We start from the raw sequence: 57,671 nt of genomic DNA, 5'->3' as shown, positions 1-57,671 counted from the left end.
AGCAAAAAACGGCCGAAATACAATTTTTCTATGGCGTTTCTCTCTTAGAAGAAAGCCATTATGTAAAAGCAGAAGCAGTTTTTAATGCGCTAAAAACAGGAACGTCTGTTTATAAAGACAAAGCAGTTTGGTATCTGGCTTTGTCGAAACTAAAACAAAAAGATTATAAAGCCTGCAAAGAAATTCTTCAGACCATTTCGCAGGATTTTGAAGATTATGATGATGTTCAGGATTTATTGAATGATCTGGATTAAGCTGTAAACGAATAAAGAGAATAGAGATTCGCAAGGAAATAAATACTTTGCGAATCTTTTTTTATGCTGTTTTTTGATGTATTAGTGCTGTAAATGAGCTAATAATCAAAAATAAATGAATTTATAGCAGCAGTTTACGTAAAGACGTAATAGAAATTAGAAATTATGCCCTAAATTCGATTTTAATTTTATGCTGTTAACCAACCCCAAAACTAATATTAATTTAACCGTACTTATTTAATGAAGAAAATCACTTTGTTTTTTCTTATTATTTTTTCACAAACCATTTTCAGCCACTCTAACATTACAGAAACCGAAAAACTTACGGCTGCTTGCAAAGTTTGGGGATTCTTAAAATATTATCATCCAAAAGCTGCCGGTGGAGAATTAAATTGGGATAACCAGCTTCTTGAAACTTTGCCAAAAATAGAAAACGCAAAAACCAAAGAAGAGTTTTCGCTGGTGCTGGAAAACTGGATCGATAATCTTGGGCCGGTAAAAGAAGTTACGCCGATTGTTATACCAAAAGAGGTCGAATTTTTTGATAAAAACTTTGATTTAAGCTGGTTCAATAATAAGTTGTTTTCTAAGAAACTTTCGAAAAAATTGAAATTTATCGAAGACAACAGATTTCAAGTTAATGAAGAGTTTGGGCCTAGTTTTGATGGATTTAAAAATTTGAAAAACTACTTCAAATTAGATTATAATGATAAAAACTACAGACTTTTAATGTTGTTTTCTTATTGGAATGTGGTAGAATATTATTTTCCATATAAATATCTGATGGATCAAAAATGGGATCTAACTTTAAACGAGGTATTACCTCTTGTTGTTCAGTCGAAAAAACCAGAAGACTTTTATAAAGCATTAAGAAAAGCGGCAGTAAATCTAGATGACAGTCATGTTGAATTTTTTATTTATTCGTCATTAGAAACAGGAAAAAAGGCATCTTTTTATTTTCCAGCTGCAGGTAAAATTATCGATGAGAAATTGGTAATTACAGAGATTTTAGGAGACAGTCTCGCTGAAGCTGATAATATTAAAATAGGAACTGTAATCACTAAAATAGATGATAAGAGTATTAAAGAGCTTCTTGAGGAAAAAAGAGATATTAAATGTGCTTCAAACGAAGTTTCTTATCGAAACAAAGTCGCAGGAGAAATTTTAAGAAGCGAATCTGAAAATGTTAAAGTAGAGTTTCTAAAAGATGGAAAATACGAAACAAAGTCTATGACATGGTTTAATTATCATGATTCGCATCGAAATGAGTATAAAAAAGGAGCTCAGAAAAAGAAAGATAAGTTTAAACTTCTAGAGAATAATATTGGTTATGTAAACATGGGAGTTATAAAACCAATACATATTCCAGATATGATTAACGGTCTAAAAGATTCAAAAGCAATTGTTTTTGATATGAGAAATTATCCAAAAGGCACATTTGAAGAAATTGCTAAATTTTTGAATCCTCAGGAAAAAGTCTTTTGCGTTTACACAATGCCATATCTAAATTATCCAGGACGTTATAATTGGACAAAAGGAAGAAATTGCGGTTCTGAAAATAAAGATCATTATAAAGGAAAAGTAATTGTACTGCTTAATGAAGATTCTATAAGTCAATCAGAATGGACAGCAATGTGTTTTCAAACTGCAGGAAATACAACAATTATAGGAAGTCAGACAGCAGGAGCAGACGGAAATGTTTTTGAATTTGATTTTTCAGGGTTTCATACCAATTTTTCGGGAATTGGAGTTTATTACCCAGATCGCAGAGAAACCCAAAGAATAGGAATTATTCCAGACATCAAGATAGAACCAACTATTAAAGGAATTCAAGAAGGAAAAGATGAGGTTTTGGATCGTGCTTTAGCTTTTATTGAAACGGGAAAATAAGTAGAGTATGTCATCCTGAGCGAAATCGAAGACCACTTAAGCAATTATAGAAGAATTGGGGGCTTTTTTATTGCTGGACTTCGATTTCGCTCAGGGCGACAGCTTTAATACTGTATTTGCAAACCTTTGTCAAAGTTTTAAATCTTGGCAAAGGTTTTTTTTAGTTAGTATTTCATCGCTTGTTTCTTAGAATAACAGAAATATCTCTTTTTAGGAAAGTGAATCCGCCAAATTTGCGGGTTTATTTTACATAATTGCTATTCTTTTAATATTGTCGTAATTTTGACAACTTTAAAAATATACAATTGAATTTGAAACCAATTATTACCGATACACACACACATTTATATTCTGAAGAATTTGATCAGGATCGTGACGCAATGATTCAAAGAGCTATCGATGCCGGAATTACTCGTTTTTTTATTCCCGCAATCGACGCCGCTGCAACACAGTCTATGTATGATTTAGAGCAAAGTTACCCAGATAATATTTTCCTGATGATGGGTTTGCACCCAACATATGTAAAAGATAATTATTTAGAAGAATTAGCGCATGTTGAGACGGAATTATCTAAACGAAAATTCTATGCTGTAGGCGAAATTGGAATCGATTTGTATTGGGATAAAACGCACTTAAAAGAACAGCAGATTGCTTTTAAGAAACAAATTCAATTGGCAAAACAATACAAATTGCCAATCGTAATTCATTGCCGCGAAGCCTTTGATGAAATTTTTGAAGTTTTGGAAGAAGAAAAAGCAGCCGATTTATTCGGTATTTTTCATTGTTTTTCGGGAACTTTAGAGCAGGCGCATCAGGCAATATCTTATAATATGAAGTTAGGAATTGGAGGAGTTGTGACTTTTAAGAACGGAAAAATTGATCAGTTTTTAAATCAAATCGATTTAAAACATATCGTTTTAGAAACAGATTCACCTTATTTAGCGCCAATTCCGTACAGAGGAAAAAGAAATGAAAGCAGTTATTTAGTCAATGTAATTGCTAAACTAGCCGATATATATAATGTTTCTGAAGAAGAAATTGCCAACATTACAACACAAAATTCAAAAGCCGTTTTTGGTATTTAACCCACACCTTACAATACTTTAATTTTTTTTTTGTTCATTTGCCCACTTAAACAGATAAATAATAATGCAGAGATTTGATGCCATTCGACCGTTCTATGATTCCGAAATAAATGAAGCACTTCATGGTGTAGTCAATCATCCGATGATGAAAGCTATGATGAATTTTACTTTTCCGGATGTGGAAGATGAGGTTTGGAAGGAACAGCTTAAGAAAACACATTCGATTCGTGATTTTCAATGCAACTTTATTTACAATACCATTCAAAAAGTTCTTGAAAGAAGTTCTGAAGGACTTACCACTTCAGGTTTTGAGAAATTAGAGAAAAATGAATCTTATTTGTTTATCTCAAATCATAGAGATATCCTTTTAGATACAACATTGCTTAATGTTTGTTTATTTGAGCATGGTTTGGTTATGACAGCTTCTGCAATTGGAGATAATCTAGTGAAAAAAGCATTTTTGTCAACCTTGGCAAAATTAAATAGAAACTTTTTGGTTTTAAGAGGTTTAACGCCTCGTGAAATGCTGCAAAGTTCTAAATTATTATCAGAATATATTGGGCACTTACTGCTTCGTGAAAACCGCTCAGTTTGGATTGCACAGCGAGAAGGACGTACCAAAGATGGAAACGACGAAACGAATCCAGGAGTTTTAAAAATGATTGGAATGGGTTCTGATGAAGCCAATTTGATGGATTATTTTAAGAAATTAAAAATTGTTCCCGTTTCTATTTCATACGAATATGATCCAACAGATGTTTTGAAAATGCCGCAATTAATGGCAGAAGCAAACAATGAAGTTTATATTAAAGAAAAAAATGAAGATTTCATGACCATTTTAAGTGGTATCATGGGAACCAAAAAGAGAATACATATTTCGGTAGGCGATGTTCTGGATAAGGAAATTGATCAGATCGCAGCAGAAAATGACAATGCCAATAAACAAATTCAAGCTCTAGCTCAAGTTATAGACGATTCAGTATTGAAGAACTATAAATTGTGGCCGACTAATTTTATTGCCTACGATATTTTGCATAAAACAAATACATTTTCTCATCTATACAAAGACAGTGAAAAATCATTGTTTGAGCGTCGTTTAGAAATGCGTATTGGCAGCGATAATCCTGTTACTAGACAAGGCTTTCTTGCGATGTATGCCAATCCGGTTGTCAACAAATTAAAATACGGTGATGTCATCTAAGGCTAAAATACTTCTAATTTATACCGGTGGAACTATCGGTATGAGCAAGGACTTTGAAACAGGAGCGCTTAAAGCATTTAACTTTGGAAAGTTATTGCAAAAGATTCCTGAAATCAAACAATTAGATTGTGAAATCGAAACGGTTTCTTTTGAAGACCCGATAGATTCATCTAATATGAACCCTTCTGAATGGACAAAAATTGCAGAAATCATAGAAGAAAATTATGCTTCTTATGACGGATTTGTAGTTCTTCACGGTTCAGATACCATGTCATATTCAGCTTCGGCATTGAGTTTCATGCTTGAGAATTTGGCAAAACCAGTTGTGTTTACAGGTTCTCAATTACCAATTGGAGATTTACGAACGGATGCAAAAGAAAATCTGATTACAGCAATTCAAATTGCCTCACTTCTAGAAAATGGGAAACCTGTAATTACAGAAGTTTGCCTTTATTTTGAATATAAATTATACAGAGGAAATCGTACTTCAAAAGTAAATGCGGAGCATTTTAGAGCTTTTACAGCACCAAATTACCCTGAATTGGTAGAATCGGGAGTTCATTTAAAATTAAACTCTCATTTGTTTCTTCCTGTAAATAAAGATGCAGATTTGATCGTTCATAAGAACTTAGATAATCATGTTGCCATCATAAAAATGTTTCCAGGAATGAGTGAAACCGTTTTGGCTTCGATCTTGGCAACTCCAGGATTACGCGGAATTGTGCTGGAAACTTACGGTTCAGGAAATGCGCCAACCGAAGATTGGTTTTTACATTTAATTGAAAAAGCTATCAAATCTGGAATGCACATTGTAAATGTAACACAATGTTCTGGCGGAAGTGTAAATATGGGGCAGTACGAAACGAGTACAGCCTTAAAGTCGCTTGGAGTTATTTCAGGAAAAGATATTACTACAGAAGCCGCAATTACAAAACTAATGTATTTGTTAGGTCATAATATTCCTCAAAACGAATTTAAAAGTATCTTTGAAACTGCACTGCGCGGGGAAATTTCTTAGATTAAAATCTAATATTTAAAATCCCAAATCCCAAACATTAAAAGTTGGAATTTGGGATTTTTTTATTGTTTTTTTTAAATTAGTTTGTCATTTCGAGGAACGAGAAATCTCAACAAGTAACTCCGCTCCAAAAAGATCAATCTTTGTCGAATTTCTAACTAAGATTTCTCTCCCGAAGCCTCGGGATCGAAATGACAAGATTGTCTATAATTGGAATTTAAAACTTTGAATCTTTATAACGAACTGGACAAGTTTCTAAATCCGCTTGAGAACTGCGATTTTTGTAATACACATAAACAATTACAGAGATAATACTGATTATTCCTTGAATGGCAACTGTATTTCGAGTTCCAATAATGTGCGAAACATAACCAATAATCAAACTTCCCACAGGAATCATTCCTTGATAAGCCATTAAATAATAACTGATACTTCTCGAACGCATATTGACGACACTTTGCGTTTGAATGTAAATATTTATAGATGAGGTTTGCGCCATCATGCCAACGCCGCTCAAAGCCATGCAAATTAAAGCAATAGTTAAACTATTTGAGTAGGCGAGTATAATGATGCTGAAACCCAATAATAAGCTCGCAGCGATCATTATTTTGCTCATATTGTCTGATTTTTTCAAATTAGCCAGATAAATTGCCGATATGATTGAGCCAATTCCGGCCGCACTTTCAAACCAGCTGAAAGTTTGTGCATTACCGCTAAAAATATCTTTGGCAAAAACCGGCATCAAAGTATTAAAAGAAATTACAAATAAACTGCTGCAGGTTAACATTAAAAGCATTTTGGCCATTTCAGCTTCTTTTTTGATGTAATCAAAACCTTCAATAAAATCTTCGAGCATTTTAAATTTATCAACTGCTTTAATATGCGGCGTGATTTTCATCATTAATAAGGATATTAAAACTGGAATGTAACTTAGAAAGTTTCCAATAAAACAAATGTCTTCACCATAGTTATGCAATATAATTCCCGCTAAAGCAGGTCCTGCAATTCGGGCAAAATTATTTAAGGTTGAGTTTAAGGCGACCGCATTGGGAAGATCTTCTTTATTGTCGACAATATCAATCATCATGGTTTGTCGACAAGTCATATCAAAAGCATTGATAATTCCTTGAAAAAGGCTTAATGCCAAAATAAAATTGATGTTGTAAATTTTTAAGTAAATCAACAGAGCCAAAGCTCCAGCTTGAAGCATTGCCAAAGACTGCAATAAAATCATGGCTTTATGTCTGTCGTATCTGCCAATAATACTTCCTGCCAATGGCGCTAAAAACAAGGATGGAATCATGCTTAAAAAAGTAGCCAAACCTAACAAAAATACAGATCCGGTAATGCTGTAAACCATCCAGCTCACTGCTGTTTTTTGAAGCCAAGTCCCAATAACAGAAACGGACTGTCCGTAAAAGAATAACTTGAAGTTTCTTGATTTTAACGCTTTAAACATAACCTGAAATATTTTTTTACAAAGGTCGGGATTATGATTTCATTAGAAAAATTAATAATTTTACTCATTATAAGTAGTAAAACTTATCGATATGGAAATTTATCAACTCGAATATTTTATTAAAACTGCTGAGGTATTGCATTTTACAAAAGCTGCCGAATTGTGTTTTGTGACGCAATCCGGACTTTCGCAGCAAATAAAAAAACTTGAAGAGGAACTGGGAATGCCTTTGTTTAAAAGGATTGGAAAAAAGGTTCAGCTTACCGAAGCAGGTTCTGTTTTTTTAATTCATGCTAAAAAAGTGGTTGAAAATGTAGAAAATGGAAAACAGGCAATTGAAGATTTAAACGAAATGATTGGCGGCGAACTCCGATTAGGCGTAACGTATATTTTTGGGCTTTTGATTTTGCCTGTTATAAATGCCTTTGCAAAAACATACCAAAATTTAAAAATTGTAGTCGAATATGGAACTACAGAAGCTTTAGAACAAAAGTTACTGACGAATGAATTAGATTTGGTTTTGGTTATTTCATCGCATGAAATTGAACTTCCAATTCAGAAAGTGCCTTTGTTTACTTCAAATATGGTTATGGCAGTTTCTAAGTCACATTCTTTAGCCTCTTTAGGTAAAATACCGTTTAAGAAAATAGAAGATGTTCCGCTTATTTTACCCGGAAAAGGATCTAATTCAAGAGAATATGTCGAAGTATTGTTTAAAAAATACAATATGAAACCAAAAATCTCAATAGAATTAAATTCAATTCATGCCTTATTGCAAATGGTAGAAAACAGCGATTGGGCAACAATTGTAGCCGAGAAAGCGCTAAAAGGCTGGGATAATCTTAAAGCCATTCAGATTACAGGCGTTGTCACCAAGCGAGAATCGTATATGTTAACGATTGGTGGTTACCAGAAAAAGGCAGTAAAATTATTCATGGAAGAGTTTAGAAAAAGCATTTAAACTAATCTTGAGTTTTACTTTTGAAACTCGATTTTTTTTGTGTTCTTTGCAGACCAAAATAGAGAGGTGTCCGAGTGGTTTAAGGAGCTAGCCTGGAAAGCTAGTATATGGGTAACTGTATCGAGGGTTCGAATCCCTTCCTCTCTGCTGAAAACAAAAAAAGAGATCTGAAATTTTCAGATCTCTTTTTTGTTAATATAAGTGCTTTATTTCCCTTTCAACAATTTCTCCAAATATTCATTTTTATCCTTTTCAACCTGCACCAAACGCTCGTAAAGCTCAATAACTTTATCTAAAGGGTTAAAATTGCAATAATTACCAGTATTAAAAACACCATTATCATAAATATTATTAAAGTAATTAAATACAGCTTCTTCGGAAAAGTTTTTAATTGCTTCAACAGTAACTCCAAGAGCTTTAGCAACTTCTTTAAGTTTTTGTTCGTCTATATTTTCACTGTTTTCTATATTCGAAACAGATTGTTGAGTTATACCTAAAGCCTCTGCAAGTGCTTCTTGTTTCATGTCTTTCAGCTCGCGAATACGGCTGATTTTGCGTCCTATATGACTTGATTTTGTTGTTGTGCTCATAAATCAAAGGTATTTAAAAATCTTAAAGAAAAATATATTTTGGTAAAAAACAGGCTTTTTTTGTAAGATACAGCTTTCATTATTTCTACAAAAATACAGTTTTTCAGCTGATTAATTAAAACACAAATCTAAAGCTTAATCTCAAACAAACTAAAAGAACCTTCTTTATAATGTTCCGGTAATTCGCTTGTCCATTCGATAGTACTTATTCCTTTGTAGGTGAAACCACAGCTGGTGTAATATTTATTTATCCTTTCGTTGCCGCTGTGTGTATCAAGTCTAATGTATTCTTTACCGTTTTCTTTGGCATATTCCTTAGTCCAGTCTATGATTTTTTTAACGTATGATTGTCCTCTAAATTTTGGGTTTGTAGCAATACGATGCAAATAAACTGCAGGATCTTTGCTGGCTTCTTTCCAGATAATTAAATCATTAAAAGTAAGTACAAATGTACAAGCAACTTCATCTCCTTCTTTGATTATAAAATGACGATTTTCGGCAATTTCTTTTTCTATTAATGTTCTTTCAAAACCTCTCCAGCTTTTATTATTTACGGTTTTTTGATAAGATGTAGCTTCATTATAAATATCGAAAACAGCATCGATATCTTCATTTGTAGTTTTAAAAAATTCCATTATTAGTGTTGTTCTGTAAATTAATGAATCTTCAAAGGTAAATTTTTCAATTGCTCTGAATAGGCGAAAACCTTAATTTATGTTTTTTTTATCAGAGTTCAGCCAGACTACATTTTGTTCTGATTTGTGATTTTGACCAATAATATCTTTGTATAATTCTGGTCTTCTAGCTTTTATATAACGATTTCCTCCTGCCTGAATGCATTTTTCTGGTGTAAGTACAGTCGTTGCAAAAGAGTCATCAAAACTTCGGCACTCCGCCAGAATATCTCCAAACGGATCAAGAATCATTGAACAACCGTTTTTTAATTGGTCATCATCCATACCAATTGGGTTTGAAAACACGGCATAAATCGCATTATCGTAAGCTCTTGCCGGCAGCCATTTCATTAACCAATCTCGGCCTTTCATTCCGTCAAATTCTAGGCGTAAAGAAGTGGGATCAGCTTCGCGGTTTTCCCAAAGCTGCGGTGCGACAAAACCAGCTCCAGGTCGGGTAGAAGGTGTACACATCGTTACGTGAGGCATAAATATAATATCGGCACCCAAAAGTTTTGTGGCGCGTACATTTTCGATAATATTATTGTCGTAACAAATTAAAATACCGCATTTCCAGCCTTCAATTTCAAAAATACAATAACGATCTCCAGGGGTTAAATACGGATTTATAAACGGATGTAATTTTCGATATTTAGCGACTAATCCATTTTTATCTACGCAGACATAAGCTTTAAATAAATTGTCGTTTTCGTCTTTTTCAAAGAGTCCGGCTAAAATGACAATGTTGTTGTTTGCAGCAATTTCGGTCAATTTTAAAATACTTTCTCCACTCGGAATTAATTCTGCTATGTCTAATATTTGTTCTTTTGATAAGCTTCTTGCAAAAGTATATCCGGTTATAGAACATTCATGAAACGAAATCACATCACATCCTTCGGAAGATGCCTTTTGAGAAAGTTTTTCGATTACAGATAAGTTGTAGTTTTTGTCGCCGCTTTTGTTTTCGAACTGAGCTGTGGCTATTTTTAGATTTTTCATATTGTACGCTATTAATTTTAGTCAAAAATAGCAGAGCCAATATTTTATAAATTGTACAAAACCGACATTTTAGAATGACAAAGGAGGAAATCTTTTTATAAGATTGTTGGTTAATTTCCCGCTGCTGTGTACATATTCAGTTGGAGTTATTCCTGTGTGTTTTCTAAATTCTTTTATTAAATGAGATTGATCTGAAAATCCAGCATCATAACAAATTGTTGTTAAGTTGGTTTTATCCGTTTTGTCTTTTAATAATTTTAGAAAATGATGTAATCTTATCACATTACCAAATTTTTTCGGATTCAATCCGACGCATTCTTTGAATTTTCTTTCAAGATGTCTTTCTGTGTAACCGGTATGTTCAACTAATTGTTTTATTGTAAAATGCCCTTTATTGGTAGTAATAAAGTTTATAGAATGATCTATTAATAATTGATTTGAAGCTGTTTTGGGAACGATTAATGATTTAAAAAAAGAATTAAGCAGTTCAACTCGCATTTGATTGTTTTGTTGAAACAGGCTCTCCTGAAGCTCTGCCGCTTTTTTGCCAAAAATATCTTCGACAGAAACAATAGAATCATGAAATTCATTGGCAGGAATTCCTAACAATTGATGTATTCCGTTGGGCTGAAAAACTACAATTATCAACGTTATTTCATTTTCAGAATAAAGATCTTTATAACTGTTAAGTTGTCCATATAAAAAGGAAGCCGGCAGATAATCTTTTATTTCATATTTATTAATTCCAGAAATGAGTTTGCTTTTTAGAGAAAATACAAGTCCAGTATTCCCGTCTGAAAATAAGCGAAATTTTTGTACAGCGGTTTCCGCATTATCTAAAAATAGATAATGCTTGATATAGGGAGAAAGTTCTTTTGGTGGTGAAACTTGCATAATCTCGTTTTTAATCTGCTTTTTTAAGACAGTTTAATTTCTTCAAACCACAATTTAGTAGTGAAAAACAAAAATCCAATAACTTATCTGGTGTTAAAACAGTTTTAGTTATTGGAATTTTTTAAAGAGTAGTTACGTTAAATAACTTATTTTGTTTTAGACCATTTCAGTTTTCATCAGAATTTCTTCTTCAATAGCATTCCAAAGTCCAATTCGTTTTTCTAAAGCTAATATTGAAACCTCTTCAACTTCCTTCCATTTTTGCGCATCATCTTCACATAAATCTGTAATCATCTGCATTGCCATTGGTCCGTGTTCGTCGGCATCAAGTTCAATATGACGTTCGAAATAATAAACAAGTTTGCTTAAATCAGTATCAGGAAAGTTTTTTTGAAAGTTTTTGAGGATTTCGGTAAACATACTCGGAATTAAGTCTTCTCTTCCAAAAGTAAAAGCAGCAGCAATTTGATGCGGTTTTCCTTCTTCAATAACTCTGAAAGTAAAATCTAAGAAAGATTTTATTTCAGGATGAACAGAACTTTGTTTTATGGCAACAAAAATATTATGAAGTGAATTTACTTCATTCAAAAATTTAGTAATTTCGGTTGTATCAGCGCCGCAGTCTTCCATTGCTTCAAGATACATTTCGTAATGACTTTGTCTTCTGCCGTCAATGCTTAAGTCTGTTTCTTCTGCTAAAACAATCTCATTGATTAAATATCTTGTTTCAGGATTTTTGGTAGCAAACCAAGGCGTTGTTGTGCAAGTAAGTTTGGCTTGTAAAGCTTTTAATAAAGACATAAAATCCCATACAGCAAAAACATGATTTTCTAAAAAGATGTGAAGATCATCAATGCTGTGTATTTTGTTGTATAAAGAGTGTTTTAAAAGCTGCTCTTTTTGAGGTTGAATGCTATTGTGTATAGTTTCAATATTCATGTATGAAAATTTTATACAAAGATAAAAAGCTTCCTGGTAAGAAGAAGCCTTTTAAATTGATTTTGTGTATAATTTAATAGTTGTTTATTATTTAAATGCCGAAATTCCAGTTACATCCATTCCAGTAATTAATAAATGAATGTCATGAGTTCCTTCATAAGTAATAACACTTTCAAGATTCATCATATGGCGCATAATTGAGTATTCGCCAGTGATTCCCATTCCGCCCAGCATTTGTCTGGCTTCTCTTGCAATGTGAATTGCCATATCTACATTGTTGCGTTTTGCCATCGAAATTTGTGCTGTCGTCGCTTTTCCTTCGTTTCTTAAAACTCCTAAACGCCAAGTTAATAATTGAGCTTTTGTGATTTCGGTAATCATTTCGGCTAATTTTTTTTGCTGTAATTGTGTTCCTCCAATTGGTTTTCCAAACTGGATTCTTTCTTTGGCATATCTTAAAGCAGTATCATAACAATCCATTGCTGCTCCAATTGCACCCCAAGCGATTCCATATCGAGCAGAATCTAAACAGCCAAGCGGTGCGCCTAAACCAGATTTGTTTGGTAAAAGGTTTTCTTTAGGCACTTTTACATTATCAAAAATCAATTCACCAGTTGCAGATGCGCGAAGTGACCATTTATTATGAGTTTCAGGAGTTGTAAAACCTTCCATTCCTCGTTCAACGATTAAACCATGAATACGTCCTTCTTCGTTTTTTGCCCAAACAACAGCAATGTCAGCAAAAGGAGCATTTGAAATCCACATTTTAGCACCATTTAAAAGATAATGGTCACCCATATCTTTAAAATTGGTAATCATGCTTCCAGGATCCGATCCATGATCTGGTTCGGTTAAACCAAAGCATCCTATATATTCACCTGTTGCCAGTTTTGGTAAAAACCTCATTCGCTGCTCTTCATTTCCATACTTCCAAATAGGATACATTACTAATGAAGATTGAACAGATGACGTAGATCTTACACCAGAATCACCTCGTTCTATTTCCTGCATAATTAAACCATACGAAATTTGGTCTAAACCTGCACCTCCATATTCTACAGGAATATAAGGTCCAAATCCGCCAATTTCTCCTAGACCTTTTATGATCTGTTTAGGAAATTCTGCTTTTTGAGCAAATTCCTCAATAATAGGAGAAACTTCTCTTTTAACCCATGCACGTGCAGACTCTCTAACTAGTTTGTGTTCGTCTGTTAATAAATCATCAAGATTGTAATAATCTGGAGCTTGAAATAAATCTGGTTTCATTTTTGTATAGTTTTACTAAACAAATTTACGCAATATAAATATAACAAAACAAAGTAAAATTGTTACATTTATACATATTAGTTACAAAATAATCACAAATAAGGTAAATTATTTTTAGTTTATTGATAATTTATAACCTAATTTTGAGATTCCAAAAACATAAATTGAATGAGGCTGATCATCTCTTTTCTACTTTTTTTTGTTCTAAATAGCGCATTTGCTCAAGAGTCAAATGTAATGAGTGAAAAGGAGTATTTACTATTACAAGAAAAAATCCGACTAAATTTCAACGCAAATGTCGATAGTGCTCTTGTATATGCCTCGCAAATGGCTAAATCGAAAGATTACAAGCATTTGGCTTTTGCAAATGGATCGATGACCGCTATTTTTCAAGCTAAAGGTGATTCAAAAAGGTCTCAAGAAAGATATAAAGCAGCATTACAATATTTAGAGAAAATACCAGACTCAAAAGAAAAAACACAACTAAGATCTTACGTTTATAATTATGGAGGTTTGGCTGAGGCCTATCGAGGTAATTATGCAAAAGCTCTTGAAATTTATCAAGAAGGAATGAAGTTGTCTTTACAAATTAATGATGTAAAACAGCTTGTTAAGTTCAAAATGAATATTTCGTTAGTGAATGAAGCAGTAGGAAACTATCAATTAGCAATTAAGAATGTAAAGCAAATTGATCGATTTATTGATGAAAATGAAAACGTTTTTAGTAAAGATCAGTTTTTAAATCTTAAAAGTAACCTCAATCGGAGTTTGGCGAGTTCCTATGAAAGTTACTTTATGAAAAATTCAAGTAAGAGGTATTTACTTGATTCGGCAGAATATTACTATAAGAAAACCATAAATTATTCTCAAAATTTTGCTTCTAATAAAATAGTAGCAAAATTAAGTTTAGGGAATGTCTACAACTGGAAGGGCGATTATAAAAATGCTGAAAAAACATATTATGATGTTGTGTTTTTATCCAATCAAAATAATCAGAAAGACATATTGTGTATTGCCAATTATAATTTAGGTGATATTTATTTTACAACTAAACAGTACGACAGAGCATTAGTTTTTTTTAAAAAATGTGACTCGATTTCTGCAATTACAAATTCGAATGCTATTGATTATTTAAAATCAAATTATTACCAAGCTAAAATTTACAATATTCAAAACAAACCAGAACTTGCTTATAAACATTCAAGAATTTACTTGGATAATTATGAGAAGTTTGAGGAAAAATTAAGTGCCGAAGCTTTAGAAGTTAACTATAAACAAGGTGTAAACAACCTTACTGATGAAATGGTTACTATTGAAGAAAGGTATAAAAATGAAGTCCTAATAAATAGAGGTCTTAAGGTTTTTTATGTATTAATCTTTGTAAGTGTTGTATTTCTTTTAATTAAAAACATTAGAGATAAAAATAAGGCACATAAAAAAATGAATGCTTTAATAGAAGAATTTAAAGCAAATATTGAGAAGAAAAATAACAGCGAATTAGTTGAACCGCAGCCAGAAATACAAGAAGAAGTTCTTGAATTAGAAGAAGCACAGCTCAAAAAAGAAAATATTACTCTGAGCATCGACGAGGCTAAAGAAAATAAAATTGTCGAAAAACTATTAGCTCTTGAGAACAAGTTAGAGTACTTAAATGCTGATTTTACCTTGCCTTATGTAGCAAAGAAAATAAAAACAAACACAACTTATTTGTCTTATGTAGTTAATAAACGATTTGGTAAATCATTTGGAGAATATTCTAATGAGTTGAAAATTAATTACGTAATCAATGAAATGATTACGAACCATATGTACCGAAAATATTCTACACAAGCTATTGCAGAAAGTGTTGGTTTTAAAAATGCAGTTTCTTTTGCAAAATCGTTTCGCAAAAGAACTGGAGTATCTCCAGCTCAATTTGCGAATAATATTTAATAATAGTTATTTGAGATAACCATTTCTGTGATTCAAATTTTATAAAGCACCTCCGCCGCCTCCTTTTCCAGGATCAACAGGTATAGCATCAGGTGATTGTTCATCAGTATCATTTTCTCCTCCTCCTTTTACTGCTTTTAGATGGTTTTTAGATAATTCTTCTCCTTGAAAATCTTCGAATTTTAATTTTTGATTTGACATGTTTTGATATATTTAGTGTTGTGGATTTAAAATAAAGTGTAGGTTTTTGATTGGGGCTTAGTTCGTTTCGGGCATTTTTTTAAGTAGCGCCTCCCAATCCTCCTTTTCCTGGATCAATAGGCGGCGGTGGTGGTGGATTTGGATCATCTCCTCCTCTTACTGTTTTTTGCTGATTCTTAGAAATTTTTTCTCCTTGAAAGTCCTCGAATTTTAATTTTTGATTTGACATGATTTACTATTTTTAGTGTTGTGGGTTTTTAAAGTGGGGTATTTTATTTAGAATAGTTAGCTGCTTTTACGCAACGCCTCCGCATCCTCCTTTTCCTGGGTCAACCGGTGGCGGCGGAATTATATCTAAATCAGTGCCATCTCCTCCTCTTATCGCTTTTTGATGGGTTTTAGATAATTTCTCTACTTGAAAATCTTCGAATTTTAATTTTTGATTTGACATGTTTTAATGTTTTTAGGGTTGTGGATTTTTTTAAAACAGGGGCAGGTGTTTAATCGAGATTTGGAGTTTGTATTAGGACGTTTTTTAATTTACGCCTCCCAATCCTCCTTTTCCAGGATCAATAGGCGGCGGTGGAGGCGGCAGTATAATTTCTCCTCCTTGGACTCTTTTTTGTTGTTTTTTAGATAACTTTTCTCCTTGAAAATCTTCGAATTTTAGTTTCAGATTTGACATGATTTGATGTTTTAGGGTTACTATTTTTTTAATAAATGAAGTAGGCCTTTGTCAAGATTTGGAGTTTTTTGGGAAAGTTTTTTGGCTGATTTTACAACTCAATATTTGCTTTTCGCAGATCATTTTGAGAATTTTCGGGGGCAGGAAAACCTCTTTTTGAACCTTGTTTTTTTGATTTTTAAGTAGTTTTTTTTACTCAGAAATCTTCGAATTTTAGTTTATGATTTGTCATGTTTTTGCATTTTAAGTTTTCTGATTTGTCAAAACTAGATAAAATGAGAAACCCTTGATCGAAATTGGTGTTTTGAGCTTTTTGAGTGACTGTTTGGCTTGATAACTACTTGTATTGTAAATAGTTGTGTATTGTATTGTACTAGTTATAATTTATAAATTGTATGTAGTATAATTGATAAAATGTGTACTTTTAGGATTATTTTTCGAATAAAAACAGCAATATTTGTACTGTAATTATGATTTAAACCAGTCCAAAGAATGTTAAAACTTATTCAAAAATTTCTCCAAATAAACAGATACTCGGAAGTGAAAAATGAGTTTAAGGATTTGTTTCTTTCTCATCCTAATTATCCAAGTTTATTTGCGATAACAGATTCTTTCGATTTGTTGTCAATTGAGAATGCAGCAGTAAGAGTTTCTAAAGAGCAGATCGTTGATTTGCCTTCTAATTTTTTGGCTTATTTTAAAGATGAATTAACATTAGTTGAGAGAGCAAAAAACTTTGTTCGAATTAGTACCATTAAAAAAGGAGTTCAAAAAATATCGTATGATAAGTTTCTTTTAGATTGGAATGGAGTAATTGTAGCAATCGAACCTAATAATGTAGTTGCAAGAGAAAATTTAAAAGTTGAATTGAGCGGATTAAAATACTTCTTGCCATTTTTACTTTTAGCAGGGTTATCGTTCTTTTATAATGCATATACTTTATACAGCAGTATATTTTTACTAACCTCGGCTTTAGGATTAGTTGTTAGTATTTTAATTGTTCAGGAAAAACTAGGTTTTAAAAATGGCATTATTTCGAAATTTTGTAATCTAAGTGCAAATTCATCATGCAGCTCAGTACTAAATTTTGATGAAAATTATAGTGATAAATGGATTAGTTTTTCTGATCTCCCGCTGCTTTTCTTTGGAGCGTCATTTATAGCAATTTTAGTACAGCCTTTAAGTTCATCTGTTTTTGTTGGATTCTTGAGTTTATTAGCAATTCCAGTAATTGTATCATCTATATGGATTCAAAAATTTGAACTTCAAAAATGGTGTGTAATGTGTTTAATGGTTTCGTTCTTGATTTTTACGCAAAGTTTAATTTGGTTTTCATCAGACTTGTTTACTTTGAATTTTAGTTTCGAGGCGATTTTTCCATTTCTTTTTTCTTTAATTCTTTTGGTGCCAATTTGGTATGTTATAAAATCAATTGCTAAAAATGTTCTTAATAATGAAAACACTTTAAAAGAGCTAAAGAAGTTTAAAAGAAATTATTCATTACTTGATTTCTTGTCTAAGAAAGTTTCTTATACCAACGGACTTGAAGATTTAAGAGGATTAAATTTTGGAAATAGAAGTGCCGCCGTAAAACTTACTGTAATTGTAAGTCCAAGTTGTGTACACTGTCATAAAACATTTCAAGAAGCTTTTGACTTAGTTTTGAAATTTCCTGATAAAATATTTTTGAACGTATTGTTTAATGTTAATCCAGAGAATGTCGATAATCCGTATAAAGTTGTTGTCGAAAGGCTTTTGTCAATAAACAGATCAACTCCAGGAAAAACAGTCGAAGCAATTTCAGATTGGCATATTAAAAAAATGAATCTTAAAAAATGGTTAAAAAAATGGCCTGTTGATTCCGTTAGTATGATTGTTAAGCAGGAAATAAATAAACAGTATGAATGGTGTTCTAAAAATAACTTCAATTATACTCCAGTAAAAATTGTAAATGAGGGCTTGTTTCCAAGTGAATATGAGCTAAATGAATTGAAGTATTTTTTAAATGATTTTGCAGAACAGAAAGAAGCGGTTCTTGAAAAAACAGCTTAGTTTCAAATAGAATAAAAATAGAGTTCCCCCCCAAACCGAATAAATCAAGAGTTATGTTAAAAAACATTCTAAATCTGGAAGGATCACAAGAGATTACTGCCAGTGAACAAAAAACAATAGTAGGTACAAACGTTAAAGAAGCTACTTCAAAATGTGACACATGGTATAGCAGATCTGGTTTGACCTTTGAAGATTGTGCCGAGTATTACTCGTTAGATTTGAATTACGCCAGCGTAAATTAAGATAGCGCAATTGTAAAAGATTCGAAAATAAATTTAAATAGTTATGTTAAAGAAAATTTTAAATCTGAAACATGCTCAGCATATTAGTAAAAATGAGCAAAAAACGATAAAAGGAGGTATTCCAGAATGCTGGGTATTTGCAATTGAAGCCGGATGCGTGTTGATACCAAGTGGTGGGACATGTCCAATAAATACTGAAGCAGGTATCTGCGATACAAATCGTCTTTGCTGCTAGTTTTTTTGAAATTATTTAAAAGTAATATACATACAGCCTTTTTTAAAATTTAGTCATGTTTTTTTTAATTTGTAGGCGCTCGATCGTGGAACATTGAGCAAATATCCCCACATTGATGATTGGTGTTGGGATTCTCAGGAAAAGTGGTCACTGGGTTAGTTTTATTTGGTTAGGGCTGATCAAGTGCCATCTCCTAGAGAAAGTTGGTATTACTAATAAAATTGAATATTTAGGAGAGAATTAATTCTCTCTTTTTTTTGCCGCAGAATTTAATAGTAATAAAAATACTACGATGTTTTTAAGTTAGACAGACAGAGGCTTCAACTGTCTTAAAATGATTGAAGTATTAACAAATCAAAAAAACAAATCATGAAAAAATTAAAAGATTTAATTGGTATTGAAGTTTTAGGTGTTAAAGAAAAGAAAAACATTATGGGCGGAGGTCCTGGAGTTGAGGCTTGTTATTGTCCAGGAACAGGTATTTTTGCAGGTATTATACGTCCAGCTGATGGCGAAACTTGTGCCTCAGTTATCGAGGAAAGTTGTCTGCTGGACAGCTAAACATAAAATATATTTAAAGTAAAGAAAGCTTTGTTGTTTTTAAACAAAGCTTTCTTGCTTTTTTATAGATTAGTTGAAAATTAATTATAAAAGGAAAAGTTTAGCTGTTTAATTAAAACCTGATTTATATTTTAAGATTTTTTGTATAATATTGTTATGAATAAACCCAAATAGTAGAGTTGAAAAAATTCACCAGTTATAAACAAGCAGATTTTAAAGATTGCGGACCAACATGTTTAAAGATCATAGCTAAACATTACGGTAAAACAATTAATATTCAGGAGTTGCGCGATGCAAGCGAGACGACTCGTGAGGGGAGCAATTTGCTTTTTTTGAGTGATGCAGCTGAAAAAATTGGTTTTAGAACTTTAGGCGTAAAATTAAATGCAGAACGATTAGAAGAAGCGCCCCTTCCGTGCATTTTACATTGGAATAAAAACCATTATGTAGTACTTTATAAAATTAAAAAAGATACTTATTATATATCAGATCCCGCTTTTGGTTTAATTGAATATAATAAACAGGATTTTCTTAAATTTTGGATTGGAAACAACGCCGATGATTCGACTCAAGAAGGAATCGCTTTATTGATTGAAGCCACACCAAAGTTTTTTCAATCTGAATTTGATAAAGAAGACGGTAAAGGTTTGGGGTTTGGATTGCTTTCACAATATGTGCTTCGCTATAAATCATTTTTGATTCAATTGTCGATAGGTTTGTTGGCAAGCACTTTACTACAGCTTATTTTTCCATTCCTAACGCAAAGTATTGTCGATATTGGAATACAAAATCAGAACATACATTTTATTTATTTAATTCTTTTTGCGCAGTTATTTCTATTTGCCGGAAGAACAGGTTTAGAACTTATACGGAGTTGGATTTTACTGCATCTTTCAACCCGTATCAATATTTCACTTATTTCAGATTTCTTTATTAAATTAATGAATCTGCCTATTTCATTTTTTGATGTTCGAATGACGGGTGATATTATGCAGCGTATAAATGACCACCGTCGAATTGAGAAAATCCTAACCACATCTTCATTAAACGTCTTGTTTTCTGTTATAAATATGTTTGTAATGGGAGCAGTTTTAGCTTATTTTAATCTAAAGATATTCTTAGTTTTTTTTGTTGGAAGTCTTCTTTATTTTGGATGGATAACTTTGTTTTTAAAACGTAGAGAAATTTTAGATTATAAACGTTTTGCCGAGGTTTCTCAAGAGCAAAGCAAAGTGATGGAGCTTATAAACGGAATGCAGGAAATTAAACTCCACAATGCCGAAAAACAAAAGCGCTGGGGTTGGGAATATGTGCAGGCTAGATTATTTAGAGTTTCGATAAAAGGTTTGGTTTTGGAGCAGACACAAACAATTGGTTCCTCGGTTATCAACGAATTAAAAAATATCTTCATCATCTTTTTGTCGGCAAAATTAGTTATCGACGGTTCAATTACATTGGGTATGATGCTGGCCATCAGTTCGATTGTTGGAAGTTTAAATGGGCCGGTAACACAGCTTATTGAATTTGTTCGAGAACTGCAGGATGCCAAAATATCATTGGCAAGATTATCTGAAATTCATGAGAAAGAAGATGAAACACAGCAAGAAGTTCATCAAACAAATGATGTTCCTTTTGATGCTCCAATAGAAATCAAGAATATTTCATATCGTTATTTAGGATCTGATATTCCTGTTTTGGATAATTTAAGTCTTGTGATTCCGCCAAATAAAATAACCGCTATAGTGGGCGTCAGCGGAAGCGGTAAAACTACTTTGATGAAGTTGCTGCTTAAGTTTTATGAACCCGAAAAAGGAGAGATCACTATTGGAAATTCGCAGTTGAAAAATATTTCTCAAAAAGCATGGCGTTCTAATATTGGTGCTGTAATGCAGGAAGGCTTTATTTTTAGCGATACCATTGCAAATAATATTGCTTTTGGAGTTGATGTAATTAATAAAGAACGATTGGTTTATGCGGCTGATGTGGCCAATATTAAAGAATATATCAGTGAACTTCCTCTTGGTTATAACACAAAAGTTGGAGCAGAAGGTGTAGGAATGAGCACCGGACAGAAGCAAAGATTATTAATTGCAAGAGCTGTTTATAAAGATCCCGAGATTTTATTTTTTGATGAAGCAACATCAGCTTTGGATGCAAATAATGAGAAAGAAATAATGAGAAAGTTAGGTCTGTTTTTTGAAAATAAAACAGTAGTAGTAATTGCGCATAGATTAAGTACAGTTATGAATGCAGACCAAATTGTAGTTTTGGATAAAGGAAAAATTATAGAAATAGGATCTCATACATCTTTAGTAGAGCAAAAAGGAAATTATTTTGAATTGGTTAAAAATCAATTGCAGTTAGGAAATTAATTATGGCAGACGAGCATAACACATTCGAATTAAGAAGCGAAGAAGTTCAAGATATTCTAACCAAAGTACCGCATTGGATGATTCGATGGGGAACAGTTTTAATATTTGCAATTATACTCCTTCTTTTTTTTGTTTCCTGGTTTATAAAGTATCCAGATGTTGTAAATACCGAAATTGTAATCACAACCAATATTCCGCCAGAAAAAATAGTATCAAAATCTTCTGGAAGGATTGAAGCCATTTTAGTTAAAGATAAAACAATCGTTTCTAAGAATACAACGCTGGCAATAATTGAAAACACAGCCAATTATAAAGATGTTTTTTTACTAAAAAGCATAATGGACAGCTACAATATTAATGATCCTAAAAAAGAATTTCCTTTTGCACAATTAAAAAACACACAATTGGGTGAAATTGAAAGTGCATACGCAGTTTTTCAAAAAGACTATCAAGCTCAGGAATTAAATCATGATTTGCAGCCATTTGCTATTGAGAACAGAGCGCAAGTTTCTGAGAAAATTCAAATAAAAGAAAGATTAGATATTCTTCAGCAGCAAAAAGTGATAAACGAAAGCGAACTTCAGCTTCAAAAAAATGAAGTTGCACGTTTTGAAGTTCTTTTTGCAAAAGGAATTATTTCGGCTCAAGAAATGGAAGCAAAAAAATTGAATTTTCTGCAGGCGCAGAAGAATTATCGAGGTCTTTTAGCTTCAATTTCACAATTAAAGTCCTCTTTGATTGATAACACAAAATCAAGTCAGAATTCGCAGATTAACAGCACTAAAGAGGAAGTAAACTTGGGACGAAACATGGCGCAGTCATTTTATCAGCTTAAAAAAGTGATTAAGGACTGGGAACTGACCTATACACTAAAATCGTCTATCAGCGGAACGGTTACTTTTTTACAAGTTTGGACAGAAAATCAAACAATAAATGCAGGAGACAATGTTTTTTCGATTATTCCAGATGCTAAAAACGGCTTCATTGGAAAAGTAAAAGCACCGGCATTAAATTCGGGAAAGATAAAAGTTGGACAAAGAGTAAATATACGTTTAGCTAATTTTCCAGATAGAGAATTTGGTGTTCTTAAAGGTAAAATCCGTAATATTTCTTTGGTGCCAGATAAAGATGGAAATATATTGCTAGATGTTGAACTGCCAAACGGATTAGAAACATCCTATAAAAAGCAAATCGTATTTCAGCAGGAAATGAAAGGAAGTGCCGAAATTGTAACAGAAGATCTTCGATTAATCGAGAGAATATTATATCAGTTTAAAAGTATTTTTGAACAAGTTTAAAATTAACCCCGAAACCCGTAATTAACCAAGCCCCAATTTTTATAATGAAAAGAATTTTACTTACTATTATCATTCTAATATTTCAATATTCTCATTCAAAACCCATAACCGAAACTCAAAAGCTGGCCGCAACTTGTAAAGTCTGGGGCTTTTTAAAGTATTATCATCCTAATGTTGTTGATGGAAGCAAAAATTGGGATGAACAATTATTTCAAATTTTGCCAAAAGTAGAAGAAGCACAATCAGCAGAAGCATTTTCGTCAGTACTTGAAAACTGGATTGTTTCTTTGGGAGAAATTAAAAAACAGGAAGTTGTAAAAGCAGCAGAGAAAAAGGAATATTTTGATAAGAACTTCGATTTATCCTGGATTTCAAAAAGTGATTTGTTCTCGAAATCACTTTCAAAAAAGCTTGAATTCATTAAAGAAAACAGAATTCAGGGCAAGCAGTTTTATGTTGATTTTGGTCGTGGTGACGGAATGCCTTTAAAATTTAATAACGAAATTAAATATGCAGATTTTAAATGGACCGATAAAAATCTTCGTCTTTTGATATTATTCCGATATTGGAATTACGTTGAATATTTCTTTCCCTATAAGTATCAAATGGATCAAAATTGGGATAAAGTATTAAGTGAGTTTCTGCCAAGAATTATTGCTCCAGAATCTGAGAAAGACTTTGGATTGGCCATTAGAGAAATCTCTATAAAGTTAAATGATACACATGCTTCAACACAAGTGCCGCAGTTGTTAGAGTATTTTGGAGATAAATTTATTCCGGTTGATATTAAAATAATTGATCAGAAAGCAGTTGTTATCAGTTTAAAAAATGATTCACTTGCAAAAGTTAATGACTTAAAAATAGGAGATGTAATTACCAAAGTTGACGGAAAGACGATCGCTTCAATTTTAAATGACAATCGGAAATATGTTGAAGGATCAAACGAGCCATCAGTTTTGAAAAATGCTTATTGGGCTGTTTTTAATGGTAAAACGACTTCATTTGAAATTGAATTTATTCGCGATGGAAAAACAGCAGTTAAATCAATAAACCGTTATAAATACAAAGATTTAAAAATTAAATTACCCACTCAAGAAAAATGGAAAGTTTTGGAAGGGAATATTGGATACGTAAATTTTGATGCGGTTGCTGTTGAGAATATTCCAGATTTGATTGCAGAGCTTAAAAATACCAATGCTATTATTTTTGATGACAGAAAGAGACCTCATGATGTAATGTTTGCTCTTTCAGATTGGTTGAATCCTCAAGAGAAAGAATTTGCAAGATATTTAGATCCTGATATTAGTTTTCCAGGACGCTTTGTATGGAATCCAGATATTAGAAAATGTGGAAAAAATAATCCAGATTATTATAAAGGAAAAGTAATTGTTTTGGTTGATGAAAATACAGTAAGTCATGGAGAGTTTACGGCGATGGCACTGAAGACTGCTCCAAATGTAACCGTTATTGGCAGTCAGACAGGAGGAGCTGATGGCACCAATTATAAGTTTGGTATAATAAAAGGATTTTCTTCATCTTTTACTTGCTATGGTGTTTTTTACCCAAACAAAAAAGAAGCACAGCGTATAGGAATTGTTCCTAATATTGAAGTTAAATCAACCATTTTAGGAATTCAGCAAGGTAGAGATGAGATCCTAGATCGAGCGATTATATTTGCAAAATCAGGTAAATAAATGGAGTCAAAAATAAAAATCAAACAAGGAATTTTGATCTTGTTTTTGTTGCTTCAATACGTTTTGTATTCGCAGAAATCGAATAAGTTATATGATTCGTTTAGTATTTCCGGAACTGTTAAAGATTCAAAATCAGATTTTGTAATTGCAAATGCAGATCTTTATCTTCTTAATTGCAATAAAAGTGTAGTTGCCAACTCAGAAGGAAATTTTCAATTCAATATTTCTAAAGGCAGTTTTAATGATAAATTGATTATTTCGGCTTTAGGGTATTATTCGGATACAATTGAAGTTGCTGCACTTGAAAAAATGCAAAAGGAACCACTGCTGATCAAATTGAATAAAGAAAAAGAAGCTGAGGTTTTATTAAATGAAATGATTATTGTTTCTGCTAAAAAGAAACCAAACAACCTGTCTGCAACAGCAATTTTAAAGAAATCAAAAGAAAATATTCAAAGTAATTATTATCAAAAACCATTCAATCAGAAATTCTTTTTTAGATCTCAAACCAATAAAGATGGTGTTTTTACTATCAACGAAGAAGCGTCAATTAATACCTTCAGTCCAAACGGAATTAAAGTTTCAGATGATGCTGCGGCCAATTATTTTGGAGAAATAGTGCAGTTTCGAAAAAAATCAGATTCAGTATCAAATGAAAATTGGAAAGGGATAGGGTATTTTGGAGTTATAATTTTTAGAAACATAATGTTAAGCAATCAGAATTTGCTTTATGAAACAAAAAACTTTGAATTAAAGAAAGAAGGGATAACGACTTATGGTGGTAAAAAGGTCTATGTAATTAGTTTTACAAATTTGAATCCAACTGTTTTTTCTACTGGTTTTGGAAATCCCGCACCTCAATCTGCAATAGGGTTTATTTATATCGAAACAGATTCTTTTGCGATCGTGAAATTTGAGCAATATGTGGTTTTAAAAAAAGACAGATCAAACGATAATGATGATATCACAATAGAATCGTCGCTGAAGATTACCCAAACCTACAAAAATGTCAACGGACGCTATTTTATTAATTATTGTAATGAAAAAGTAGAAAGCAATTATTTTTCACAATCAAGTAAAAAGCAAATAAGCACTGTCTATTCAAATTATGATTTAATGTCAGAAGATATTATTACAGAAAATGTATCGGCTATAAAACGTCCAATTGATCGACTGAAATTAGATGCGAAATTTGTTGAAGATCTGGAATATTGGAATAATAATAATTTTATAATCGAGAATAAAAAGATTTAATTTTAAGATTTACATTTTCAGATAAAAATCCTTTGTAAGCTCAATATATTCTGGAGTATAAACGTGACGATCGATTTCAATTGTTAATTCATTGATTTCGATTTCTGACGTTTCATTTCGGCTAAAAGCTAATAGACTGCGTTTGATTTCAGATTTTGGAGTTCCTTTTACACGCGTTATTTTTATCGGATATAATTCTGATTCTTTTGCTAATCGGATGAATTTTTCTTCTTCTTTAAAGGGAAGAATTAAAGCTAAAATTCCATTTTCGGATAAAAGTAAATCAGCTGCTTCAACAATTTCTTCAAAAGGCATTGCGTCTTGAAAACGTGCTAAATCACGTTGTTCATTCTCTGTTTTGTAATCTTCAGCATAAAAAGGCGGATTGGAAACAATTAAGTCATATTCGTCTTCCGGTTCTTCTATAAATTCATCTAAACCAGCATGAAAGCAAAATAAACGATCGCCCCAAGGAGAGTTTTCGAAATTTTCTACCGCTTGTTCATATGCGTCTTCATCAATTTCAAGTGCATCAATTTGTTCCGCATTTGTTCGTTGTGCAAGCATCAATGCAATAATTCCAGTTCCTGCGCCAATGTCTAAAATGCTAAAAGGATTATGATTTATTGGAGCCCAAGAGCCTAACAAAACGCCATCAGTACCTACTTTCATTGCGGTTTTATCTTGTTGAACAGAGAATTGCTTGAATGAAAACATCTTGGTTAAGGATTGTATATTAATGATTTTTGATTTCAGATGAAAACTGAACACTCAAAACTGAACACTTTTTTAAAGGTACATTTCAACTAAACCTTCAGGTAAGTTCATGATCACTTTTTTGTTTTCGCGGTCAATTTTTACAAGGAATTGATCGATCATCGGAATCAGCATTTCGATTTCGCCATTTAAAACTTCAAAAAGTGGTTGTGCAGTAGTGTCGTTTACAGCTGCTATTTTTCCAAATACACCTAAGCGCTGGTCTTCGATTTCGAAACCAATAACTTCGTGAAAATAGAATTTGTTGCCAGAAAGTTTAGGCAGCATTGTTAAAGGAAGATAAATAGGATTGCCAATTAAAGCATCTGCATCTTCTTCGGTATTTACATCTTCAAAACGAATTCTAAGAAAGTCGTTTTTGTGTAAAGAACTTGTTTCAATAAAAAAAGGAACCAAGTGTTTGTTGCATTCAACAAACACTGATTCCAGATTTTCGTATAACTCAGGTTCGTCTGTGTCTAAATAAGCCAAGACTTCACCTTTGAAACTAAATTTTTTAGCGATTTTACCTAAATAAAAACATTCTTCTTTACGCATTATCGCTAGCTAAAATTATGCTTCAGTTGTTTCGTTATTCTCTTCAGCAGCAGGAGCTTCTTCAGTAGATGCTTCTACTTCAGCAACTTCTTCAACTGCAGGAGTTGCAGCAGCGATAGCATCAGCTTCAGCCTGAGCCGCAGCAGCTAAACGTTTAGCGTTAACTTCTTTTTCAGCTTTCAAAGCTTTAGCTTTAACATCAGCTTGAGCTTTTGTTAAACCATCTTTTTTAGCATCAACTTTTCCAGCTTTAGCCTCTAACCAAGCAGCTAATTTAGCATCAGCTTGTTCTTGAGTTAAAGCACCTTTACGAATACCTCCATCAAGGTGGTGTTTCAATAAAGCACCTTTGTAAGAAAGAATTGCTCTAGCAGTATCAGTTGGTTGAGCACCATTGTGTAACCATTTAACTGCACTATCAAGGTTTAAGTCGATAGTTGCTGGGTTAGTGTTTGGATTGTAAGTACCGATTTTCTCTAAGTATTTACCATCTCTTTTTGAGCGTGCATCTGCAGCTACAACCCAGTAAAAAGGTTTTCCTTTTTTACCGTGTCTTTGTAATCTAATTTTTACTGACATAATCTTATTGATTAAATTTTGAGGTACTCGACCTCTATTAATTAAGGGCGCAAAGATATAATTTTTTTAGCAATAATACGTTTCAAAAAGTATTAAATGCATTTTGGATCCAATTTTATTGTTTTTTTGCCTTTTTTGATAGTATTATTGAGGCAATTATCTCTTAATGCGGTATTTTTGCCTCAAATTGACTTAGATATGAAAAGATATTTTTATTTTTTATCGCTTTTTTTTATTGTCGCATCTTGTACAGATGATGTAAAGTTCAATAATCCTGCTTTTCAAGCCTTAAAAGAAAATGTTTTTTGGAGAGCTCAAAGTTATAAAGCACACTTAGGAGAAAACGGCAGTATAGTGGTAGAAGGTTCTTTAGGATATGAAAAAGTTACTTTGCAAATGGCTTCGACTGCAAAGCAGACTTTTACTCTGGGTAATGATGAGTTTTCTAAGGCATTATACGAAAATAAACTGTCGACAGATGTGTCTGCATTTTCAACAGGTACAGATAAAGGCAGCGGACAGATTGTTATTACTGATTATGATAATGTAAATCATACAATTTCTGGAACGTTTAAATTTACTGCAGAAAATGATGACGAAAGTAATATTGAAAAACCCAAGATTAACTTTAAAGAAGGAGTCTTTTATAAAGTGCCGATTGAAGTGAGTACTACAGAAAATCATTTGTAGATTTTTGTCAGGCACAGATTCTATAAGGTGATTATTAAAATCAAAATAAAAACATAAATAAACTAATATATAGTAGATTACAGAAAAATAAGACTACATTTGCTACATTATTATAAATAAGTACATATGAACATTTTTGTTGGAAGCCTTCCATTCAGTATTGAGGAAGCAGATTTAAGAGAGTCTTTCGAGGCTTATGGAGCAGTAGATTCAGTTAAAATTATCACTGATAAATTTACTGGAAGAAGCAAAGGTTTTGGTTTCGTAGAGATGCCAAACGATGCTGAAGCTCAAAAAGCAATTGATGAGTTGAACGGAGCTACTGTTCAAGGTCGTACAATTGTTGTAAATAAATCTGAACCAAAACCTGAAGGTGAAAGAAGAAGCTTCAATAACAACCGTGGAGGTGATTCTCGCGGAGGTTACGGAAACAACCGTGGTGGAAACGACCGTGGTGGTAACAGAGGAGGATATTAATATTTTTTTCTAAATATATAAAAGGGATCAACGAAAGTTGATCCCTTTTTTTATGTTGTAATTTTTCTGTAAGCGCACTGCAGTGCGTCTAACATACCGAGGAGACGCACTGCAGTACGCCTCTACGATAAACATATTTATACATTAGCAGCTAACCAGTCACCAACTTCTTTAGTGCCATATGCTTTGCCTCCATCAGCTAAATCTTCGGTAACTATTCCTGCTTCTAAAGCCTTGTTCACAGCATCTCTCATTGCTTTTCCTTCTTCCATTAATCCGAAGTTTTCGAACATCATAGCAGCAGATAAAATTGTAGCCATTGGGTTAGCGATGTTCAATCCTGTTGCTTGCGGATAAGAACCGTGAATTGGTTCAAACAAAGATACTTCAGCTCCCATAGAAGCAGAAGGCATTAATCCCATTGAACCTGAAATTACAGAAGCTTCGTCTGTTAAAATATCTCCAAATAAGTTTTCTGTAATTAATACATCATAAGAGTTTGGCCATTGAACCAAACGCATTGCTACAGCATCAACAAATTCGTAGCTAACTTCAACTTCTGGATAATCTTTTTCCATTGCCTGAACTGTTTCTCTCCATAAGCGTGAAGTTTCTAAAACGTTTGCTTTGTCAACGCAGCATAATTTTTTGCTTCTTGTCATCGCTAATTCGAAGCCTTTTTTGGCTAAACGCTGTACTTCCGCTCTTGTGTAAACACAATTGTCGTAAGCAGTATCTCCGTTGTCTTTTCTTCCTTTTTCTCCAAAGTAAATTCCGCCAGTTAATTCTCTTAAGAAAACTAAGTCGGTTCCTTCGATTCTTTCTCTTTTTAATGGAGATTTGTCTAATAATGAAGGGAACGTAAAAGTAGGTCTTACGTTTGCGAACAAACCTAATGCTTTACGCATTTTTAGTAAACCTTGCTCTGGTCGTACTGGAGCAGAAGGATCGTTATCATATTTAGGGTGGCCAATCGCTCCAAAAAGAACGGCATCAGCATTTTTACAAACTTCGTGAGTTGAATCTGGATAAGGTTCGCCTACAGCATCAATTGCTGCAGCACCAGTTAAAGCTGGTTTCCAAGTAATTTCATGGCCAAATTTTTGAGCAATAGCATCAGATACTTTTACAGCTTCATTTATTACTTCTGGTCCGATTCCGTCTCCGGCTAAAAGGGCTATGTTAAATTTCATTTTATAAGTATTTATTATTTTTTAAGGTTCATAGTGAGAAAGGCGCAAAGGTTCAAAGGTTTCAAATGACAAAGATTAAAACCTTTGTTGCTCTGTAACTTTGAACCTTTGTGCCTCTATTAAGCAATTACATTCAGCATTTTTTGCGTTGCTATAATCGCTGCAACAGTTTGATCAGAATCTAATCCTCGGGTTTTGAATTCTTTTCCGTTGTTGACCCATGTGATAATGGTTTCGCACAACGCGTCAGAGCTGCTTCCCGGCGGGATTCTTACTGCATAATCTATTAATTTTGGAAGCGTTAGTTTTTTACTTTTGTAAATCTTAGACAAAGCATTCATAAAAGCATCAAACTGACCATCTCCTTGTGCGTTTTCTTCGATGATTTCGTCGCCAAATTTTAAGCATAAAGTCGTAGACGGACGCATTCCTTTTGAGTGTACTAATATATAGGACTCAATTTTTATTTTTTCTTCGTAAGTATGACTGTCCAAAACATCTGAAATAATGTATGGAAGATCCTCTTTGGTTACGGTTTCTTTTTTATCGCCAAGTTCAATAATTCTTTGGGTAACCAATTTCAAATCTGCCTGATTTAGTTTTAAACCTAATTCCTGAAGATTTTTTTCGATATTGGCTTTTCCAGAAGTTTTTCCTAAAGCGTATTTTCTTTTTCTTCCAAAACGTTCTGGAAGTAAGTCATTAAAATATAGATTGTTTTTATTGTCACCATCAGCGTGAATTCCTGCGGTTTGTGTAAAAACATTGTCACCTACAATTGGTTTATTTGCTGGAATTCTATATCCGGTAAAAGTTTCAACCAGTTTGCTAACGGTATATAAAGATGTTTCTTTGATGTTAATGCTTACTTCTGGCAGGTAATCATTGATTACGGCAACCGTACTTTCAAGCGGTGCATTTCCAGCTCGTTCTCCCATTCCGTTTACTGTAACGTGGAGTCCGTTTATACCTGCTTTTATAGCTTCCATGACATTGGCAACACTTAAATCGTAATCGTTGTGCGCATGAAAATCAAAATGAATCTGCGGATATTTAACTCTGATTTTTGAAATAAATTCAAATGCTAATGACGGAATTAAAACGCCTAAAGTATCAGGAAGTAATATTCTTTTTATTGGCTGAGTTGACAAGAAATCCAGAAATTGAAAAACGTATTCTGGTGAATTTCGCATTCCGTTGCTCCAATCTTCCAAGTAAACATTGGTTTCAATATTGTTTTCTTTTGCTAAAGCGATGATTTGAGCAATTTCAGAAAAATGCTGTTCCGGAGTTTTCTTTAATTGATGTGTTAAGTGATTCATTGAGCCTTTGGTCAATAAATTTTGCACTTTGGCACCGGCTTTTTTCATCCATTCAATTGAAACGCCTCCGTCAACAAACGACAGTACTTCGATTCTGTTAATATATCCTCTTTCTTCAGCCCAAGAAGTAATGCCTTTTACAGCCTGAAATTCTCCTTCGCTTACACGTGCCGAGGCAATTTCGATTCTATCAATATTTAATTCCTCCAACAACAATTGTGCAATGGTTAGTTTTTCTGCAGCAGAAAAAGAGACTCCTGAGGTTTGTTCACCATCGCGGAGCGTCGTATCCATTATTTCAATTTTTCTTTTTTCCATGTCCTTTTCTAAATTTCTTTTTAAAAGTGAAATTTTTAGTAGTGTTGTTGTTATACTTTTCCTCTTACTTCATTTAACTTCATTGTCATTGAAAATGCTGAGTTTTCAATCCAATTATCATATTCTTCAATGGCTTTTAATCTCAAATCATTCTCTAGATAACCTTCTTTAACCATTTGTGTTGAGCTGGCTACTTTTGACCAAATTCCTATTTTTGATTTAAAATCTAAATCTTCCCGTTTATAAACTTCATCAGAATTTATTTTCTCAATAGAATGAAAGCCTGCATCTTTTAGTAATTCTGGTAAGTCTTCAGCAATTTTATTATTCATTCCCGCGTCTTGTCTCCATTTTAAAAAAGTTTTGTAAAACTCTTGCATGCTTTCTGGTGGCAGCGGATTCCATATTAAATTGGTATGATCGTAATCTAAAATTGATATTTGTCCGTTTGGCTTCAGTAACGATTTCATTTTTATTAAAGCTTCTTTCGGATTGCTTAGCCATTGTAATGTTCTGGCAGAAACAATTAAATCAAATTTTAAATCAGGATTATATTCAAATAAATCAAGAGGAATTAATTCTAAATTAGAAACCGATTGATAAGATTCCTGTCCGCTTTTTATAAAGCTAGCTGTATTGTCAATTCCAATAACTTTTCCGGTAGGGCCAATGTTATTTGCAATGTCTTTTGAAATAGAACCAGTTCCGCAGCCAATATCTAAAATGGTCATTCCTGGTTTTAAAATCTGAATCAGATTTTTATAGTCTTTTGCTAAACTTCTATTGTCGAATGTTTTTGCTGCATTTTCATCTCTTTCAATATGTTTATTGCCTTTCATTTACAAATGGGATTGTTTTTTAAAACTTATTTTCTAAAACATAGCTTCGGTCAATTTAATTTAGAAAGACCCGACAGGTTTCAAAAACCTGTCGGGTCTAATAGATCGAACGAGATTTTATTAATACGGAAGCTTATCGGCGAAAGCCACAATATCTTCTTTAATATTTTGTAAATAATCAATGTCGTCAAAACCATTAATCATGTTGTTCTTTTTGTAGCCGTTAATAGCGAAAGATTCTTGCTCGCCTGTTGACAATAGAGTAATTGTTTGGTTTGGCAAGTTAATTTCTAGTTGCGTATTTGGATCCGCTTCGATTGCTTTAAAGATCGTGTCTGCAAATTCAGGACTCACCTGAACTGGCAGAACACCAATATTCAAACAGTTTCCTTTAAAGATATCTGCAAAGAAACTTGAAACTACAGCTCTAAAACCGTAATCGTAAACTGCCCAAGCAGCATGTTCTCTTGAAGATCCTGAGCCAAAGTTTTTTCCTCCAACAAGGATTTTTCCTGAATAAGTAGAATTGTTTAAAACGAAATCAGCTTTTGGAGTATCGTCTCCGTTGTATCTCCAGTCTCTAAAAAGGTTGTCTCCAAAACCTTCACGTTTTGTAGCCTTTAAGAAACGAGCCGGGATAATTTGATCTGTATCTACGTTCTCAATTGGCAGCGGCACTGCACTGCTGGTAAGTATATTAAATTTATCGTATGCCATTTTGATTTTTGATTTTAGATTAACGATTTCTGATTTTAGATTTGTTGTTGTATCTTAAAATTGTAATCGTTAATGTTTTTTTGTAAAATGTAAATTGAAATTTTAGAAGATTTTTTAATGAAGTGTATCGAAATCTGAAATCGAAAATCGTTAATCTTCATTCCTAAATCTTTAAAAAAGCTCTCTCGGATCTGTTAGTTTTCCTGTAACAGCAGCAGCAGCGGCCATAATCGGACTTGCTAATAGTGTTCTTGATCCAGGACCTTGACGACCTTCAAAGTTTCTGTTTGAAGTACTTACTGCATATTTTCCGGCAGGAACTTTATCATCGTTCATTGCTAAACAAGCAGAACAACCCGGCTGACGTAGTACGAAACCAGCTTCAGTTAGAATGTCTAAAATGCCTTCTTCTTTAATCTGAGCTTCAACAACGTGAGAACCTGGAACTAACCAAGCTGTAACATTATCTGCTTTTTTTCTTCCTTTTACAATTTCAGCGAAAGCTCTAAAATCTTCAATACGTCCGTTTGTACAACTTCCTAAGAAAACATAATCAATTGGTTTTCCAATCATCACATCATCTTCGTGGAAGCCCATATAAGCTAAAGATTTTTTGTAAGTTTCCTCACCGCCTTCAACTTCTTTTGCACTTGGAATATGTTTTGAGATACCAATTCCCATTCCAGGATTAGTACCATAAGTAATCATTGGTTCAATGTCTGAAGCCTTGATGTTTAATTCAGCATCAAAAACTGCATCAGCATCTGTTTTTAAAGTTTTCCAGTATTCAACAGCTTTAGTCCAAGCTTCGCCTTTTGGAGCGTAAAGTCTTCCTTCAAGGAAATCGAAAGTCGTTTGGTCAGGAGCGATCATTCCTCCACGAGCCCCCATTTCGATACTTAAATTACAAACTGTCATACGACCTTCCATGGTCATGTTTTCAAAAACATCACCAGCATATTCAACAAAATATCCTGTACCTCCAGAAGTAGTTAACTGAGCAATAATATAAAGTGCAACATCTTTTGGACCAACACCTTTGCTTAATTGACCATTTACGTTAATACGCATTTTCTTTGGTTTTGGCTGCATAATACATTGTGTAGAAAGCACCATCTCAACCTCCGAAGTTCCAATACCAAAAGCAATTGCTCCAAAAGCACCGTGAGTAGAAGTATGCGAATCACCGCAAACAATAGTAGCACCTGGCAAAGTAATTCCGTTTTCAGGACCAACTACGTGTACAATTCCATTTTTTTGGTGACCTAATCCCCAGTGTGAAATTCCGTATTCTGTAGCATTATCTTCAAGAGCTTGAAGCTGGTTTGCAGATAAAGGATCCTGAACTGGTAAATGTTGGTTTATGGTTGGTGTATTGTGATCTGCAGTTGCAAAAGTACGTTGTGGGTATAAAACGTTAACGCCTCTTGATTTTAATCCTAAAAAAGCAACAGGACTCGTAACTTCATGAATGAAATGGCGGTCAATAAAAAACACATCTGGTCCATCTTCAATTTTACGCACTACATGTGAATCCCATACTTTGTCAAATAATGTCTTACTCATTTTTTATTTTTTTTAAATGTAATTTCTATAACTACAGCATTTTCCTGTTCATTATAATAGCAAAACAAAAGTAAAAAAAGATACAAGGGCGTCAATTTCAATATTTCATTATATACGATACCCAAACTAAAATACAAATTGCGAAACGGCTTTTTTTGTGTTCAATTTTTATCTAAAAATGTGTAAGGAATTGATTTTGTTTTTCTTTTTTTTCTTAAATCGTGCTGAATTGTTTTTTGTTTTGATAGTTTGCAAATTTATTTCAAAATCGCTGTAAAAAAGAGGGTTTTGTTTGAAAATATGTAACAAATTGAGTAAAAATAGTAATAATTAGTAGTTTTGGTTTCTTTTTTTTGATTTCGAAATCACGTGATTAAACACTTTTAGAACCATTTAGGATTAGATTTTAGAAACGTTTTCCATGTCTTTTTTTAGATAAAATAATACGACATCCAAGAAGTGTATTTTTTTGTTTTTTAGAATGAAATTAAATGAAAACTATAATATCATAATTGGTAAAATTGATCGATTGTGACAACTAGCTGACAATTACTTTTAAAAAGAACTTATAATATTGAAGCTTCTAATTTTAATTAAATATGTCATGAATTTAAATCAATTTGCTTACACATTGGGAGTTTTAGGAACTGTAATTATTTTAATCTGGGTAGGTCTTTTCAAATTCACTGTTGTCGAAGCCGAAGCAATAAAAGGCTTAGTCGAGAATCATTTTGCAATGAGCTGGATGTATAAAGTTATGTCAGTGCAGCAGGTTTCTAATTTCATCGGAATTTTTGAAGTTCTTACTGGGTTAGGATTGCTTGCTTCTTTATTTGTTAAGAGAATCGGTCTTTATGCCGGTTGTGCTTCTGCCATTATATTTATTACAACATTGAGTTTTTTAATTACAACTCCGAGTGTTTTTAAAAGTGTAGAAGGCTTTCCTGTAACTGATTTTTTTATTTTAAAAGATATTCCGTATCTGGCAATTTCGTTAATGGTTTGTGTAAAAGGGAACGAATAAAATAAGTGCTTTTCTTAACAAATTCACTAGTTGAATTGTTTAAAAAAAGACTAAATTTGAATTTCCTCTATTTTATATTTTACTATTTTGTATAGCGCATTAAATCAGTGTTTTATGTGTTGTGAAATTTGGATTTTGGAACTTTAATTTTGCCTTTTTTAAACTTATGTATTTAATATTCGATACCGAAACTACTGGATTACCAAAACGCTGGGATGCTCCAATAACTGATTCTGATAACTGGCCTCGCTGTATTCAGATTGCGTGGCAGCTTCATGACGAAATGGGACAGCTTATTGAGCATCAGGATTATTTGGTAAAACCAGATGGATTTAATATTCCGTATGATGCCGAGCGTATTCACGGTATTTCGACTGAATTAGCAGAAGCTGATGGAATTTCGCTGGCAGAAGTTTTGGAGAAATTCAATATTGCTTTAAGTAAAACTAAATTTATTGTTGGGCAGAATCTAGGTTTCGATGTTAATATTATGGGAGCTGAATTCCATAGAATGGGTGTAGATTCGCCAATGAGTACAATGCCTGTTCTGGATACTTGTACCGAAGTTACGGCTTCATTATTGCAGCTTCCTGGAGGTCGTGGTGGAAGATTCAAATTGCCAACATTAACAGAGTTACATAGTTATTTATTTGATAAACCTTTTGCAGAAGCGCACAACGCAACTGCCGACGTTGAGGCAACTACTCGTTGTTTCTTGGAGTTAATTAGAAGAGAGGTTTTTACCAAAGAAGAACTGGATGTTCCAAAGGAATACTTCAAAGAATTTCAAGCAAGAAATCCGCAGGAGTTTCCATTAATTGGTTTAAAACATATCAATTTAAAAGCGGCTTCTGATAAAATCAGAGAGCAGCTAAAAGCTTTAGAATCTGTTGGTAAAGAACCTGCAGTTTCGCATTCTGACAGAGAAGATTTTAAAGCGGCAAAATATTCGCATTTACACAATCATACACAGTTTTCGGTTCTTCAATCGACGATCGGAATAGGAAATATTGTTTCGGCTACAGCCAAAAACGGAATGCCGGCTGTTGCAATGACGGATACCGGAAACATGATGGGCGCATTTCACTTTGTGAGCGCCGTTATGAACCACAACAAAGCAGCATCTGGAAAAAATAAAGCTTTGGTAGAAGCTGGAGAAGAACCGACTGAAACGGAGATAAAACCAATTGTAGGCTGTGAATTTAATGTTTGTGAAAATCATTTAGATAAAAGCAAAAAAGACAACGGAAACCAAATTGTATTGTTAGCCAAAAACAAAAATGGATATCACAACTTGGCTAAAATGTCATCCATTGCTTTTACGAACGGATTTTACTATGTTCCTAGAATTGATCGCGCGATCGTCGAAAAATATAAGGAAGATATCATGGTTTTGTCTGGAAATTTATATGGAGAAATTCCCAGTAAAATTCTGAACATTGGTGAAAACCAAGCCGAAGAAGCATTAATTTGGTGGAAAGAACAATTTGGTGATGATTTTTATCTGGAATTGATGCGCCATAATCAGGAAGATGAAAATCGCGTAAACAAAACCCTGATTGAATTTTCGCAAAAGCATAATGTAAAGCTAATTGCAACCAATAATACCTATTACTTAAATAAAGAAGATGCCAATGCCCACGATATTTTACTTTGTGTAAAAGACGGTGAAAAGCAGGCAACGCCAATTGGTCGTGGTCGTGGTTATCGCTACGGACTTCCAAATCAGGAATATTATTACAAGTCCGAAGAAGAGATGAAAAAACTCTTTGCCGATTTGCCCGAAGCCATTATTAACATTCAGGAAATTGTAGATAAAGTAGAAGGATATTCACTTTATCGTGACGTATTACTTCCTAAGTTTGATATTCCGCAAGAATTTGTTGTTGCAGAAGATGAAGCTGATGGAGGTGTTCGCGGTGAAAATAAATACCTGCGACACCTTACAATGGAAGGAGCCAAAAGAAGATATGGTGAAATTACAGAATCAATTCAAGAACGTCTCGATTTCGAGTTGTTAACGATTTCGAATTCAGGATATCCGGGTTACTTTTTGATTGTACAGGATTTTATCGCCGAAGCTAGAAAGATGGACGTTTCTGTTGGTCCAGGTCGTGGATCTGCAGCGGGTTCTGCCGTTGCCTATTGCCTCGGAATTACGAATATTGACCCCATTAAATACGATTTACTTTTTGAGCGTTTTCTAAATCCTGACCGTATATCGATGCCCGATATTGATATCGATTTTGATGACGAGGGTCGTGGACGTGTAATGGATTATGTAATCAACAAATACGGTCAAAAACAGGTAGCACAGATTATCACGTATGGTAAAATGGCGACCAAGTCGGCAATTCGTGATACGGCTCGTGTACTGGATTTACCTTTATTCGAAGCCGATAGAATCGCCAAACTGATTCCAGGAATGATGCCAGGAAAATGGAATCTGGCGCGTTTCCTTTCTGAATCAGAGGATGATGTTAAAAAAGCATTAAAAGGCGCTGATGAATTTGAACTTGTAAAGGAATTAATCGCCATTGCCAATGAAGATGATTTGGCAGGAGAAACCATTCAGCAGGCAAAAATCCTTGAAGGGTCGATGCGAAATACAGGAATTCACGCCTGCGGGGTAATTATTACGCCGTCGGATATTACGAATTATGTGCCTGTTACGACCGCCAAAGATTCTGATTTATATGTAACTCAGTTCGATAACTCGGTTGCCGAAAGTGCAGGACTGCTAAAAATGGACTTTTTGGGTCTGAAGACCCTTACGCTGATAAAAGATACCGTAAAACTAGTAAAATACAGAACAGGAATTGATCTAGATCCTGATACTTTTCCGATTGATGATGAAGAAACGTATGCACTTTTCCAAAGAGGTGAAACGGTTGGAATCTTCCAATACGAGTCACCCGGAATGCAGAAATACATGAAAGATCTGAAGCCAACGGTTTTTGGAGATTTAATTGCGATGAATGCCTTGTATCGTCCAGGACCAATTGAATATATTCCGTCTTTCGTTCGAAGAAAAAACGGCGAAGAAGAAATCAAATACGATTTAGATGCTTGCGAAGAATACCTAGGAGAAACCTACGGAATTACTGTTTACCAAGAGCAGGTAATGCTTTTGTCTCAATCTTTAGCTGGATTTTCAAAAGGTGATGCCGATGTCTTGCGTAAGGCAATGGGTAAAAAGCAAATTGAAGTACTAGATAAAATGAAGCCAAAATTCGTTGAACAAGCTGCGGCAAAAGGTCACGATGCCAAAATTTTGGAGAAAATCTGGAAAGACTGGGAAGCCTTTGCAAGTTACGCCTTCAACAAATCGCACTCGACTTGTTATGCTTGGATTGCGTATCAAACCGCATTTTTAAAAGCACATTATCCTGCCGAATATATGGCGGCGGTACTTTCGAATAATATGAACGATATTAAACAGGTTTCTTTCTTTATGGAAGAATGTAAACGTATGGGATTACAAGTTCTTGGACCAGACGTAAATGAATCGTATTATAAATTTACGGTAAACGATGATTATGCAGTTCGTTTTGGAATGGGAGCGATCAAAGGAGTTGGTTCTGGAGCGGTTGAAACGATTGTAGAAAACAGAAAAGACGGAAGATATAAATCGATTTTTGATTTGGCGCAGCGAATTGATTTGCGTGCAGCCAATAAAAAAGCGATTGAAAACTTAGTGCTTGCTGGTGGTTTTGACTCTTTTGAAGGAACAACCAGAGCACAATATTTTCATGATGATGGTGACGGAATTACATTTTACGAAAAAGCAATTCGGTATGGATCAAAGTTTCAGGAAAATGAAAATTCATCACAAGTAAGTTTGTTTGGAGAAGCAAGCGAAGTGCAGATTGCAGAGCCAATTATTCCTGCATGTGAAGATTGGAGTACGATGGAGAAATTGGCCAAAGAAAAAGAAGTTGTCGGGATTTATATTTCCGGACATCCGCTTGATGATTTTAGATTTGAAATGAAGTATTTCTGCAATTCTCGACTAGAATCATTGAAAAGTATGAATGAATATGTGGGTAAAAATCTAAACTTTGCCGGAATCATTAATAACGTGCAGCACCGTGTGGCAAAAAACGGAAAAGGCTGGGCAGTTTTTAACTTAGAAGGTTATGATGAAAGTTATGAGTTTAAGATTTTTGGAGAAGAGTATCTTAAATTCCGACATTTCCTGATACAGAATAATTTTGCTTTTATAAAAATACTAATAAAAGATGGCTGGGTAAACCATGATACTGGTAAAAAATCAGATCCAAGAATGCAGTTTGTTGAAATCAGACAATTGCAAGATATTATGGAAGCCTTTGCTAAAAAACTGATTGTTTTACTAAATATCCAAGATCTTCAAACTGAATTTATTCATAGATTAAGTCATTTATTTAATGAAAATAAAGGTGAAAATTCGGTGACTTTTGAGATTATGGAATTGGAAAAAATTAAGCGACTTGTTGAGGTAGAAACTCCTGCTGATTTTGAAGAGAGTGAGGATGCTGTTTTTGAAGGTGAAAATGAAGATGCAGCGCAAGAAACCAAAATTCAAGAAGTAAACGAAATTGAAGAAATAAAAGTTGTTACCAAATTAACAATGCCAAGCCGAAGATTAAAGATTAAGATTTCTACCGAGCTTCTTCAAGAATTAGAGAAATTACAGGTAAATTTTAAGCTGAACTAAATTTTAACAGTTAAAATTTAGGATAATGCATTTTTTTAGTGTTAAAATTATGCATGCATAATAGTTTTTTAGTAATATTGCTCAAAATTACAACGATTTCGTTCCAAGTCTAACAATGCAAACTATAAGGATATGTTAAAAAATTCTATGTTTGTATAAATTAATTAAATCAGAATTATGAAAAAGAACCTATTTTTATTAGGATTATTAGTTTGTTCTATGACTACAATTGCACAAACTGAAAAAGCAGACAAACCAGAGACCTGGTATTTCAAATTGGGTGGTTCATATTTCAACCAAACTGCTTCAACTGAGTTTCCAACTGTAAGTGGGCATGATGCAATGAATAGAACTTATGTAGGAGGAAAATTAGTTTCTGAAAAAAGTATAACAGGTTCTTTTGGTCAAGGATTTAGAACTGGTATTACTGCTGGATACCGTTTTTCAACACGTATTGGAGTTGAGTTAGGGGTTAATTATTATACAAGTAATGATAAAACTATGGCTCAAACAACCTCAGATCAGCCATATATCCCTACATCTGCAACCACAGGAATTTATAATTTTAAATCTGTTGGTCAAATTACAGCTTTTGATGTAGCACCAGCAATTGTTATGTTTTTAGGAGAATCTAAAGGATTTGAGCCTTATACAAAAGTTGGAGTTTTGGTTCCAATTCATGGTGATTTAGAAATTAAAACTGATGCTGTTGCTCCAGTTGGTGTTAATCCTGGTACTGGTGCTCCAGTTTTTGGAAATGTTCATAGCGTTGACAAAGTAAAACCAAATCCAACTATTGGATTTACAGCTGCTGTGGGTACAACTTATAAACTTACTTCACATCTTTCTGCTTTTGCAGAACTAGAGTACCGTAACTTTACAGTACACGGTAAAACAAAAGAAACAACTGAATTCACAGTGAATGGTAATGATGCTTTAGCTTCTAGAACAACAGCTCAAGTTCATACTAATTATAGAGAAGGTTTAGATGTTAATTCAAACAATGTTGCTACAAATCCAAACGGAGTTAATAAAGACAAACCAATGGATGAGTTGAGCTCTTATGTTGGAATTTCAGGTTTAGGTTTGACTTTAGGTCTTAAATACAGCCTATAATTTTATAGACGTTTTTTAGTTTTTTAGAAAAGAGGATATTCATTATGAATATCCTCTTTTTTTTGTGTCATTTCGATCGAAGGGAGAAATCACACTAGAAACTGTGCAAAGATTGGTGATTTTCTCTGTAGATTCCCAAGTGTGATTTCTCCCTTCGGTCGAAATGACAAGATTAAGTAAAAAATACTTGCTCTTCGTCTTCGTTTAAAGTGACAGCAACTTATTTCGAGTTTCTAAACTCTTTCAAAACTTCATCAATAACCCAAGTCGTTCTTGATGCCGAAATTCCTTTTGATGGTGAAGATCCTTCTTTGCCTAAAAGCTCAGCAATTACGGTTTCTATAAGAGGCTGTTGAATATGAAGCGGATTTTCGATTGCAATACTTTCTTTTTCTCCATTCGCATATTGAATATGAATTGGATCATTTCCAAAAGTCGAAAACGAGATTTTTCCTTTATCACCAACAATTTCGGTATTATCGTAACGTTCAAAACTAGCAAAATTCCATAAGCCCGTTCCGTGAATTCCATTTTCGAATAAAAACGACATCGAAACAGAGTCTTCTGCAGGATATGCTTTTAACTGAGAAGTCGCATGTCCTCGAACAGATTTTATCGGACCTAAAACATAATCTAGAAAATCTAAAGTATGACAAGCTAAATCAACAAAAATCCCGCCGCCGGAAATATGAGGTAAAACCGTCCAAGGAAGATTGATTTCATCATCATAACGTGCTTCAAAAGGATGATATAAAACACAGTTTACATGTCTGATTGTTCCAATTTTTCCCTTGTCAATTAATTCTTTTATTTTTAAAAATCGAGGTAAACGTCTTCTGTAATAAGCAACAAATAAGGGTACGTTATGTTCCTTACAAACACTGATCATCTCATTACATTCTTCAAAAGTAAGAGCCATAGGTTTTTCAACATAAACAGGTTTTCCGGCTTTGGCGCATAAAATGGTATATTCTTTATGAGATGATGGAGGTGTAGCAATATAAACCGCATCAACTTCGGGATCATTTATTAAATCGGCAGCATTCGAGTACCATTTTGGCACATTATGACGTTTGGCATAATCTTCGGCAAGCGCTGCATCTCTACGCATAACAGCAACTAAAGCAGAATTTGGAGCTTTCTGAAAAGCAGGTCCGCTTTTTACTTCTGTAACATTACCGCAGCCTATAATTCCCCATTTTATAATTTTCATCTTTGGATATTTTGGTTTCTCAAATTTAAAAAAGGTTTGCCACGAATTGCACTAATTTCCACGAATTATTTCTTTTTTATTTGCCACAGATTAAAAAGATTTTCACAGATTAAAAGTAAATACATCGCTGAAAAAATCATTTTAATCCTTTTAATTTGTGGCTAAAATAACTAGGATGTAATTTTTCAATAATTTAAATTAGTGGAATTAGCGGCAAAAAAATAAAGCCACGAATTCACAAAATTAATTCGTGAATTCGTGGCTAAAAAAATTAAGTTTTTAAAGTCTTACTTCTTAGGCAAAGCTTTAAAGCCCATATTATAAAGTGTGAAAGCCTGAATATCTACATTCTCTTGAATTGTAGCCGCAACAGATTTTCCTGCTCCGTGTCCTGCTTTTACATCAATTCTAATTAAAACCGGATTGTTTCCTGTTTGTTTATCTTGCAGTTCAGCAGCAAATTTAAAACTGTGAGCCGGAACCACACGATCATCATGATCACCTGTAGTTACCATAGTTGCAGGATATTGAACGCCTTTTTTAACGCTTTGAACTGGAGAATATCCTTTAAGGTATTCAAACATTTCTTTACTGTCTTGAGCTGTTCCATAATCATATGCCCAACCTGCTCCAGCAGTAAAAGTATGGTAACGTAACATATCCATTACACCAACTGCAGGTAAAGCTACTTTCATTAAATCAGGACGCTGAGTCATAGTTGCTCCAACTAATAATCCTCCGTTAGATCCTCCGCGAATAGCTAAATAATCTGATGAAGTATATTTTTGAGCAATTAGATATTCAGCAGCAGCGATAAAATCATCAAATACATTTTGTTTTTGAAGTTTAGTTCCTGCATCGTGCCATTTTTTACCATACTCACCGCCGCCTCTTAAGTTGGCAACAGCATAAACACCTCCATTTTCCATCCAAACCGCATTTGCGATACTGAAACTTGGTGTTAAACTAATGTTGAATCCACCATAACCATAAAGAATCGTTGGGTTTTTACCGTCTAATTTTGTTCCTTTTTTATAAGTAATAATCATCGGTATTTTTGTACCGTCTTTTGAAGTATAAAATACTTGTTTAGACTCATAATCTTCACTTTTGAAATCAACTTTTGGTTTTTGATAAATTTCTGATTTACCAGATTTTGGTTCAAAAGAAAAAATACTTCCCGGAGTTGTATAATTTGTAAAGCTGTAGTATAAAATTTTCTCTTCCTTTTTTGCACCAAATCCTCCAGCAGTTCCAACAGCAGGAAGTTTGATTTCACGAATTAATTTACCATTGTAATCGTATTGTAAAACTAATGAAACAGCATCTTTTGTGTAATTAGCAAAAAAGTATCCGCCTCCTGTAGATGGTGATAAAACATTTTCAGTTTCTTTGATAAAATCTTTCCAGTTTTCAGGTTTTGGATTGCTAAAATCTACGGTAACCACGCGTCCGTTAGGAGCTTTGTAATCAGTGTGAATAAACAATTTACTTCCTTCGTTTTCGATAATATTATTATCACTGTTGAAGTTGTCTACAATGGTTATAATTGGGCTGTTTGGAGTTTTTAAATCTTTAATATAAAGTTCATTCCCGTAAGTAGAATTTGCTGCCGTAATTACTAAATAACGATTGTCTTCAGTTACAGAACCACCAACATATCTTCTTTTTTGATCGGCACCAAAAATTACTTTATCTTCTTTTTGAGAAGTTCCTAGTTTGTGAAAGTACAATTTATGCTGATCTGTTTTTGCAGACAATTCACTTCCTTTTGGTTTATCATAACTTGAATAGTAGAAACCTTCATTTCCAAGCCATGAAACACCACTGAATTTTACATCAACCAAAGTGTCTTCAAGTACTTTTTTAGATACGGCATCAATAATAATAACTTTTCTCCAGTCGCTTCCACCTTCAGAAATTGAATAAGCAGTTTTGCTTCCATCTTTAGAGAAATCTAATCCGCCAAGCGAAGTTGTACCGTCTTTAGAAAATGTATTTGGATCTAAGAAAACTTCCTCTTTACCATTCTGATCTTTTCTGTAAACTACAGATTGATTTTGAAGACCATTATTTTTTGAATAATAGGTAAATTTTCCTTCTTTGTATGGAGCACCAATTTTTTCGTAATTCCAAAGTTTTTCCATTCGTTTTTTAAGTTCGTCACGAAACGGAATTTTATTTAGATAAGCATAAGTAACTTCGTTTTGAGCTTTAACCCAAGCGCCAGTTTCAGCAGATTTATCGTCTTCAAGCCAACGATACGGATCACTTACTTTTGTGTCAAAATAGACATCAACAGTTTCTCCTTTTTTGGTTTCTGGATATTGAATTTTATTTTGAGCAAATGAAATTCCTGCAGTTGTGATTGCCATCAATAAAAATGTTTTTTTCATAGTTAGTTTTTATCTGTTGTAACAAAAATAGCACTTTTTGTTGTGAAAAAGGAATGGAAAAAGTTAAACCATAGTAGTCCTGTAAGTTCTTTTAATTAAGTGCTTAGCTTGTATTTACTTAATAGGACTATTATGGTTTAAAAATGTTACAGATTAAAGTTAATGCCTAGAACAATGTTTCTTCCAATATTTGGAATCCCATCTGTTTTTAGTCTTGAAAGGTGTGCAATATATTTTTTGTCAAATAAATTGTTTCCGTTTAAATTCACATCAAAAGCGGTTTTTCCAAGTTTAACTGTTCCTCCAAAACCTAGATTTACCAAAGTATAACCTTTTGAAGCAGTTTCAAAACCGCTTACATTATCTTGATTAAAAGTCGAAGAAACATTCAAAGAAGCAAAACCTTCGCTCAGCCAATTTTTAATATTAAATTCAGTTCTAAGAGTATTGTTCCAGTTATTAGCAGGAATTAAAGGCAGATAATCATTGTTGTCTTTTTTACCCATTACAGTCTCAAAACTCGTTTCAAAATGTAACCAGTCTAATGGGTGCGGGTGAAAGTGTAATCCGGCTTCACCTCCATATAATTTTGCATTATCCTGAACATAAGCAAACACATCATTATTATCGCGAATTTCTCCCGTTGGAGACGTATAAATATAGTTGTTTACGTGATTGTAAAAACCATTTACAAAAAATTCAAAATGTGTGTTTTTATATTCTAAATTCAAGTCAGTTTGGATGTTTTGTTCTGTTTTCAAATCAGCATTTCCAATTTCATAACGATTAGTTCCTTCATGAACACCGTTTGAAGTTAGTTCGGCTAAGTTCGGTGCTCTAAATCCGCTGGCAACATTTAGTCTCAACGTTAATGGTTCAGCTAATTTTGTTTTATATCCCAACGAAGCATTAAAGCTGTCAAAAGAACGATCTAAAGCTTCAAAATAACCTTCTTCGCCTTCGATTCCGTGTGCAATAGAAGTAATATTTCTATTGTCAAAACGCAGTCCGGCTTGTAAAACGCTGTTTTTCCATTCGTAATTTGCAGTTCCAAAAACGCCAAAATCATTTGTTGTTGCATCTGGAATTAAGTATTCCTCACCAGAATTTTTATTCGTTTGGTGCATTCCTTGAACACCTAAAATAGTTTCAATTTTTCCAAACTTAGGAAAATGATACTTGGCATTGTAATTAAAAGTATTCAATTTCATATGAAGAGAAGCGTCGTTGCTGTCTTCAAACTCACTTCGGTCATTTGCAATATATCCCAAATCAACATCTAACTTTGAGTTTTCAAAAAAGATAACATTGTTTAAACTCAATAAATGATTAAAAATTCCTTGTCTAGGAAATTGCGTGTCTTTACTTGAAGATTGTTCCGCAATTCCATCTTCTGGAATACCTATGTCAAGTTTATTATAATTATATCTCAAAACACTTGAAAAAGTAGAATTGCTGTAGCCGATTCCAGTTTTAAAATCAGTTTCATTATAACGAGAATTCGTCACGCGATCACCGCCAGAAATTTTATAATCAGAATGCGTGTTGTAACTTCCGCGTGCTAGAAATTTCCAATTATCAGTAGATGTTTTTAATCCAATCGAAGAATTACTTCCTTGTGTATTAGTGAAATACTTTTGACTAAAATTAGCTTTAAAATCGCCGGCATCAGCAAATTTTTCAGGATTAAAATACAAAACACCTCCCAAAGCATCAGAGCCATAAAGCAAAGAAGCTGGTCCTTTGATAACTTCGACACTTTCGATTCCAGCATCATTCAGACCTAAACCATGTTCGTCGCCAAATTGCTGATTTTCGATACGAACGCCTTGCGAATAAACTAAAACGCGATTACCGCTTAATCCTCGAATTACTGGTTTTCCAATAGAAGTTCCAGTCGAAATTTGAGAAACTCCAGGAATTGTTGCTAAACCTTCTATTAAAGTTGAGGTTCCTTTTTGTTGTAAAGTTTTTATACTTTCATGTTCAATTTTCATTACGTTTTGCGATTGCAGTTTGTTGAAAGGAGTAGAAACTACAACTTCATCCATTTCCAAAATAGATTCTGCAAGACTCACATCTAACGTGTTTTGTTTTACCAATTTGACAATTGTTTTATTTTGAGTAGCAAATCCAACAAACGAAAAAGCAAGGCGTAAACTTCCGTTTGGCAGATTATTTAATTCGTATTTTCCGTTTGCATCGGTAGTTGTTCCTTTATGTAATTCTGGTGCGTAAACAGAAACACCCGGCATAGGCTGGTTTTGAGTATCAGTTACAATACCTGAAACTGAATTTTGGGCAGACAACAAGCCCGAAAACCCTAAAATAAGGGCAATTATTATTTTTTTCATTTGAAATTATGCTATAGTTAATTGTTTTTTCTTTTTAAATAAAAACTAAAACTACAATGCAGCATTCTGATCCTAATTAATAAAATAGGACTAGGAAACTCAATGTTATTTTGAATCTAGATTTAAAAAAATGTAAAGATTATTTCGAGTATTCGAAATTTAAGAAACTATAAAAGCAGGAGGACCTCGTAATAAATACGAAGGTTTTGAAATTGAAAAAATTCTTTCAGAAAGAGGAAAGAAATAAGGAGTTTCAGTACCAAAAGTGTGAAACTGAAAAGAAAAACTTTCTGGAACGATATAACCTCCAAAAGCAAAATTACAAACAAAACAAAGATCATAATTATGATGCTGGTGTGTTATTTCGCCGTTTGGATCATTGTAATCGTGATGACATTGTTTTTCTGAAAGCTGTTTTATGATATGCTCATAACTGTGCACAGACTGAAACAATATCGAAAACAATATTGTGACAGCAAACGAGAAACTTAATATGAGCTGCTTTCTTTTCATGCATGACAAAGGTATAAAAGACCAGTGAAAAAATGATTTATTTTTTTGATTCTGCTCTTGATTTGTTGAAAATAGTGCAAAGAATGCGTTTATTCGTCGTGAAAAAGAGAATTATTACTTTCAAATCATATCATGAAGTGGCATTGTGTTATATTTGTAAGTGAAATAAATGCTGCTTTTTGAACGTTTATTTAAGAACCCTTTTAAAACCACAATGCAATATGCGATTACTTTTTAGCTGTTTGTTTTTAGTTTCATTTTTCAGTGTTTTTGCTCAAAATGAAGTGAAGCCAGAAGTAAAACCCGAAGTTAAAATTGATTCTTTGTATCGTGAAGATCAGTTTTATTTTTCGGTAACGTATAATATGTTTACAGATACGCCTCAAAGATTCAAGCAAAACAAGTTTTCTTTAGGACTTTCTGGAGGCTTTTTGCGCGATATGCCCATTAATAAAACGCGAACAATTGCAATTGCTGCAGGTTTAGGATTTAGTTATCAAAATTATTATCAAAATCTAGGAGTTTCGAGAGATGGTTCTGGAGCCATAGTTTATAATGTTTCAAACTATGGCGAGATCGTATCGAATCGTTATAAGCAATATTCATTTGATTTGCCTATAGAATTTAGATGGCGTAATTCTACTTATGAGAGTACTAAATTTTGGCGAATTTATGCCGGAATGAAGTTTAGTTATGTGTTTTCTAATTCCTCAATCTTAAATGATGGAGAAGAAACCTATAAAGTAAAAAACAATATTGCGATTAATAAATTTCAATATGGGCCATATCTTTCTGCAGGATATAATACATGGAATCTTTATGTATATTATGGTTTAAGCCCGTTGTTTGATTCAGTTACAACACTAACTGGAGAGAAAGTTAATTTAAAAACCCTGAATGCAGGACTGATTTTTTATATTTTATAACCACAGAAATAAAAACAGTAATTGCGGTAAAACGCCTATAAACAATCCAGCAAGAAGTTCTTTTGGAGTATGAGCATTCATCTCTAATCGTGAAGAAGCAACAACTCCTGTCATTAAAATTAAAAAAGCACCCCAATACGGATTTTGTGTCTGCAGATGCATATTTAATCCTATGGCAAAAATCGTGAAACCGCTTATTGCTGCAACGTGAAGACTTGGTTTAAATTTGAAGAGCGAACAAACCAGCGCTAAAATAGTCGTAAATAATGCGCCCAGAAAAAAGAAATGAAGCTCAGGATAACGAGTAATAACAATACTTCTTTTGACCAATAAAATATACAAAAAAGACTGTAAAACCAACGGAACAAGTCTTTGAGAGGTTTCTGGCAGCATTAATGATTTTACATGTCCTGTTGAGCGAAGCAACAAGAAAAATAAAACAGGGACAATGATTGTAATCACTAAAATCTGAAATAAAACAAAGTACTTCTCTTGAGTTGTAAAAATATCATCTTTGCAAAAAAGATATAACAATGTAGTGTACATTGGAATAAATATTGGATGAAGTATATAAGAGAATAGTGGAAGTACTTTTTTCAAAACGCTTTATTTTGTGGTGTTGAACAAATATAATGAAATAATGTTTTTTGCAACGAGTATTTAGTTTTTCTAGCCACGAATTACACAAGTTTTTACTAATTGTTTATTTGCTAAATGCTTAAATAATAGCTGCAGATTAAAAGATTCTCACAGATTAGATCATTTAAATTTCTTTAATCTGAGGTAAAAAAACAAACAATAATTCGCGGAAATTTGTGTAATTCGTGGCAAACCTTTTTTTAAATTTGACAAAAAGAAATTTTCTAAATGAGCATAAATTTAAAAAGCCTTATTTCGGTTTTTAACGCCGAGTGGATAGGTTCAGATACTGATATTTTTGTTGATCATATTTCGATCGACAGCCGTTCTCTGCAAAACGGGGCAAAAACATTGTTTATTGCTCTTTCTGGAGCCAATAACGACGCTCATCTTTATATTTCGGAACTTATTGAGAAAGGTGTTCAGAATTTTGTTGTGCAGTATATTCCAGAAAATGTAAAAGGAAAGGCTAATTTTTTAATAGTTAAAAATACACTCAAAGCATTTCATGAATTTGCGGCTTATTATAGAAACCTGTTCGATTTTCCTGTAATTGGATTAACAGGCAGCAATGGTAAAACTATTGTCAAGGAATGGCTTAATTTTTTACTTAGTCCAGATTTTAATATTATTCGCAGTCCTAAAAGTTACAATTCTCAAGTAGGCGTTCCATTGTCTGTTATTGCAATAAATGAAAAGCATAATTTAGGCATTTTTGAAGCTGGAATTTCCACTGTAAAAGAAATGGCCAATTTAGAACAAATCATTAAGCCAAATATTGGAGTTTTAACCAATATAGGTTCCGCACATGATGAAGGTTTTCAAAGTATAGAACAAAAAATCAATGAGAAGCTATTACTGTTTAAAAACACGCCAGTAATTATTTATCAAAAAAATCAATTGGTAGACAAATGTCTAATGGCATTTTCTGCCGAAAATCCTTTAAAAGATCGAAAGCTCTTTTCGTGGAGTTTTACAGATAAAAGCGCTGATGTTTTTATTCTAAAAAGAGAAACAAAAAACGATACAACAACAATTCAATATCACTACAATAAAGAGAATTTCGATTTAGAAATTCCATTTAGTGATTCCGCTTCTGTAGAAAATGCGATTTCTTGTTTACTAGTAATGCTTTACTTTAAATATGATTTTGCCGTTATTCAAAACCGTGTGCAAATGCTGTATCCCGTTCAAATGCGTTTAGAAGTAAAAAACGGAATTAATAACTGCAGTATTATTGATGATAGTTACAGTTCAGACTTTCAGTCGCTTAAAATTGCTTTAGATTTTTTGGAAAGTCAGAAAAAAAAGAACGCCTCTAAAACTGTTATTTTATCAGATATTTTTCAAAGCGGATTTTCAAATGAAGAATTATATTCAAAAGTAGCACAGCTTATTGCTGATAATAAAATAAATCGAGTTATAGGGATTGGACCAACGATTTCTTCTTTTGCAGCTAAGTTTCCAAACAGCAGTATGTTTTTAAATACGGCAGTATTTATGGAAGCAGTAGAAGAGTTAAATTTTAATAATGAAACCATTTTAATAAAAGGAGCAAGATCATTTCAATTCGAAGAAATTGTTTCTCTGCTTGAAGAAAAAACACACGAAACAGTTCTCGAAATCAACTTAGATTCGATAAGTCATAACTTAAATTACTATAAATCTAAATTGGCCAATGATGTAAAAATCATGGTCATGGTAAAAGCATTTGGTTATGGAAATGGAGGTTTAGAAATTGCAAAATTATTAGAACATCACAACACAGATTATTTAGGAGTGGCTTTCGCCGATGAAGGAATTTCGCTGAAAAACGGAGGAATAAGACTGCCAATTATGGTTTTAAATCCAGAATCGACCAGCTTTCCTTCGATAATTCAATACCAGTTAGAACCTGAAATTTATAGTATAAAAGGACTAAATGCCTTTTTGAAAATAGCTAGAGAAAAGAATCTAAAAGATTATCCGATTCATATAAAAGTCGACACAGGAATGCATCGTTTAGGTTTTGAAGACAATACAATCGAGGAATTGATTTCGACTTTACGAGGAAATTCAACAGTTCGTGTTCAAAGTATTCTATCGCATTTGGCAACAAGTGATGATCCGAACCACTTTGAATTTGTGGAAGAGCAAATAAGTTTGTTCGAGAAATTATCTTCAAGATTAATGTCTGAATTAAATATAAGTCCAATTCGTCATATTTTGAATACATCCGGAATTAGTAATTTTCCAAATGCACAATATAATATGGTGCGATTAGGAATTGGATTATATGGTGTTTCCAATGATCCGGCAGAACAGAAGTATCTAGAAAATGTTGGAACATTAAAATCGATTATATCTCAAGTTCGCACCATTCCAAGCGGAGACAGTGTTGGTTACGGCCGAAGATTTATGGCAAAAAAAGAAACTAAAATTGCCACAATACCAATTGGTTATGCTGACGGAATTTCGAGATTATGGGGAAATGAGGTTGGTTTTGTAACCATAAAAAGTCAAAAAGCTTATATAGTAGGAAGCGTTTGTATGGATATGTTAATGGTCGATGTAAGTCATATTGAGTGTAAAGAAGGAGATTCGGTTATTATTTTCGGCGAAAGCCCAACCGTTGTTGAAATGGCCGAAGCATTAAAAACGATTCCTTACGAAATTATGACAAGCATCTCGCAGCGCGTAAAAAGAGTATTTTTCAGGTAGAATATTTGTTAAAATTATTATATTTGATATTGAGTTTAATTTTAAAAACAAATACTATGGGATTTTTCGCAGATTTTAAGGCTTCTTTATTGAAAGGTGATGTGCTTAGTTTAGCTACTGCAGTAGTTATTGGTGGAGCATTTGGTAAAATTGTCGGCTCTGCTGTAGACGATATTATTATGCCTGTAGTTGGTTTACTGACTGGAGGAATCGATTTTACTCAAAAATTTATTACACTTGATGGTAATACTTATACAAATTTGGCTGCGGCAAAAGCGGCTGGCGCTGCTGTAATTACTTATGGTAATTTGGTTCAGGCAATCATTAATTTTGTAATTATTTCATTCTTTGTATTTGTTGTTTTAAGAGCTGCTGATAAAGTTAAGAAAAAAGAAGAAGTTGCGGCTGCGCCTGCAGGACCAACTCAAGAAGAGTTACTTACGCAAATTAGAGATTTGCTTAAAAAATAATTCCGCTGCACTAAGTCTAACTAAACCGTTCCTTAATTGGGCGGTTTTTTTTATGAATTGTTTGTTTTGTAACATTTTGTTATTTTTTGTGAAGCACATTGTTTTCGTTTTTATTATAACTATTTTTGCAGAGTAAATTTGATTAATTGATATTAAAAATATAAAAATGAGAATAGCGGTTGTAGGTGCTACCGGAATGGTTGGCGAAGTAATGCTTAAAGTTTTAGCAGAAAGAAATTTTCCTGTTACAGAATTAATTCCTGTTGCTTCTGAAAGATCAGTAGGAAAAGAAATTGATTATAAAGGAACAAAATATAAAGTTGTAGGAATGCAGACTGCAGTTGATATGAAAGCTGATATTGCTGTTTTTTCTGCAGGTGGAGATACATCATTAGAATGGGCTCCGAAATTTGCTGCTGCTGGAACTACTGTAATCGACAACTCATCGGCATGGAGAATGGATCCTACTAAAAAATTAGTAGTTCCAGAAATCAATGCTTCATCATTAACAAAAGAAGATAAAATTATTGCAAACCCAAACTGTTCGACTATTCAAATGGTATTGGCTTTGGCACCTTTGCATAAAAAATACAATATTAAAAGAGTTATCGTTTCTACTTACCAATCAATCACTGGAACTGGTGTAAAAGCAGTAAAACAATTAGAAAACGAATACGCAGGAATTCAAGGTGATATGGCTTACAAGTATCCAATTCACAGAAATGCAATTCCACATTGCGATAGTTTTGAAGAAAACGGATACACTAAAGAAGAAATGAAATTAGTTCGCGAAACTCAAAAAATTCTTGGTGACAATACCATTAGAGTTACAGCTACTGCAGTTCGTGTGCCAGTTGTAGGCGGACATAGTGAAGCAGTAAATGTTGAGTTTACAAATGATTTTGATGTAAACGAAGTTCGTGAAATTTTGCATAATACAGACGGAGTAACGGTACAAGATAATTTAGATACATTTACTTACCCAATGCCATTATATGCTGAAGGTAAAAATGATGTATTTGTTGGAAGAATCCGTCGTGACGAAAGCCAGCCAAACACTTTAAATATGTGGATCGTTGCTGATAACTTAAGAAAAGGTGCTGCAACAAACACGATTCAAATCGCTGAATATTTAATTCAAGCAGGTTTGGTTTAATTAGAGATTAAATAAAATTGTTATAAAGAGAAAGCCGTAATTGCAGTACTGTAATTACGGTTTTTTTGTGAGAATAAATTTAGTTTCAAAGTAAAAAAGATTTATTTTTAAGCTCCTAATAAAAGCAATAAAAATGAATTTCGATAACTACAAGATAATTCCAAATTATAAGACTAATAAAACCGATTTATTTCTGGCTTCCGAAGAAGAAATCTTAGCTTGTGAAAAAACATTAAACATCGCTTTTGATGAAGATTATAAAGAATATGTGTTAGTTTACGGAAGCGGAATTCTTGGCGGAACATACGTGCGAATATTTCTTCCAGAGATAATAATACTAACCTTAGAAGAATGGAGAAATCGTATAACGGAATATTGGTTTTGGGATGAAGGCAAAGAAGTGCTGACGAAAGATCAAGTTTTATCCCGAGATTTTGGGACAATTCGAATTGGTGATACTTTTGATGGAGATGAAATTATACTTTATAAAAACGAGTATTATATTTTACCGCGCTACAGCGAAATGATTTATAAAGCCGGAAATACATTGGAAGAAGCAATTACTTGGTTATGCTCGTCAGGAATTTTGACAGATGCATTTTCAGAAAAAGAGTTTGAACCTTTTGATCCAAGCGATTTAGAAAACAACTAAAAAAAATCCAAATTTCAATAGTGCTGAGCAGTTTATTGAAATTTGGATTTTTAAAACAGTATAATTTTATTTTTAGTATTCAGGAGCTAATTCTAACTCTAATCCTTCTAAATCTTCAGTAATTGGTATCTGACAACCTAAACGGCTATTAGGTTTAACATAAAATGCTTCCGAAAGCATGGCTTCTTCATCATCGCCCATTTCTGGTAACGCAACATCATTTAGAACGTAACATTGGCAGGAAGCACACATTGCCATTCCTCCGCAAGTTCCTTCAACAGGAAGTTCATATGCTTTGCATAATTCCATTATGTTCATCGCCATATCAGTTGGAGCCTGTAATTCGTGTATAACTCCTTCTCGATCTTTAATCTTTATTAATACATCCATTTTAATTATTTGGAATTTTATGTTAGGATTTTATAACGTGAAAAAATCCTTTGTTTAAATTAACTTGTTGGTTTTGTACTAAAAGCATACTCTTTTCGGTTACCTTCTTTAAGACGCATTTTTACGCCTAAAACAGTATCGTCCTTTTCAAGAATAGTAACAATTGCTATTACTGAGTAATAATCTTTGTCTGATTGAAAGATTAATGTTCCTTCGTAAGTCGAATTTAATACACCTTTTTTATCTGTCATTGCCGAAACTTTTCTCGGATTCAAAAATGACGCTGAGCTGTAAGTGGCTTTGTTTGAAAACTTAGCTTTCCCTTCAACAAAATCATACAAGAAATCATAATTTCCTATTCGTAAACTTCCAGGACCTTCATTAGGATTAATCGAAAATACTACCTGTCCAGCATATGCAAAGTCTGACCATTCTTCTGATTCATTTACCCAAGCTCTGTCAGCAACTACTGTTTTACTCTGAGCATAATTTGCAGAAACAAAAAACAAGAATAGTAATAGAATGTAAAATTTTCTCATGAGTCTAAGATTTAGGGTTATGTCACAAATTTAAGTTAAAAATGTAACAATTACTTAACTAAAACTCTTAAAACTTTACATTGTTTTTTAATAAATTATCAAAAAACGTATATGTTTCTATTGTTTTGTTGCTGTTTTGTTATTTTAATGGCTTACAAGGTTATTATTCTTGTTAATTTTAATTGCTCAAAAAATACGCTTGCTAATACTATGGTTACATTATATTTACTACAGTTTCAATCTGCGGTGCATATTTTTTGATAGTAGTTTCTACGCCGGCTTTTAATGTCATTTGATTTACACTGCAGCTTATGCAGGCACCTTCAAGACGAACTTTAACATGTTTATCATCATCAATAGAGATAAGCGTAATATCACCGCCATCAGATTTTAAAAATGGCCTGATTTCGTCTAGAGCCAATAAAACATTATTTGTTAATTCTTCTGTTGTCATAATTTTATCAATTAGAAAATGTGTCAACTAGATAATTAGATAATTTGCATAACGCATAATAATTATCTAATTATCAAATGATCTCAATTATCTTATTATTAATTTTTCTTTACTGCAGAACAACCTGCCATTGTTGTAATTTTAATTGCTTCAGTAGCAGGAAGACTTTCGTTTCTGTTCACTACTTCTTGTACAACATTTCGAGTTATTTCTTCAAAAATAGTCTCAATTGGCGATGCAGTTTGTAATGCCGCTGGGCGTCCAAAATCTCCTGCTTCACGAATAGATTGTACAATTGGAACTTCACCTAAGAATGGAACATTTAAATCTTCTGCAAGGTTTTTTGCTCCTTCCTGACCAAAAATATAATATTTGTTATTAGGCAGCTCTTCAGGAGTAAAATAAGCCATGTTTTCAATAATTCCTAAAACAGGAACATTTATATTGTCCTGCATGAACATTGAAACTCCTTTTTTAGCATCTGCAAGAGCAACTGCTTGTGGAGTACTTACTACTACAGCTCCAGTAATTGGTAAAGACTGCATGATTGAAAGGTGAATATCTCCAGTTCCCGGAGGTAAATCTAGAAGCATAAAATCTAATTCTCCCCAATCAGCGTCAAAAATCATTTGATTTAAAGCTTTTGCCGCCATTGGACCTCTCCAGATTACAGCTTGGCTTGGTGCAGTAAAAAATCCAATAGAAAGCATTTTGATTTCATAGCTTTCAATTGGTTTCATTTTCGATTTTCCGTCAACAGTTATCGAAATAGGTTTTTCATTTTCAACATCAAACATAATTGGCATCGAAGGACCGTAAACATCGGCATCTAAAACCCCAACTTTAAAACCCATTTTTGCAAGTGTAACAGCAAGATTTGCAGTTACAGTCGATTTTCCAACGCCTCCTTTTCCAGAAGCAACGGCAATAATATTTTTAATTCCCGGAATAGCACGACCTTTAATTTCGACTTTCTCAGGAGTTTCTACTTTAATATTTACTTTGATTTTTGCATCAGCAGATATCAATTCGTGAATTGTTTTTTTGATATCATCTTCAGCTCTTTTCTTGATATGCATCGCAGGCGTGTGCAATACTAAATCTACAACAACTTCATCGCCAAAAGTTAGTACGTTTGAAACGGCACCGCTTTCAACCATATTTTTTCCTTCGCCAGCTATAGTGATTGTTTCTAAAGCTTTAAGAATTTCTTTTCTATCTAATTTCATTTTAATGTGCTATTATGTATGGAAAGAAATCGATTTCAAATTTCTATATTTATTTAAACTGATTTCAGACTGCAAAGATAACAGATTATGTTCGGATTCAAACCCTTTTAAATTGTATTTATTGATATTGAGATTGGTCAAAATGATCAATAGTATATTTTTTAAAGCATTAAAATTCGTGAATCATATTTATAAAATCTAATTTTTAGTGCTTTTTTAAAGAGAACGGCGTCTGTAAATTCGTATAAAAATTCCTGTGTTTAATCGTCGAATTGTCGATAATCTTAATTAAATTTGGGTACCCAAAATCGCAGGCTTCCAAATTTATCAAAAATGCAGGAAAACTTACTTTCGAGTATTTCTGAGTTTTTGATGTTTTTTAAAATAGATTTTATAAAAATTTAAAATTTAAACAGATGCGAAACTTTAC

The 57,671-nt window shown here is 33.2% G+C and carries 51 protein-coding genes and 1 tRNA gene (1 of these 52 running past the window's edge); 24 read left to right on the top strand and 28 right to left on the bottom strand.

Annotated elements, in window-relative coordinates; all coding sequences use genetic code 11:
* The 5 genes from B0A81_RS19420 to B0A81_RS19400 form a co-directional block, all read left to right on the top strand.
* On the top strand, positions 1-254 hold the end of the coding sequence (locus B0A81_RS19420; protein WP_089059540.1) for a tetratricopeptide repeat protein. The gene continues 469 nt to the left of window position 1, outside the view; the window shows 254 of its 723 coding nt (coding positions 470-723); its start codon lies beyond the left edge, outside the window; the stop codon is at positions 252-254.
* Positions 255-494: 240 nt separating this feature from the next.
* Positions 495-2,144: a S41 family peptidase gene (locus B0A81_RS19415; protein WP_089059539.1), complete on the top strand. Its 1,650-nt coding sequence runs from the start codon at positions 495-497 to the stop codon at positions 2,142-2,144.
* Positions 2,145-2,449: 305 nt separating this feature from the next.
* Entirely contained in the window at positions 2,450-3,229 is a 780-nt protein-coding gene (locus tag B0A81_RS19410; protein ID WP_089059538.1) for a TatD family hydrolase, read from the top strand.
* Positions 3,230-3,293: 64 nt separating this feature from the next.
* Positions 3,294-4,430 (top strand): 1-acyl-sn-glycerol-3-phosphate acyltransferase, encoded by a 1,137-nt coding sequence (locus tag B0A81_RS19405; protein WP_089059537.1) that lies wholly within the window; start codon positions 3,294-3,296, stop codon positions 4,428-4,430.
* Positions 4,420-5,448, top strand: a complete 1,029-nt coding sequence (locus tag B0A81_RS19400; RefSeq protein WP_089059536.1) for an asparaginase — start codon at positions 4,420-4,422, stop codon at positions 5,446-5,448. Before B0A81_RS19405 ends, B0A81_RS19400 begins: the two co-directional genes overlap by 11 nt.
* 217 nt (positions 5,449-5,665) lie before the next feature.
* On the opposite strand, the gene B0A81_RS19395 is transcribed toward B0A81_RS19400, so the two are convergent.
* Positions 5,666-6,907, bottom strand: coding sequence for an MFS transporter (locus B0A81_RS19395; RefSeq protein WP_089059535.1), 1,242 nt, complete (start codon positions 6,905-6,907; stop codon positions 5,666-5,668).
* A 91-nt stretch (positions 6,908-6,998) separates the two neighbouring features.
* On the opposite strand from B0A81_RS19395, the gene B0A81_RS19390 reads away from it, so the two are divergent.
* Positions 6,999-7,868, top strand: coding sequence for a LysR substrate-binding domain-containing protein (locus B0A81_RS19390; protein WP_089059534.1), 870 nt, complete (start codon positions 6,999-7,001; stop codon positions 7,866-7,868).
* Positions 7,869-7,928: 60 nt separating this feature from the next.
* Positions 7,929-8,015, top strand: a tRNA-Ser gene (locus tag B0A81_RS19385).
* Between the two features lie 59 nt (positions 8,016-8,074).
* Here the strand turns inward: B0A81_RS19385 and B0A81_RS19380 are convergent.
* The 6 genes from B0A81_RS19380 to B0A81_RS19355 all read right to left on the bottom strand — a co-directional run bounded on the left by B0A81_RS19380 (position 8,075) and on the right by B0A81_RS19355 (position 13,230).
* On the bottom strand, positions 8,075-8,458 hold the full coding sequence (locus B0A81_RS19380) for a helix-turn-helix domain-containing protein (RefSeq protein WP_089059533.1): 384 nt from the start codon (positions 8,456-8,458) through the stop codon (positions 8,075-8,077).
* Positions 8,459-8,586: 128 nt separating this feature from the next.
* Positions 8,587-9,093, bottom strand: a complete 507-nt coding sequence (locus tag B0A81_RS19375) for a GNAT family N-acetyltransferase (protein WP_089059532.1) — start codon at positions 9,091-9,093, stop codon at positions 8,587-8,589.
* A gap of 72 nt (positions 9,094-9,165) precedes the next feature.
* Complete coding sequence (locus tag B0A81_RS19370) at positions 9,166-10,131, bottom strand: nitrilase family protein (protein ID WP_089059531.1); 966 nt, start codon at positions 10,129-10,131, stop codon at positions 9,166-9,168.
* A gap of 69 nt (positions 10,132-10,200) precedes the next feature.
* Positions 10,201-11,025 carry an AraC family transcriptional regulator gene (locus tag B0A81_RS19365; protein ID WP_089059530.1) on the bottom strand — a complete coding sequence of 275 codons (825 nt, stop codon included), beginning with the start codon at positions 11,023-11,025 and terminating at the stop codon, positions 10,201-10,203.
* 156 nt (positions 11,026-11,181) lie between these two features.
* Positions 11,182-11,964, bottom strand: coding sequence for a DUF3050 domain-containing protein (locus tag B0A81_RS19360; protein WP_089059529.1), 783 nt, complete (start codon positions 11,962-11,964; stop codon positions 11,182-11,184).
* A gap of 87 nt (positions 11,965-12,051) precedes the next feature.
* Positions 12,052-13,230, bottom strand: a complete 1,179-nt coding sequence (locus B0A81_RS19355) for an acyl-CoA dehydrogenase family protein (RefSeq protein ID WP_089059528.1) — start codon at positions 13,228-13,230, stop codon at positions 12,052-12,054.
* A gap of 168 nt (positions 13,231-13,398) precedes the next feature.
* Here B0A81_RS19355 and B0A81_RS19350 point away from each other — a divergent pair, with 168 nt between their 5' ends.
* On the top strand, positions 13,399-15,162 hold the full coding sequence (locus B0A81_RS19350; protein WP_089059527.1) for an AraC family transcriptional regulator: 1,764 nt from the start codon (positions 13,399-13,401) through the stop codon (positions 15,160-15,162).
* Between the two features lie 39 nt (positions 15,163-15,201).
* Here the strand turns inward: B0A81_RS19350 and B0A81_RS21775 are convergent, their stop codons facing one another.
* The 4 genes from B0A81_RS21775 to B0A81_RS21770 form a co-directional block, all read right to left on the bottom strand.
* Positions 15,202-15,363: an rSAM-modified peptide gene (locus B0A81_RS21775; RefSeq protein ID WP_089059526.1), complete on the bottom strand. Its 162-nt coding sequence runs from the start codon at positions 15,361-15,363 to the stop codon at positions 15,202-15,204.
* A 79-nt stretch (positions 15,364-15,442) separates the two neighbouring features.
* Positions 15,443-15,592 carry an rSAM-modified peptide gene (locus B0A81_RS19340; RefSeq protein WP_089059525.1) on the bottom strand — a complete coding sequence of 50 codons (150 nt, stop codon included), beginning with the start codon at positions 15,590-15,592 and terminating at the stop codon, positions 15,443-15,445.
* A 66-nt stretch (positions 15,593-15,658) separates the two neighbouring features.
* Positions 15,659-15,814, bottom strand: a complete 156-nt coding sequence (locus tag B0A81_RS19335) for an rSAM-modified peptide (RefSeq protein WP_089059524.1) — start codon at positions 15,812-15,814, stop codon at positions 15,659-15,661.
* Positions 15,815-15,898: 84 nt separating this feature from the next.
* Positions 15,899-16,048 (bottom strand): rSAM-modified peptide, encoded by a 150-nt coding sequence (locus B0A81_RS21770; protein ID WP_089059523.1) that lies wholly within the window; start codon positions 16,046-16,048, stop codon positions 15,899-15,901.
* A 492-nt stretch (positions 16,049-16,540) separates the two neighbouring features.
* On the opposite strand from B0A81_RS21770, the gene B0A81_RS19325 reads away from it, so the two are divergent.
* From B0A81_RS19325 to B0A81_RS19290, 6 genes are all read left to right on the top strand, one after another.
* A complete protein-coding gene (locus B0A81_RS19325) occupies positions 16,541-18,100 on the top strand; it encodes a vitamin K epoxide reductase family protein (protein ID WP_089059522.1) in 1,560 nt (519 codons plus the stop codon).
* Between the two features lie 846 nt (positions 18,101-18,946).
* A complete protein-coding gene (locus B0A81_RS19310) occupies positions 18,947-19,138 on the top strand; it encodes a hypothetical protein (protein WP_089059519.1) in 192 nt (63 codons plus the stop codon).
* A gap of 179 nt (positions 19,139-19,317) precedes the next feature.
* Positions 19,318-21,510, top strand: a complete 2,193-nt coding sequence (locus B0A81_RS19305) for a peptidase domain-containing ABC transporter (RefSeq protein ID WP_089059518.1) — start codon at positions 19,318-19,320, stop codon at positions 21,508-21,510.
* Between the two features lie 2 nt (positions 21,511-21,512).
* Positions 21,513-22,808, top strand: a complete 1,296-nt coding sequence (locus B0A81_RS19300; RefSeq protein ID WP_089059517.1) for an HlyD family secretion protein — start codon at positions 21,513-21,515, stop codon at positions 22,806-22,808.
* A 44-nt stretch (positions 22,809-22,852) separates the two neighbouring features.
* Positions 22,853-24,502 carry a S41 family peptidase gene (locus B0A81_RS19295; RefSeq protein ID WP_089059516.1) on the top strand — a complete coding sequence of 550 codons (1,650 nt, stop codon included), beginning with the start codon at positions 22,853-22,855 and terminating at the stop codon, positions 24,500-24,502.
* On the top strand, positions 24,503-25,756 hold the full coding sequence (locus tag B0A81_RS19290; protein WP_089059515.1) for a carboxypeptidase-like regulatory domain-containing protein: 1,254 nt from the start codon (positions 24,503-24,505) through the stop codon (positions 25,754-25,756). It abuts the gene before it with no gap.
* Between the two features lie 9 nt (positions 25,757-25,765).
* Here B0A81_RS19290 and B0A81_RS19285 read toward each other — a convergent pair whose 3' ends face one another.
* The 3 genes from B0A81_RS19285 to B0A81_RS19275 form a co-directional block, all read right to left on the bottom strand.
* The gene (locus B0A81_RS19285) at positions 25,766-26,473 is read right to left on the bottom strand and encodes a tRNA1(Val) (adenine(37)-N6)-methyltransferase (RefSeq protein ID WP_089059514.1); all 708 of its coding nucleotides are present in this window, start codon (positions 26,471-26,473) and stop codon (positions 25,766-25,768) included.
* A 72-nt stretch (positions 26,474-26,545) separates the two neighbouring features.
* Positions 26,546-27,070, bottom strand: coding sequence for a ribosome maturation factor RimM (rimM, locus tag B0A81_RS19280; RefSeq protein WP_089059513.1), 525 nt, complete (start codon positions 27,068-27,070; stop codon positions 26,546-26,548).
* 15 nt (positions 27,071-27,085) lie between these two features.
* Entirely contained in the window at positions 27,086-27,649 is a 564-nt protein-coding gene (locus tag B0A81_RS19275) for a 30S ribosomal protein S16 (protein WP_089053745.1), read from the bottom strand.
* A 198-nt stretch (positions 27,650-27,847) separates the two neighbouring features.
* Between B0A81_RS19275 and B0A81_RS19270 the strand changes: the two genes are divergently transcribed.
* Both B0A81_RS19270 and B0A81_RS19265 read left to right on the top strand, forming a co-directional pair.
* Positions 27,848-28,339: a DUF6252 family protein gene (locus tag B0A81_RS19270; RefSeq protein WP_089059570.1), complete on the top strand. Its 492-nt coding sequence runs from the start codon at positions 27,848-27,850 to the stop codon at positions 28,337-28,339.
* Between the two features lie 126 nt (positions 28,340-28,465).
* A complete protein-coding gene (locus tag B0A81_RS19265) occupies positions 28,466-28,816 on the top strand; it encodes an RNA recognition motif domain-containing protein (protein ID WP_089053747.1) in 351 nt (116 codons plus the stop codon).
* A 137-nt stretch (positions 28,817-28,953) separates the two neighbouring features.
* Here B0A81_RS19265 and leuB read toward each other — a convergent pair whose 3' ends face one another.
* From leuB to leuC, 5 genes are all read right to left on the bottom strand, one after another.
* Positions 28,954-30,009, bottom strand: coding sequence for a 3-isopropylmalate dehydrogenase (gene leuB, locus B0A81_RS19260; protein WP_089059512.1), 1,056 nt, complete (start codon positions 30,007-30,009; stop codon positions 28,954-28,956).
* Positions 30,010-30,128: 119 nt separating this feature from the next.
* Positions 30,129-31,649, bottom strand: a complete 1,521-nt coding sequence (locus B0A81_RS19255; protein WP_089059511.1) for an alpha-isopropylmalate synthase regulatory domain-containing protein — start codon at positions 31,647-31,649, stop codon at positions 30,129-30,131.
* A gap of 50 nt (positions 31,650-31,699) precedes the next feature.
* The gene (locus B0A81_RS19250; protein WP_089059510.1) at positions 31,700-32,488 is read right to left on the bottom strand and encodes a methyltransferase domain-containing protein; all 789 of its coding nucleotides are present in this window, start codon (positions 32,486-32,488) and stop codon (positions 31,700-31,702) included.
* A 120-nt stretch (positions 32,489-32,608) separates the two neighbouring features.
* Positions 32,609-33,205: a 3-isopropylmalate dehydratase small subunit gene (leuD, locus tag B0A81_RS19245; protein ID WP_089059509.1), complete on the bottom strand. Its 597-nt coding sequence runs from the start codon at positions 33,203-33,205 to the stop codon at positions 32,609-32,611.
* Positions 33,206-33,376: 171 nt separating this feature from the next.
* Positions 33,377-34,771 carry a 3-isopropylmalate dehydratase large subunit gene (gene leuC / locus B0A81_RS19240; RefSeq protein ID WP_089059508.1) on the bottom strand — a complete coding sequence of 465 codons (1,395 nt, stop codon included), beginning with the start codon at positions 34,769-34,771 and terminating at the stop codon, positions 33,377-33,379.
* A gap of 604 nt (positions 34,772-35,375) precedes the next feature.
* Here leuC and B0A81_RS19235 point away from each other — a divergent pair.
* From B0A81_RS19235 to B0A81_RS19225, 3 genes are all read left to right on the top strand, one after another.
* The gene (locus B0A81_RS19235) at positions 35,376-35,795 is read left to right on the top strand and encodes a DUF417 family protein (protein WP_089059507.1); all 420 of its coding nucleotides are present in this window, start codon (positions 35,376-35,378) and stop codon (positions 35,793-35,795) included.
* 166 nt (positions 35,796-35,961) lie between these two features.
* Positions 35,962-40,494 carry a DNA polymerase III subunit alpha gene (gene dnaE, locus B0A81_RS19230; RefSeq protein ID WP_089059569.1) on the top strand — a complete coding sequence of 1,511 codons (4,533 nt, stop codon included), beginning with the start codon at positions 35,962-35,964 and terminating at the stop codon, positions 40,492-40,494.
* A gap of 177 nt (positions 40,495-40,671) precedes the next feature.
* Entirely contained in the window at positions 40,672-41,610 is a 939-nt protein-coding gene (locus B0A81_RS19225; protein ID WP_089059506.1) for an outer membrane beta-barrel protein, read from the top strand.
* Between the two features lie 220 nt (positions 41,611-41,830).
* Here B0A81_RS19225 and B0A81_RS19220 read toward each other — a convergent pair whose 3' ends face one another.
* The 4 genes from B0A81_RS19220 to B0A81_RS19205 all read right to left on the bottom strand — a co-directional run bounded on the left by B0A81_RS19220 (position 41,831) and on the right by B0A81_RS19205 (position 48,086).
* Positions 41,831-42,823 (bottom strand): Gfo/Idh/MocA family protein, encoded by a 993-nt coding sequence (locus B0A81_RS19220; protein ID WP_089059505.1) that lies wholly within the window; start codon positions 42,821-42,823, stop codon positions 41,831-41,833.
* Positions 42,824-43,110: 287 nt separating this feature from the next.
* The gene (locus B0A81_RS19215; RefSeq protein WP_089059504.1) at positions 43,111-45,219 is read right to left on the bottom strand and encodes a prolyl oligopeptidase family serine peptidase; all 2,109 of its coding nucleotides are present in this window, start codon (positions 45,217-45,219) and stop codon (positions 43,111-43,113) included.
* A 146-nt stretch (positions 45,220-45,365) separates the two neighbouring features.
* Positions 45,366-47,573, bottom strand: coding sequence for a TonB-dependent receptor (locus B0A81_RS19210; RefSeq protein WP_089059503.1), 2,208 nt, complete (start codon positions 47,571-47,573; stop codon positions 45,366-45,368).
* 159 nt (positions 47,574-47,732) lie between these two features.
* A complete protein-coding gene (locus B0A81_RS19205; RefSeq protein ID WP_165768100.1) occupies positions 47,733-48,086 on the bottom strand; it encodes a hypothetical protein in 354 nt (117 codons plus the stop codon).
* Between the two features lie 221 nt (positions 48,087-48,307).
* Between B0A81_RS19205 and B0A81_RS19200 the strand changes: the two genes are divergently transcribed.
* The gene (locus B0A81_RS19200) at positions 48,308-49,012 is read left to right on the top strand and encodes a porin family protein (RefSeq protein ID WP_089059501.1); all 705 of its coding nucleotides are present in this window, start codon (positions 48,308-48,310) and stop codon (positions 49,010-49,012) included.
* On the opposite strand, the gene B0A81_RS19195 is transcribed toward B0A81_RS19200, so the two are convergent.
* A complete protein-coding gene (locus tag B0A81_RS19195) occupies positions 49,007-49,612 on the bottom strand; it encodes a hypothetical protein (RefSeq protein ID WP_233206942.1) in 606 nt (201 codons plus the stop codon). The genes B0A81_RS19200 and B0A81_RS19195 overlap by 6 nt on opposite strands.
* 267 nt (positions 49,613-49,879) lie before the next feature.
* Here B0A81_RS19195 and B0A81_RS19190 point away from each other — a divergent pair, with 267 nt between their 5' ends.
* From B0A81_RS19190 to B0A81_RS19175, 4 genes are all read left to right on the top strand, one after another.
* On the top strand, positions 49,880-52,351 hold the full coding sequence (locus tag B0A81_RS19190; protein WP_089059500.1) for a bifunctional UDP-N-acetylmuramoyl-tripeptide:D-alanyl-D-alanine ligase/alanine racemase: 2,472 nt from the start codon (positions 49,880-49,882) through the stop codon (positions 52,349-52,351).
* A gap of 56 nt (positions 52,352-52,407) precedes the next feature.
* Positions 52,408-52,821 carry a large conductance mechanosensitive channel protein MscL gene (gene mscL / locus B0A81_RS19185; protein ID WP_089059567.1) on the top strand — a complete coding sequence of 138 codons (414 nt, stop codon included), beginning with the start codon at positions 52,408-52,410 and terminating at the stop codon, positions 52,819-52,821.
* A 166-nt stretch (positions 52,822-52,987) separates the two neighbouring features.
* Positions 52,988-53,977: an aspartate-semialdehyde dehydrogenase gene (locus B0A81_RS19180; protein ID WP_089059499.1), complete on the top strand. Its 990-nt coding sequence runs from the start codon at positions 52,988-52,990 to the stop codon at positions 53,975-53,977.
* 133 nt (positions 53,978-54,110) lie between these two features.
* Entirely contained in the window at positions 54,111-54,629 is a 519-nt protein-coding gene (locus B0A81_RS19175; protein WP_089059498.1) for an SMI1/KNR4 family protein, read from the top strand.
* A 72-nt stretch (positions 54,630-54,701) separates the two neighbouring features.
* On the opposite strand, the gene B0A81_RS19170 is transcribed toward B0A81_RS19175, so the two are convergent.
* The 4 genes from B0A81_RS19170 to B0A81_RS19155 form a co-directional block, all read right to left on the bottom strand.
* Positions 54,702-55,019: a 2Fe-2S iron-sulfur cluster-binding family protein gene (locus tag B0A81_RS19170; RefSeq protein WP_089059497.1), complete on the bottom strand. Its 318-nt coding sequence runs from the start codon at positions 55,017-55,019 to the stop codon at positions 54,702-54,704.
* A 59-nt stretch (positions 55,020-55,078) separates the two neighbouring features.
* On the bottom strand, positions 55,079-55,558 hold the full coding sequence (locus tag B0A81_RS19165) for a hypothetical protein (protein ID WP_089059496.1): 480 nt from the start codon (positions 55,556-55,558) through the stop codon (positions 55,079-55,081).
* A 214-nt stretch (positions 55,559-55,772) separates the two neighbouring features.
* Positions 55,773-56,012, bottom strand: coding sequence for a NifU family protein (locus B0A81_RS19160; RefSeq protein ID WP_012023406.1), 240 nt, complete (start codon positions 56,010-56,012; stop codon positions 55,773-55,775).
* A gap of 98 nt (positions 56,013-56,110) precedes the next feature.
* Entirely contained in the window at positions 56,111-57,241 is a 1,131-nt protein-coding gene (locus tag B0A81_RS19155) for an Mrp/NBP35 family ATP-binding protein (protein ID WP_089059495.1), read from the bottom strand.
* Positions 57,242-57,671: the final 430 nt, after the last annotated feature.

This window comes from Flavobacterium plurextorum, assembly GCF_002217395.1.
GTDB lineage: Bacteria > Bacteroidota > Bacteroidia > Flavobacteriales > Flavobacteriaceae > Flavobacterium > Flavobacterium plurextorum.
This window is presented reverse-complemented; position numbering and strand designations above follow the sequence as displayed.

Bases quoted from the DNA above. Each gene is read 5' to 3' on its own strand.
- B0A81_RS19400 (WP_089059536.1), top strand. From the start codon at position 4,420: ATGTCATCTAAGGCTAAAATACTTCTAATTTATACCGGTGGAACTATC.
- B0A81_RS19265 (WP_089053747.1), top strand. From the start codon at position 28,466: ATGAACATTTTTGTTGGAAGCCTTCCATTCAGTATTGAGGAAGCAGAT.
- B0A81_RS19160 (WP_012023406.1), bottom strand. From the start codon at position 56,012: ATGACAACAGAAGAATTAACAAATAATGTTTTATTGGCTCTAGACGAA.
- B0A81_RS19210 (WP_089059503.1), bottom strand. From the start codon at position 47,573: ATGAAAAAAATAATAATTGCCCTTATTTTAGGGTTTTCGGGCTTGTTG.
- B0A81_RS19405 (WP_089059537.1), top strand. From the start codon at position 3,294: ATGCAGAGATTTGATGCCATTCGACCGTTCTATGATTCCGAAATAAAT.
- B0A81_RS19275 (WP_089053745.1), bottom strand. From the start codon at position 27,649: ATGTCAGTAAAAATTAGATTACAAAGACACGGTAAAAAAGGAAAACCT.
- B0A81_RS19325 (WP_089059522.1), top strand. From the start codon at position 16,541: ATGTTAAAACTTATTCAAAAATTTCTCCAAATAAACAGATACTCGGAA.
- B0A81_RS19390 (WP_089059534.1), top strand. From the start codon at position 6,999: ATGGAAATTTATCAACTCGAATATTTTATTAAAACTGCTGAGGTATTG.
- B0A81_RS19205 (WP_165768100.1), bottom strand. From the start codon at position 48,086: ATGAAAAGAAAGCAGCTCATATTAAGTTTCTCGTTTGCTGTCACAATA.
- B0A81_RS19395 (WP_089059535.1), bottom strand. From the start codon at position 6,907: ATGTTTAAAGCGTTAAAATCAAGAAACTTCAAGTTATTCTTTTACGGA.
- B0A81_RS19355 (WP_089059528.1), bottom strand. From the start codon at position 13,230: ATGAAACCAGATTTATTTCAAGCTCCAGATTATTACAATCTTGATGAT.
- B0A81_RS19170 (WP_089059497.1), bottom strand. From the start codon at position 55,019: ATGGATGTATTAATAAAGATTAAAGATCGAGAAGGAGTTATACACGAA.
- B0A81_RS19175 (WP_089059498.1), top strand. From the start codon at position 54,111: ATGAATTTCGATAACTACAAGATAATTCCAAATTATAAGACTAATAAA.
- B0A81_RS19220 (WP_089059505.1), bottom strand. From the start codon at position 42,823: ATGAAAATTATAAAATGGGGAATTATAGGCTGCGGTAATGTTACAGAA.
- B0A81_RS19200 (WP_089059501.1), top strand. From the start codon at position 48,308: ATGCGATTACTTTTTAGCTGTTTGTTTTTAGTTTCATTTTTCAGTGTT.
- B0A81_RS19215 (WP_089059504.1), bottom strand. From the start codon at position 45,219: ATGAAAAAAACATTTTTATTGATGGCAATCACAACTGCAGGAATTTCA.
- B0A81_RS19255 (WP_089059511.1), bottom strand. From the start codon at position 31,649: ATGGAAAAAAGAAAAATTGAAATAATGGATACGACGCTCCGCGATGGT.
- B0A81_RS19360 (WP_089059529.1), bottom strand. From the start codon at position 11,964: ATGAATATTGAAACTATACACAATAGCATTCAACCTCAAAAAGAGCAG.
- leuB (WP_089059512.1), bottom strand. From the start codon at position 30,009: ATGAAATTTAACATAGCCCTTTTAGCCGGAGACGGAATCGGACCAGAA.
- B0A81_RS21775 (WP_089059526.1), bottom strand. From the start codon at position 15,363: ATGTCAAATCAAAAATTAAAATTCGAAGATTTTCAAGGAGAAGAATTA.
- B0A81_RS19235 (WP_089059507.1), top strand. From the start codon at position 35,376: ATGAATTTAAATCAATTTGCTTACACATTGGGAGTTTTAGGAACTGTA.
- B0A81_RS19380 (WP_089059533.1), bottom strand. From the start codon at position 8,458: ATGAGCACAACAACAAAATCAAGTCATATAGGACGCAAAATCAGCCGT.
- dnaE (WP_089059569.1), top strand. From the start codon at position 35,962: ATGTATTTAATATTCGATACCGAAACTACTGGATTACCAAAACGCTGG.
- B0A81_RS19375 (WP_089059532.1), bottom strand. From the start codon at position 9,093: ATGGAATTTTTTAAAACTACAAATGAAGATATCGATGCTGTTTTCGAT.
- B0A81_RS19225 (WP_089059506.1), top strand. From the start codon at position 40,672: ATGAAAAAGAACCTATTTTTATTAGGATTATTAGTTTGTTCTATGACT.
- B0A81_RS19285 (WP_089059514.1), bottom strand. From the start codon at position 26,473: ATGTTTTCATTCAAGCAATTCTCTGTTCAACAAGATAAAACCGCAATG.
- B0A81_RS19370 (WP_089059531.1), bottom strand. From the start codon at position 10,131: ATGAAAAATCTAAAAATAGCCACAGCTCAGTTCGAAAACAAAAGCGGC.
- B0A81_RS19165 (WP_089059496.1), bottom strand. From the start codon at position 55,558: ATGAGAAAATTTTACATTCTATTACTATTCTTGTTTTTTGTTTCTGCA.
- B0A81_RS21770 (WP_089059523.1), bottom strand. From the start codon at position 16,048: ATGTCAAATCTGAAACTAAAATTCGAAGATTTTCAAGGAGAAAAGTTA.
- leuC (WP_089059508.1), bottom strand. From the start codon at position 34,771: ATGAGTAAGACATTATTTGACAAAGTATGGGATTCACATGTAGTGCGT.
- B0A81_RS19310 (WP_089059519.1), top strand. From the start codon at position 18,947: ATGAAAAAATTAAAAGATTTAATTGGTATTGAAGTTTTAGGTGTTAAA.
- B0A81_RS19270 (WP_089059570.1), top strand. From the start codon at position 27,848: ATGAAAAGATATTTTTATTTTTTATCGCTTTTTTTTATTGTCGCATCT.
- mscL (WP_089059567.1), top strand. From the start codon at position 52,408: ATGGGATTTTTCGCAGATTTTAAGGCTTCTTTATTGAAAGGTGATGTG.
- B0A81_RS19190 (WP_089059500.1), top strand. From the start codon at position 49,880: ATGAGCATAAATTTAAAAAGCCTTATTTCGGTTTTTAACGCCGAGTGG.
- B0A81_RS19365 (WP_089059530.1), bottom strand. From the start codon at position 11,025: ATGCAAGTTTCACCACCAAAAGAACTTTCTCCCTATATCAAGCATTAT.
- B0A81_RS19295 (WP_089059516.1), top strand. From the start codon at position 22,853: ATGAAAAGAATTTTACTTACTATTATCATTCTAATATTTCAATATTCT.
- B0A81_RS19180 (WP_089059499.1), top strand. From the start codon at position 52,988: ATGAGAATAGCGGTTGTAGGTGCTACCGGAATGGTTGGCGAAGTAATG.
- B0A81_RS19350 (WP_089059527.1), top strand. From the start codon at position 13,399: ATGAGGCTGATCATCTCTTTTCTACTTTTTTTTGTTCTAAATAGCGCA.
- B0A81_RS19415 (WP_089059539.1), top strand. From the start codon at position 495: ATGAAGAAAATCACTTTGTTTTTTCTTATTATTTTTTCACAAACCATT.
- rimM (WP_089059513.1), bottom strand. From the start codon at position 27,070: ATGCGTAAAGAAGAATGTTTTTATTTAGGTAAAATCGCTAAAAAATTT.
- B0A81_RS19340 (WP_089059525.1), bottom strand. From the start codon at position 15,592: ATGTCAAATCAAAAATTAAAATTCGAGGACTTTCAAGGAGAAAAAATT.
- B0A81_RS19155 (WP_089059495.1), bottom strand. From the start codon at position 57,241: ATGAAATTAGATAGAAAAGAAATTCTTAAAGCTTTAGAAACAATCACT.
- B0A81_RS19335 (WP_089059524.1), bottom strand. From the start codon at position 15,814: ATGTCAAATCAAAAATTAAAATTCGAAGATTTTCAAGTAGAGAAATTA.
- B0A81_RS19250 (WP_089059510.1), bottom strand. From the start codon at position 32,488: ATGAAAGGCAATAAACATATTGAAAGAGATGAAAATGCAGCAAAAACA.
- B0A81_RS19290 (WP_089059515.1), top strand. From the start codon at position 24,503: ATGGAGTCAAAAATAAAAATCAAACAAGGAATTTTGATCTTGTTTTTG.
- B0A81_RS19300 (WP_089059517.1), top strand. From the start codon at position 21,513: ATGGCAGACGAGCATAACACATTCGAATTAAGAAGCGAAGAAGTTCAA.
- leuD (WP_089059509.1), bottom strand. From the start codon at position 33,205: ATGGCATACGATAAATTTAATATACTTACCAGCAGTGCAGTGCCGCTG.